Source organism: Pseudoalteromonas sp. QJM3NY_22, assembly GCF_056173065.1.
This window is the reverse complement of sequence record NZ_CM149655.1, coordinates 2418757-2476427: the sequence shown is the minus strand read 5'-3', so window position 1 is coordinate 2476427 and position 57671 is coordinate 2418757. Positions and strand designations below refer to the sequence as shown.

Sequence of the window (57671 nt, the reverse complement as noted above, 5' to 3'; positions counted from 1 at the left end):
CGGTGTAGAAGCATATAAAATTGCTGACTTACTTGCCCAAAATGGTTCGTGTGCTGCACTTTGGCCAGACTGGTGGGGCTTTAAAATGGAAGCCTACGATATGGTACAAGAAAACGTGGCTATTGTTGATGCGGTTAAAAACTCGTGTGCAGTTGTTCACTCAGATTCAGATACTACTATTCAGCGTTTAAACCAAGAAGCGGGCAAGGTTATGTACCGCGCTAACGAAAATGGTTTTGATATTTCTGAGCAACACGCTATTAAATGGATCACGTCTAACGCTGCTAAATCGTTAGGTATTGATGACAAAACAGGTTCACTAGAAGCCGGTAAGCAGGGCGATGTTGTTATTTGGAATCAAAGCCCATTTAGTGTTTATGCTAAAGCTGAACAAGTGTTTGTTGATGGTGTAAAAGTTTACGATAGAAACGACAGCGCGTATCAAGCAGTAAGTGATTTTATGTTAGGTCAACAATAAGGAGCACCCAGAATGAAAAATTTATCACGTTCGTTTTCGCTTTCTCTGGTTGCTGCAGGATTATTAGCATCTGGTGCTGTAAGCGCACAATCGCTAGCAATTATTAATGCGACATTACATACGTCATCTGATCAAGGTGTATTAGAAGCGGCAAGCATTGTAATGACAGATGGTAAAATCACCGCGATTAACCCAACTGAAGTGAAAGCCGATAAGGTTATTGATGCAAAAGGTCAAATTGTAACCCCTGGCTTTATTGCAAGTATTAACCAACTTGGTTTAGTTGAAGTAAGTGCAGTTGCGGGCTCGCGCGATGCAGGCGAGGATAAAGCCGGTATCGATTTTGACGTAAGCTTGGCTTACAACGCTCATTCAAGCTTAGTGCCTTATGCTCGTAAAGGCGGCGTAACACGCGATGTAATTACTCCACATGGCGGCGATAGCATTTTTTCAGGCCTTGCGAGTGTTGTTGATTTAAGTGGTAGTTTTGACAGCGACATACAAAAACAGGCCGCTTTAATTGTTTACTTAGGTGAGCGCAGCAAAGGCTCTCGTGCTTTTACTTTGCAAACACTGATTAATAAGCTTGATGAGCACAAAACTAAAGCTGGTAAAAAAGCCAAAAAAGATGATGACAAACCAAGTACTGAAGATAAAGTCATGGCAAAAGTACTCACTGGCGAAATGCCATTAGTGGTTGGCGTATCACGTGCGGCTGATATTATTGAGCTCATTAAAGTGAAAGAGCAATTTGGCATTAATTTAGTGCTTAACGGTGCGCAAGATGCTGTTGTAGTTAAAGAGCGCGTTGCTAAAGCAAATATCCCAGTGATCATTAGTGCAATGGATAGCTTACCAGGAAGTTTTGATTCGCTTCATGCGAGTTTAGATAATGCTAGTGTGCTTGAAAAAGCAGGCGTTAAAGTATTATTAACGGTAGGTGGCGATGCAAGCCACAACATATATCAGCTACGTTTCGATGCTGGTAATGCTGTGTCGTACGGTATGAGCCAAGAAGGTGCGTTAAAAGCGGTTACATCAAACGTTGCTGATGTATTTGGTATTAATGCAGGTAGCCTTGAAGTTGGTAAAGCCGCTGATGTAGTAATGTGGAGTAATGACCCGTTTGAACTAAGCAGCCATGTGAGCAAAATGTTTATCAATGGGGTTGAGGTATCTACACAATCTCGTCAAGATAAACTGCGTGACCGCTATACAACTGACTCAAAAATGCCACGGGCTTATACCAACCCGCAATAATGCTTAATCAATTTGAGGGATTAAATCTGACGGTAACTGCGTTAAAAATTTCTGATATAGAGCAACTAAATAACGAAATTTTTGCCTTGTTATCGACAAGATTTTCTTGCCTCAAAATTGATCACTTAATTAAGCGAATTGGTATGATACTAAATAATTAATTAAATAAATAAATTTAATTATTTTAAAGGCCGCTATTTTATAAATAGCGGCCTTTTTTAAAGTTTATACCAATCCGCAATAATACTTAATCATTTTGCGGGGCTAAACGTGTCGCTACCTGTGTTAAAAAATTCTCATTTACGACTGCATGGATGCAGAAGGTAGAGCAATGCAGGAGCAATTGCCGAGAACGACTAAATAGCAAATTTTTTGCCTAGCTATCAACACGTTTTTCCATCCTAAAAATAGATCACTTAATTAAGCGAATTGGTATCAGACATAAAAAAGCCGCTTACTTTTACAAGTAAGCGGCTTTTAAATTTAAACCAATATTTATACTAATTTAGCAAGAATATCGTTAAATGTAGTGCTTGGACGCATCGCTTTAAACGCTGCATCATCGTTAGGCTGGAAGTAACCGCCTAAATCAACTGCAGGGCCTTGCGCATCGTTAAGCTCACTTACGATTTGCTCTTTATTAGACTCAAGGTCGCTAGCAATTTGAGTAAACTGTGCTTTAAGTTCACTGTCATCATTTTGCTTAGCAAGTTCTTGTGCCCAGAATAAAGATAGGAAGAAATGAGAACCACGGTTATCAATTTCTTTCACTTTACGTGAAGGAGACTTGTTTTCAGCAAGGAATGTGCCTGTCGCTTTGTCTAGTGTATCAGCAAGTACTTGTGCCTTGTTGTTACCCGTAGTTACGCTAAGGTGCTCAAGCGATGCAGCTAGTGCTAAAAATTCACCTAAAGAATCCCAACGTAAGTGGTTTTCTTTTTCGAATTGTTGAACATGCTTAGGTGCAGAACCACCCGCGCCAGTTTCAAATAAGCCACCACCGTTCATAAGTGGAACAATTGAAAGCATTTTAGCACTCGTACCCAACTCTAAAATTGGGAATAAGTCTGTAAGGTAATCACGTAATACATTACCTGTTACAGAAATCGTGTCTTTACCTTCTTTAATACGCGCTAATGAGAACAATGTTGCTTCAAGCGGTGCTAAAATTTGAATATCCAAACCAGCTGTATCGTGATCTGGTAGGTATTTATTTACTTTTTTGATTAGCTGCGCATCATGTGCACGGTTTTCGTCTAACCAGAAAATAGCTGGAACGCCTGTTGCGCGTGCACGATTTACTGCAAGCTTAACCCAATCTTGAATTGGTGCGTCTTTAACCTGACACATACGCCAGATATCGCCTTGCTCAACACTGTGCTCAAGTAATGTATTACCATTAGCATCAACGACACGGATAGAACCGTCCGCTTTAGCTTCAAATGTTTTATCGTGAGAACCGTATTCTTCCGCTTTTTGAGCCATAAGGCCAACGTTAGGAACGCTCCCCATAGTTGTTGGATCAAACGCGCCATTTACTTTACAAAAATCGATAGTTGCTTGGTAAATACCTGAGTAACAACGATCAGGAATTACAAAGCTAGTGTCTTGTAATTTACCATCGTTATTCCACATTTGACCGCTTGAACGTATTGCAGCAGGCATAGATGCATCGATGATCACGTCACTTGGTACGTGTAAGTTTGTAATACCACGGTCAGAATCAACCATAGCAATAGCAGGGCGGCTAGCGTAAACAGCTTGAATATCTGCTTCAATTTCTTCGCGCTTAGCACCGTCTAATGTTTGAATTTTAGAATATACGTCGCCTAAACCATTATTTACATCAACACCTAGCTCTTCAAAAAGCTCACCGTGTTTAGCAAACACATCTTTGTAGAATACTTTTACAGCATGACCGAAGATGATTGGATCAGATACTTTCATCATTGTCGCTTTCATGTGAAGCGAGAATAAAACACCTTTTTCTTTAGCAGCATCAATTTCAGCAGCCAAGAAAGCTTGAAGCTTAGAAGCGCTAATGCTTGATGCATCAATTACTTCGCCAGCTAAAAGAGGTGTGCTTTGTTTAAGAACAGTAACGTCACCGTTAGTTGCAACATGTTCAATACGCACATCAGTGGCTGTATCTACAGTGACTGATTGCTCAGACCCAAAGAAATCACCTTCGCTCATGCTTGCAACGTAAGACTGAGAATCTTTGCTCCACGCACCCATTGAATGTGGGTTGTTACGTGCATATTCTTTTACAGAACCTGGTGCGCGACGATCAGAGTTACCTTCACGTAGTACTGGGTTTACTGCACTGCCTTTAATTTTGTCGTAAGCAGCTTGAACTGCTTTTTCTTCATCATTTTTAGGTTCAACAGGGTATTCTGGAAGCGCGTAACCTTTTGCTTGAAGCTCTTTAATTACAGCTCGCAGCTGTGGAACAGATGCACTGATGTTTGGTAATTTGATGATGTTCGCTTCTGGTGTTTTAGCAAGCTCGCCAAGTTCAGCAAGTGCATCGCCAATGCGTTGTTCTTGTGTTAAATAATCAGGGAAGCTAGCAATTACACGACCTGCTAATGAGATATCGCGAGTTTCAACTTCAACACCGGCCGCATTTGTATATGCTTGGATGATCGGTAGCAACGAGTAAGTTGCTAGTGCCGGAGCTTCGTCCGTTTTTGTATAGATAATTTTTGATGTCATCATCATTCCTAGATAGTTGACCGATAAGGTCTTATTCAACAATGCAAAGAAAATCATTACTAATGAGTAAATATTATTAAACAAGTTAATAAACACGTACGCTCGTAATGAATAGTTTGTTAGGTGTTGGTACTCAGCGTTGCTTTTTTATAAAAGCAGAATAGTCACACCTGACGAACTAGAATTGTATTTATAGCTAAAAAATCAACAAAAATAAATCAGCCTTTAGCCTAGTACATTTAAAACTGGCAAAAGTATGATAACTGTTGTGTTAATGCGCTGTTCTAGCATTAAGAGTGTAACAAGCTTAAATAAAAAGGGCCAGAGTATGAAGGAGCTCAATACTCAGTTAAACAATTAACTCTTAGAACATTGGGGTATATAAAATAAATTCAAGGAAAAGGGTTGAATTTGGGCAAAAAGGGGCAATAAATAAGGGTGAAGAGATAAAAGTATGCTTAAGGAATTAAGCGAGGATCTAAAAAGGTCACTCGCTTTAGTCGAACAGAACATTGTTCACTCTATAATGTCGCCATCAGGGGCAATATTTTTAGCGTGGAGGCCCTTAGGCCCTTGTTCTAATTCGAAAGTTACATCTTGACCAGCTTTAAGTGTTTTATATCCGTCCATTACAATAGTTGAGTAATGAGCGAAAATATCATTCTCGCAGCCGTCTTCTACGATGAAACCAAAACCTTTGGCGTTGTTGAACCATTTAACTTTACCGCAAGCCATACTTCTACATCCTTCAATAAGTTGACTAATTTAGTTATTCTAAACCGTATAATTTGCTAGACTGATTAAGGTTTAATCAATCTATGTTTGACTGTAGTTTATTTAGCCAACCAGTCAAGTGTTTTGAGTTATTTTTTTAACATTTTATTTATTTTTTATTCAAGTTTGCTTGAGTTACAAAGACAAGACTATATTTAATTATGAGTGGTATGAAAGATTCAGGTGTAATTGACACAGTTCGCGACAGTGAAAAGCAAAAGCTACAACCACCGCGAAAATATAAAGTTGTTTTAAATAACGACGACTACACGCCGATGGACTTTGTAATAGAAGTTTTAACGACGTTTTTTAATATGGATAGCGATAGAGCAACCGACGTGATGCTTCAGGTTCATGAAAAAGGTAAGGGTATTTGCGGTGTTTACAGCGCCGATGTAGCCCATACTAAGGTTGAACAAGTTAACCGCTACGCGCGTGATAACGAGCATCCACTGCTTTGTAGTTGTGAGCAGGAATAAATACCAACTAGGGTGATCAAACATCCGATTGTTGTGGTATAAATTATTATCTCAGTAAGGGGTTGCCAATGCTAAACAAAGACTTAGAACTCACATTAAATGCCGCGTTTCGTGAAGCGCGCACTCGCCGTCATGAGTTTATGACCGTAGAGCACCTTTTACTTGCGCTGTTAGATAATCCTTCAGCAGGAGAAGCCCTAAATGCGTGCGGTGTTAATCTTTCTGGCTTAAAAACCGAATTATTAGAATTTATTGACGAAACAACACCCGTCATCCCAGATCTAGAAGAAGAACGTGAAACTCAGCCAACGCTTGGTTTTCAGCGTGTATTACAGCGTGCGGTATTTCATGTGCAATCGTCAGGTAAAAATGAAGTTACTGGCGTAAACGTGCTAGTTGCTATTTTTTCTGAGCAAGAGAGCCAAGCTGTTTATTTACTTAAAAAGCAAGATGTATCGCGTTTAGATATTGTTAACTTTATTTCACACGGTATTTCTAAAGCCGATGATGAGTTAGGGGATGATACCGATGATATTCATGAAGAAGTGCAAGAAGTTCAAAATGAAGAAGCAAGCAAGCTAGACAGCTTTACAACCAACTTAAACGTTCAAGCACGTGAAGGCAATATAGACCCTTTGATTGGACGTGACAGCGAAGTAGAGCGCACGGTACAAGTATTGTGTCGTCGCAAAAAGAACAACCCATTACTAGTTGGTGAAGCAGGTGTTGGTAAGACAGCAATTGCCGAAGGCTTAGCGTATCGTATTGTTAACGAGCAAGTACCAGAAGTAATTGCAGATGCAGTTGTGTACTCGCTAGATATGGGGGCATTGCTTGCGGGTACTAAATACCGTGGCGATTTTGAAAAGCGCTTTAAAAGCTTATTAAAAGAGCTACAAGCACAGCCTGGGTCTATTTTATTTATTGATGAAATACATACCATAATTGGTGCCGGCGCAGCGTCTGGTGGCGTTATGGATGCATCAAACTTGCTTAAACCACTGCTTTCAAGTGGAAAGTTACGTTGTATGGGTTCAACAACTTACAATGAGTATAAAAATATTTTTGAGAAAGATCGTGCACTAGTACGTCGTTTTCAAAAAATAGATGTACTTGAACCAAGTGTTGCCGATACCACCAAAATATTAAATGGCTTAAAAGAGCGTTACGAAGAGCACCATGGTATTCGTTATACTCAAAAAGCATTAAAAGCAGCAGCAGAGCTAAGTGCTAAATACATTAATGAACGCCACTTGCCAGATAAAGCAATTGATGTAATTGATGAAGCCGGTGCAAGTCAGCGCCTGCAACCTAGCTCTAAACGTAAAAAAACCATTGGCGTGGCAGATATAGAACTAATTATATCTAAAATGGCACGTATCCCAGCGCAAAGCGTATCGTCAACAGATAAAGAAACGCTTAAAAACCTAGACCGTAATCTTAAAATGCTTGTATTTGGGCAAGATCAATCTATTGACGCGCTTACATCAGCTATTCGTTTATCTCGCTCTGGTTTATCAAGCGAAGAAAAACCAGTTGGCTCGTTCTTATTTGCAGGACCTACCGGTGTGGGTAAAACAGAAGTCACTAAACAGCTTGCTAAATGCATGGGTGTTGAGTTTATTCGTTTTGATATGTCTGAATATGTAGAGCGCCATGCTATAAGTCGATTAATTGGTGCTCCACCAGGATATGTTGGCTTTGAGCAAGGTGGTTTATTAACAGAAGCTGTTATTAAAAACCCACATGCAGTTGTACTTTTAGATGAGATTGAAAAAGCGCATCCAGACATTTATAACATCCTACTACAGGTAATGGATCACGGTACGTTAACCGATAATAACGGTCGTAAAGCCGATTTTAGAAATGTAGTTGTGGTAATGACAACTAACGCTGGTGTGCAAGAAACCACACGTAAGTCGATTGGTTTTACAGAGCAAGATCACACGCATGATGCAATGGGCGAAATTAATAAAGTATTCTCGCCAGAATTTAGAAACCGTTTAGATAACATCATTTGGTTTAATCACCTTGAACGTGAAGTTATTTTAATGGTGGTTGATAAATTTATTGTGGAGCTGCAATCCCAGCTTGATAAAAAATCGGTTAACCTTGAGCTTACGTCTAAAGCACGTGAGTGGTTGGCAGATAAAGGCTACGATAAAGCAATGGGTGCACGACCAATGGCACGTGTTATTCAAGAAGAGCTTAAAAAGCAATTAGCTAACGAAATACTGTTTGGTGAACTTGTTGATGGCGGTACGGTTAAAGTATCGGTTAAAGACAAGAAGATTCGGTTTGATTACGAGAGTAGCTTAACACCAGCGTAAAACGTTAATTAAAAAGTTTAGTTAAATAAAATGGCTCGCTACATAATAGCGGGCCATTTTTTTGCCCTTTTTATAGGCAACAAAAAGCCCAGTAAAAACTGGGCTTTTTGTTTATTAAATGTAATTGCTAGTCAATGTCTATCAATTACATTTAATAAACGCTTAAAGCTAGTAAAACACTAGCCAAAAACTAAATCTCGTTTACGCACTTACTTAGCGAGCACGGAATACGATACGACCTTTCGATAAATCGTAAGGAGTCATTTCTACCGTTACTTTATCGCCGGTTAAAATACGGATATAGTTTTTGCGCATTTTGCCTGAAATATGAGCCACAACTACGTGACCATTTTCTAGCTCAACTCGGAACATTGTATTTGGTAAAGTATCAAGGACTGTCCCTTGCATTTCGATTACGTCTTCTTTCGCCATGTTTAGCGTAACACCTCTTTAATAGTTAAACGCTGCAGATTTTGCCCAAAATACACCAATAAGTAAAGGCGCAGGGGCTATATTTGCAAATTAAATAGCCACCCACTCATCATTAAGCTGTTTTTGAGCTGGTAAAAACTGAGTTTTGTACTTCATTTTGTTGCATTCATCAATTTGATAGCCCAAGTACACGTATTGCTTATTTTGCTCTTTTGCAAATCTAAGCTGCTCTAATATCATCACAGAGCCTAAACTATAGTGTTCAAAATCGGGGTCGAAAAAGGTATAGATTGCAGAAATAGCGCTATTCATACAATCAGTTACGGCAACTGCGACTAAAGTATCTTGGTGCCATAGTTCAACAAATGTGATTTTGAGCCAACTGCAAAGTAAAAAGCTTTGAAACTGTTCTTTTTCAGGAGGATACATACTTCCATCCTGGTGACGCATTGTTATGTACTTACTATAAAGCGGATAGTACTCAGGTCGCTCTTGCGTCGAATATTTCACTTCAAACTGGCTTTTTGCTTTGTTTAGTTTACGTTTTTGCGATTTTGAGGGGATAAAGTCTTGTGCTAATACACGTACAGAATTACATGCACTGCATATTGGGCAATGCGGGCGGTATATTTGGTTACCACTGCGACGAAACCCTAAACCTAATAATGACTCAAATTTGTCGGTACTGTAGCAACTAGGATCTAGAATAACTAAAAGTTGTTCTTGTCTGTTGGGCAAATAACTACAGTCAAACTCTTGGGTTAAACCAACACGTGCAGGAAGTTGTTCATTCATAGATTGCGTCAAGTTCTTGTGGCTCCCACATAATAGGGTTAACGATATAGCTATGTGCAGCTTTTAGTTTAGTCAAAAATGTTGAGCGAGGAATTACTTGTGCACCGAGGGTCATTAAATAAGGGTTTTCTAACTGGCAATCAATAAAATGCGCATTGTGACGTTTAAGCCAATTTACCAGTGCCCACATCGCAAGCTTAGAGCAATTGGTTTGATGATGAAACATCGACTCGCCACAAAATACACCATTTTGCATAATACCGTATAAGCCTCCTGCAAGCTCTCCGTTACTCCACACCTCTAAACTATGAGCAATGCCCGCATTGTGTGCATTAACGTAAGCGTTGAGCATGTCAGAAGTGATCCAGGTACCATCGGTGTCAAGGCGTTGATCGCGACATGCTTCTATCACCTCTTCAAAGGCATTATTAATGGTTACTCTCACAGGGTGCTTTTTTAAATGCTTACGCAGACTCTTACTTATATGAAAATCATCCAGTTCAAAAATCCCGCGTTCGCTCGGCGACCACCACATAATAGGCTCATCTTCACTAAACCAAGGGAATATTCCGCTTTTGTAGGCATTACTTAGGCGAGGTAAACTTAAATCTCCGCCAATTGCGAGTAAGCCATCAGGGGATTCTAATGCGTATTCCGGATTGGGGAATGCTATATCGTTTTCGCTTAATTGGTATAGCTGATTTCTCATACAGTACTTATCTTATAATTGATCGTAAAAGTGTAACTATATTTTAGGCATAAAAAAAGGGCTGAATAATCAGCCCTATAATAATTTATTTAATTGCTTATAAATTATCTAAGAAACGTTCTGCATCAAGAGCAGCCATACAGCCTGTACCCGCTGATGTGATTGCTTGACGGTAAATGTGGTCAGATACATCACCAGCAGCAAAAACGCCCTCTACACTTGTTTGAGTCGCGTTACCGTTCAATCCAGACTCTACAACTAAGTAGCCATCTTTCATTTTTAGTTGGCCAACAAACATATCTGTATTTGGCTTATGGCCAATAGCAATAAATACACCGGCTAAATCTAGTTCTTCAGTTGCATCAGAGTGTGCATCTTTAATACGAACGCCTGTTACACCCATTTGGTCGCCTAATACTTCGTCAAGCGTGCGGTTGTAATGCATTACAACGTTACCGTTTGCTGCTTTTTCAGCAAGGCGGTCAGCAAGTATTTTTTCACTGCGGAAACTATCACGACGATGAATAACATGTACTTCGTCAGCAATGTTAGATAAGTAAAGCGCTTCTTCAACCGCTGTATTACCACCACCAACAACCGCTACTTTCTGACCTTTATAGAAAAAGCCGTCACATGTAGCACATGCCGAAACACCACGGCCTTGGAAATTAGTTTCAGACTCTAAGCCTAAGTATTTAGCAGACGCACCCGTTGCAATGATTAACGCATCACATGTGTAAGTACCTTGGTCGCCAGTTAGTGTGAAAGGGCGCTTAGATACATCTACTTTATTAATGTGATCAAACACAATTTCAGTTTCAAAGCGCTCAGCGTGCTCTTTCATACGATCCATTAATGCAGGACCTGTTAAGCCGTGTGCATCACCAGGCCAGTTTTCAACTTCAGTCGTGGTTGTTAATTGGCCACCTTGTTGAATGCCTGTAATTAAAACAGGGTTTAAATTTGCACGTGCTGCATATACTGCGGCAGTATAACCAGCTGGGCCAGAGCCTAAAATTAGTAGCTTACAATGTTTTGCTTCAGTCATTATTTTTTCCTAAACGTTTAATACGGTCTTTAATGCGCTCGATTCTAAGAAAAACAAGGCAGAAGTAAACAAAATCCGAGATTATTTTTTTTAGTAAATCGAAAAGCTGTGCAGTATTGTGTACTAGAGATTGTGGCTTTTGCGTTTAATAAAGTAAAGTAGCTCAATAAATAGACTAACAGGCAACAAAACAACGTTAATTCATGACCACTTTGATTTTTTTTGTTATGTTTTACCTAATTTTATTTGTCACTGATAAATCATGTGACCCAAGTGAATAGGCAACTATGTTATTTTGGCAGGAAAAACCCGCATTCGGGTTGACTTCAAAAGACGTTAACGTCTTAACCAATGCGCAAGATTACCGAACGCAATTGCTACGTTTGATTAGTAGCGCAAAAAAACGAATTTATATCACAGCGCTTTATTTACAAGATGACGAAGCAGGTCGCGAAATTTTAGAAGCTTTGCATCGTGTGTCATTAACAAACCCAGCACTTGAAATAAAAGTGCTGGTGGATTTTCATCGTGCGCAACGTGGTCTTATTGGTGCAGAGAAGTCTGACGGCAATGCAAGTTTATACTGTGACGATTTAGAAAAGTTTAAATCGAACGTACAAGTTTATGGCGTACCTGTAAAAGCTAAAGAATTATTTGGCGTATTGCATTTAAAGGGGTTTGTCATTGACGATACCTTACTTTACAGCGGCGCAAGCTTAAACAACGTGTATTTGCAGTATAACGAACGCTACAGACTCGATCGTTACTTTTTAATAACGCAGAGCGAACTGTGTGAATCAGTGGTTGATTTTATTGAGACAAAGCTAATTAGCTCCGTTGCTGTGCCACGCATAGACACACGACCGCTTAAACGTTTACACGACTTCAAACTTGACCAAAAGCAATTAATGCGTGATTTAAAGGCCGCCAGTTATAACGCAGCAGAGCAACTAAATACGCAAGCATTAGGTATTCGTTTATTTTTGGGGCTTGGCCGTCGTAATAACGAATTAAATCGTTTAATAAAAGCGTTATTTGATACCACAGAGCAAGAGCTTGTGTTGTATACGCCATACTTTAATTTTCCGGCGCCGCTTATGCGATCACTGCGCCGTTTATTAAAGCAAGGCAAACAAGTGACTATTGTGGTAGGCGATAAAACAGCAAATGACTTTTATTTACCGCCAAGTGAGCCGTTTAGTAAAATAGGGGCACTACCTTATTTATACGAAACTATTTTGCATAAGTTTGTAAAAACGCAAAAACGCCATATCGATAACGGCAATTTAAATGTGTATTTGTGGAAAGATGGAAGTAATTCGTTTCATTTAAAAGGTATTTGTTCAGATAGAACAAAACATTTACTGAGCGGGCATAACTTAAATCCGCGTGCATGGGGCCTTGATATCGAAAATGGTATTTTAATAGAAGATCCAGAGCAAACAATTATGGATGCCATTGATAACGAAAAGCATGAAATTTTACAACACTGTCGCCGTTTAACAGGCCCAGATGATTTAGAAACGATGGATGATTACCCGCAGCCAGTTAAAAAACTACTTGGCCAAGCTAAGCGTGTAAAAGTAGATTTTATAATCAAGCGTTTTATATAAATTCATTTTAAATCAGACACAAAAAAAGCAGCTAATTAGCTTAATGCCAGTCAGTTAACAGCTGACTGGCGTTTTTTATTGGGGTATTTACTGGGTTTTGGTTTCACACACCTCGGATACGCCCGCTCCCGTTTTATCGGCAATATGTGATGTTCAACTTGAGCTTGTAATTGCTCTATTGATTTAGGTATCCGTCCTGCATTTTCTATAAACATTGTATGAATAAGGTTAATAATACTAATAGCACACGTCGTAAAACTCAGGTGTTTTGCATATATTCCAGACTTTTTCTGCGCCATTTTCACCATCTGGTATCGGAGCAAGTTATAGCTCAACATTACGCCCCATAATTCTTGCGCTATCATCTCAGGTTTCTTGCTGCGTAGCGTGAAGTGACTATTCAGTAACGTTTGTTTCATTTCTCGATAACCAAGTTCAATTTCCCATCGTTCACTATAGAGGTCAACAATGTCAGCCTTAGGGAAACGCATTGGATCAGTCAGTGAAGTGAGTATATTCACTTCTTTCCCCTTAACCGTTTTTGTGACTAGCCTGACTTCAATACTCTGTGGTAAATCGTCGAACTTTTTTCTCGCTTGTGCTGTTGCTTTTAGCTTGATAAGTTTGTCTTGACGGCCTAAAGAGCGAACAATTTCATATTGCGTGCCTTTTCTCATCGGTTGAAGCCAATGCCTATTTCCCCCAGCATGATGCCAACGATTGAGTAAGCCTAGAGAATAGAAGCCTCTATCAAATAACGTCAGTGAGTTATCGGGTGTTGCCTCGATTAAGTCTTCAGCCAACACCATTTCACTAGTACGACAACTATCAAAGGCGCTCCCCATTAATAAATGGCTAGTTAACTCCATCAAACACACCATGCGAACCTGAGGGAAAGCCGTGTCACCATGCTGATTTTTCCACACGGAGAATGCATGTTGATTTTCAGCAGTATCCGGTGTGCGCCAAATAACACCATCAACACCCAGTAGTGATAGCCCGCACCATGTGGGATGGTTCGCATCAGCATTCCACATTTGCTGACTTTTCTCAAAAACCTGTTTAACGGCATCAGCCCCAAGCCGCTGCCTAGCCTGTACAACCGCACTGGGTGCAACGAGTTCTTTTTTACCTGGTAAAGCGAGCCCTAATTTACTGACAATACTCCACAGTGGGTCTTCACGATAAAACGACATACAAATGACTGTCCAAACGGCCATCTCAACAGGAAGCCTTCTTTTCCTTATCGTCGCGACACCAGCGGTTTCAGCGCATTGTTTGATAAAGTCAGGACATAAAAAATCACTCAGTTGACCTAAGCCTTCTGAATTGGGTGCGTAGCTATTGGCAAGAGAAAGTGCGGTAGTGAGTTGCAAAATAAAAGGCTCCTGAATAAATTCAGAAGCCTTTATAAACTAACCAGAAGATCGGTCAATGGATCGTCAAATATTTCTTAACTGATCGGCATTAAGCTAATTAGCTGCTTTTTTTATGAGTTGTAGTTAAGTTACTATGTTATTTAATACCAACCTAACTAGAAAACGCTAAATTATGCGTTTTCTACCGCTGTGCGTGGGTCAACATATTCCATGTTGAACGCTTGTGCTACTTCTTTGTAAGTTACTTGGCCTTTAATTACGTTTAAGCCTTTTAAGAAGTGAGCGTCATCTAGTAGCGCCTTTTTATAACCTTTATTTGCAAGGTTAATGATGAAAGGCAATGTTGCATTGTTAAGTGCAAACGTAGATGTGCGTGGAACAGCACCTGGCATGTTAGCAACACAGTAGTGAACAACTTCATCAACGATGAAAGTAGGATCAGCATGCGTCGTTGCTTTAGAGGTAGCAATACAGCCACCTTGGTCGATTGCAACGTCAACAATTGCAGAGCCAGGTTTCATTGCTTTAATGTGCTCTGCAGTGACTAGTTTAGGTGCAGCTGCACCTGGGATTAGTACGCCACCAATTACTAAATCAGCTTCTAGTACGTGTTTTTCTAGTGCATCAGCAGTTGAGTAAATAGCTTTTACTTTATTACCAAATTGCGCGTCTAGTGCACGTAATACGTCGATGTTACGATCAAGAACCACAACTTCAGCACCAAGGCCAACAGCCATTTGAGCTGCGCTACGACCAACCATGCCGCCGCCAATTACAACAACTTTAGCAGCTTCAACGCCTGGTACGCCACCTAGTAGCATGCCACGACCGTGGTTAGACTTTTCTAGCGCTTGTGCACCAGCTTGAATAGACATACGACCAGCCACTTCGCTCATAGGCGCAAGAAGCGGTAAACCACCGCGTGAGTCAGTTACAGTTTCGTATGCAATACAAATAGCTTTGCTTTTTACAAGGTCTTCAGTTTGTGGAAGATCAGGTGCAAGGTGTAAGTAAGTGAAAAGGATTTGGTCTTCACGTAGCATTGCACGTTCAACAGCTTGTGGCTCTTTTACTTTTACAATCATGTCGGCTTTAGCGAAAACATCAGCAGCAGTTGCTAAAATTTCAGCACCTGCTTGTGTGTAGTCTTCGTTAGTAAAACCAATCCCCATGCCTGCATCAGTTTCTACAATCACTTGGTGACCGTGGTTTACTAATTCACGAACACTCGCAGGAACCATACCTACACGGTATTCATGGTTTTTAATTTCTTTAGGTACACCAATAATCATAACATTTGCCTTATTAAGAACGGATTAACATTTTTCACTATTATATTCATCATAAGCCAGTGTGTCTCACCTTTTTTAAAGTGGATTCTAGTGTTATTATCTAAATAATAAAAATAAACAGCATAAAAAACTAGTTGGTACTATGCATCAGTTATTAGATAGAATTGACCGGAAAATTTTGATGGAATTACAACATGATGGACGCCTTTCCAATGTTGAACTGGCCAGACGAGTTGGCCTAAGCGCCACGCCCTGTCTCGAACGGGTAAAAAAACTAGAACGAGAAGGTTACATATTAGGTTACAAAGCAGTGGTCAACCCTGCTAAGCTTGGGCAAGGTTTATCGGTGTATGTAGAGGTAACAATTACCAAAACATCACCCGATGTATTTGATGAGTTCAGTGCTGCTGTAAAAAAGCATGAAGAAATTATAGAATGCCATTTGGTGTCGGGTAATTTCGACTTTTTACTTAAAACACGCGTAAATGATATGTCAGAATACCGTGGCGTATTAGGCGACATACTATTGAAACTTCCAAATGTAAGTGAAAGCCGTACTTATGTAGTAATGGAAGAAGTAAAAGGTGAAGAAGGTGTAATTATTCGCCCGTATATTGCTTAACAGTATTTATAATAGGCTGACATTTGCTTTTATCTGCCTAAATTATAAAAACGTGTTCATAATCAGGCCATCAAGGTTAAGATAAAGTGCAACAAATTGCATTTCCTGCTAAGGTATTTCACTGCTAAGTAAGTGTGAATAAAATAGAATAATAAAGAGGAATAGGGAACTATGCGCCTAAACGGTGTGCAAAGACTATTAGAAACAGGGCTGATTATCAGTACCTTTACAGCAATATTTATTTTATGTGCCTTAATCAGCTTTGATCCAGTTGATCCTTCGTGGTCGCAAACTGGTGAATTTAGAAACGTAAAAAATATTACGGGCACAGCTGGTGCATGGATAGCTGACATTTTATTACTTACTTTTGGTTGGTTGGCTTATTTAGTACCTGCTGCCATTCAATTATTTGGCTACTTGTTATTTAAACAACCTCACCGCATTTTACAGCTTGATTACACTACTTTAGCGCTGCGAGTTATTGGTTTTGCTTTATTTATTACCTCAGCTACCGCTATTAGCAGTATCAACTTTGACGATATTTATAACTTCTCTTCTGGTGGGGTAGTGGGCGATGTTATTGCATCAGCTATGATGCCTGCATTTAACTTTACCGGTACATCTATATTATTGCTGTGTTTCTTTTTTGCAGGGCTTACCTTATTAACGGGTGTATCGTGGGTTGATTTTGTTGATTATCTTGGAGATTTAATGGTTAGGTTTTATCGTTTTATCGTGTCGTATGCAAAAGGCTGGATGCACCGAGAACACGCTGCAGGTACAGTAAATAATAACGATGAAGTAGACGCCCATTTTGAAGACGATATAAAAGAGCAAATAGAGCTGCCTACATCGGCTAAAAAAGCAGATAAACAAAAAGCAATTAACAAACCGCAAACGCCATTTAGCGAGCCACAAATTAGTGATGACTTTATTCCGTTTGATGAACTCGACGATATACTCGATCAAGAAATTGGCTTTAGCGCCATAGACGACGAGCCAATGGACACGGCTGCTGCATTAAATGCACTTGATCAAAGCCAAGTTGTAGAACCTGAAAAGCCAGTTACAACGGTTGTATCACCAGCAAGGCCAATGCCTAAGCCAAAAGCAGCCTATCAGCCACCACCAACAGCAAAAGAAAAATTTGAGCAATTATTAACGCAAGAGCCACCACCGGGGCCATTACCGTCACTCGATTTACTCGATAGACCGGACAAAGCTAAAAACCCAATTTCGCAAGAAGAGCTCGATACAGTATCGCGCCTAGTCGAGACAAAGCTGCTCGACTTTAACGTACAAGCAACCGTAGTAGCAGTATACCCTGGCCCCGTTGTTACGCGTTTTGAACTCGATTTAGCGCCAGGTATTAAAGTGTCTAAAATTACAGGCTTAGCTAAAGATTTAGCCCGTTCGCTTTCGGCAATTAGTGTACGTGTTGTAGAAGTTATTCCAGGTAAAACCTATGTTGGTATTGAACTTCCAAATAAACACCGTGAAATAGTTCGTTTATCAGAAGTTATAAACGCCCCTAAATTTGAGCAAAATCCGTCGCCACTTACCATGGTGCTTGGTAAAGACATTGCCGGTCAGCCGGTATGTGCTGATTTAGGTAAAATGCCACACTTATTGGTGGCCGGTACAACCGGTTCGGGTAAATCAGTGGGCGTTAATGTCATGATAGTAAGCTTGCTGTACAAATCGGGTCCTGACGATGTACGTATGATCATGATTGACCCTAAAATGCTTGAGCTTTCAGTATATGAAGGCATTCCGCATTTATTGTGTGAAGTAGTGACCGACATGAAAGAAGCCGCTAACGCACTGCGTTGGTGTGTTGGCGAAATGGAACGTCGTTATAAATTAATGTCAGCATTGGGTGTGCGTAACTTAAAAGGTTACAACCAAAAAGTGCTTGAAGCCAATGAAGCGGGTTACCCAATTCTTGATCCATTATTTAAAGACACTGATGGCATGAAAGAAGGCCCCGACGAGCTAGGTAAATTACCAAGTATTGTTGTAGTAATAGACGAATTTGCCGACATGATGATGATTGTAGGTAAAAAAGTAGAAGAACTTATTGCACGTATAGCCCAAAAGGCACGTGCGGCAGGCATTCACTTAGTGCTTGCTACGCAGCGTCCGTCGGTAGATGTAATTACTGGCTTAATTAAAGCTAATATCCCAACACGTATGGCGTTTCAGGTATCGAGCAAAATAGATTCACGGACAATACTTGACCAACAAGGCGCCGAAAACTTACTAGGTATGGGTGACATGCTTTATTTACCGCCAGGCACTAGCGTACCAGAGCGTGTGCACGGCGCATTTGTAGACGACCACGAAGTACACGCCGTAGTAAACGATTGGAAAGCGCGTGCTAAACCAAATTATATTGATGAAATACTCAATGGTGATGCCAGTGAAGATATTTTATTACCAGGTGAAGCTAGCGAAAACGCAGATGAAGAATCAGACCCGTTATACGACGAAGCTGTGTCGTTTGTAATTGAAACCGGCAAAGTATCGGTATCGTCAGTGCAACGTAAATTACGTGTTGGCTATAACCGCGCAGCACGTTTAGTAGAACAAATGGAAACATCGGGTATCGTGAGTTCACCAGGTCATAACGGTGCTCGCGATGTATTAGTGCCTAATGGAGCAAATTCATGAAAAAAGTTAACGCCTTATTATTAGTATTAGGCAGCGTACTTGCCGCACCAAGCTTTGCTGACGACAGCCAAGCATTACAAGACAGACTTGCCACTTTAAAAAGTTTCAAAGCGCAGTTTGCACAAAAAGTAACAGACAAAGAAGGCCAAGCTGTTATGCAAGGCGAGGGCACAATAGCGCTTCAACAGCCTATGATGATTCGCTGGCAGCAAACAAACCCAGACGATACGTTATTTGTATCAAACGGTGATAAAACTTATTACTTCGACAGCTTTGCTGAGCAAGTAACGATTATGAAAACCAGCGGTTTAATCGATTCAACACCGTTTGTGTTACTTACCTCAAAAGATCCAGCACAATGGGAAAAGTACAGCGTACTTGCAACAAATACAGGTTTTAGCGTAACACCAAATAAAGGCGTAGAAAGCCAAGTTGAGCAACTTGATATAACCTTTGCAGGTAATGAGCAAGGCCTTGCTAAATTAGTAGTTACCGACAATTCAGGGCAGCTATCGTCATTTACATTTAATGATGCACAAGTTAATGCGCCGCTTGATAAAAGCACGTTTGAATTTACGCCTCCCGAAGGTGTTGAAATAGACGATCAGAGTAACGGTGAGTAATTTAGGTTTTAACTTTGGGCCTGATGTACGCCCACTTGCCGCGCGTATGCGCCCTACAACGCTTGATGAATATATTGGTCAGCAGCATTTATTAAGCGCTGATAAACCACTGCATCAAGCCATTGTCGCAGGGCGATGCCATAGTTTAATTTTATGGGGTCCGCCTGGTGTGGGTAAAACAACACTTGCGCAAATAATTGCCAACCATGCTGATGCCTCACTTATTCAAATGTCGGCGGTAACTGCAGGCGTAAAAGATATACGCGACAGCGTAACGCAAGCGCGGGACAACCTCGAAAGCCGTGGCCAACGAACCCTTATGTTTGTTGACGAAGTTCACCGCTTTAATAAATCCCAACAAGATGCCTTTTTACCGCACATAGAAGACGGCACCTTTATATTTGTAGGTGCAACCACAGAAAACCCATCGTTTGCCCTTAACAACGCTATATTGTCGCGTGCACGCGTGTATGTTTTAAAGTCGCTTGCCGATACCGACTTATACACCGTAATAGAGCGCGCACTTAAACAAGACGAGCAGCTAAGCCAAAAACACATCACTATTGCCGACAACGCCAAACAGGCACTGTGCCAAGCAAGTGGCGGCGATGCGCGTAAAGTACTTAATTTACTTGAACAAGCAGTTGACTTAACAACCGAGAAAAACGGTCAATACAACGTAGATGAGCACGTACTTAGCCAAGTGCTACCAACGCATTTAGCTAAATACGATAAAGGCGGCGATGAGTTTTACGATTTAATATCAGCCTTTCATAAATCAGTACGTGGTAGCTCCCCCGACGGTGCACTGTATTGGTATTGCCGAATTTTAGCCGGTGGCGGCGACCCTTTGTATGTTGCAAGGCGTTTACTTGCCATTGCTACAGAAGACATAGGTAACGCCGATCCGCGCGCAATGGAAGTGGCTTTAAATGCGTGGGATATATTTCAACGTGTTGGCCCAAGCGAGGGCGAGCGTGCAATTGCACAAGCCACACTGTATTTAGCCAGCGCACCTAAAAGTAATGCGGTGTATATGGCGTTTAATCAAGCTAAGGCTGATGCTCAAAACGAGCCAAGTTACCCAGTGCCAGAGCATTTACGTAATGCCCCAACTAATTTAATGAAAGACTTAGGGTATGGCGCTGAGTACCGTTATGCGCACAATGAAGAAGGCGCATTTGCCGCAGGTGAAAAATATTTACCACCAGAAATGGACGGTAAAGAATATTACTTACCGAGCGAGCGCGGCCTTGAACAAAAAATCAAACAAAAACTCGATTACCTAAAAGAGCGCGATGCGCAAAGCCCACTTAAACGATACGAAAATGATTAAACTTTATATGATGATCGCCCTTGGCGGAGCCTCAGGTGCGTGTTTACGGTTTTTTATTAGCGAAAGCATGCTAAAACTCCTCGGTAGGGGATTCCCTTTTGGCACGTTGACGGTTAATATTCTGGGTTCATTGTTAATGGGCATTTTGTACGGTTTGATAGATAAAGAAATTATCACCGCAAGCCCCGCCAAAACCCTTATCGGTATTGGCTTTTTAGGTGCATTAACCACCTTTTCAACATTCTCAATGGACTCGTTGTTGTTATTACAACAAGGTCACTTTATTAAAATGGCCCTCAATATCATCTTAAACGTGATGGTGTGTATTTTTATGGCTTGGCTGGGCCTTCAGCTAGTAATGCAAAAAGGTTAAAAAACTAACATGTTAGATTCTAAATTTTTACGTCAAGACATCGAACAAACTGCAGCACGTTTAGCGGCGCGCGGTTACGAACTCGATGTAGCGACGGTAACGGCACTTGAAGAAAAACGCAAAACATTACAAGTAAAAACGCAAGAACTTCAAAGTCAACGTAATGCAAGCGCAAAAGCAATTGGTCAAGCCAAAGCTAAAGGCGAAGACGCACAACCATTACTTGATGCAGTGGCTAACTTAGGCAGTGAGCTAGACGCCGCTAAAACAGAGCAGGATGAAGTATTAGCCGCAATTAACGACATTGCTTTAGCAATCCCAAACTTGCCAGACGAGTCAGTACCTGCAGGTAAAGACGAAGACGACAACGTTGAAATTTTAACGTGGGGCACGCCTAAAAAATTCGATTTTGAAGTTAAAGATCACGTTGATGTAGGCCAAGATCTAAACGGCTTAGACTTTGAAATGGGCGTTAAAATTAGTGGCGCACGCTTTACTGTAATGCGCGGCCAAGTAGCGCGTATGCACCGTGCACTAACTCAATTTATGCTAGATACACACGCTGATAAAAACGGCTACACAGAAATGTATGTACCGTACTTAGTTAATAGCGCAAGCCTTTATGGCACAAGCCAATTACCTAAATTTGCAGGCGATTTGTTCCACACATTAGGCCTTGTAAATGACGATGGCGAACAACAAGCTGGCTTTAGCTTAATTCCTACAGCTGAAGTACCGCTTACAAATAGCGCCCGCGACGAAATTTACGACGAAAGCGATTTACCAATTCGCTTAGTTGCCCACACGCCGTGTTTTAGAAGCGAAGCAGGCAGCTATGGCCGCGATACTCGTGGCTTAATTCGTCAACACCAGTTTGATAAAGTTGAATTAGTACAACTTGTAAAACCAGAAGACTCAATGGCAACGCTTGAAGAGTTAACAGGTCACGCAGAGCAAATACTACAAGCGCTTGAACTTCCGTACCGTAAAGTGATTTTATGTATGGGCGACATGGGCTTTGGCTCAGCTAAAACATACGATTTAGAAGTATGGCTACCTGCTCAAGACACATACCGCGAAATTTCATCATGTTCAAACATGGCAGATTTTCAGGCGCGTAGAATGCAAGCACGTTTTCGTCGTGAAGGTGTTAAAAAGCCAGAGTTACTACATACACTAAATGGTTCAGGCTTAGCTGTTGGGCGTACACTAGTAGCAATACTAGAAAACTACCAGCAAGCCGATGGTTCAGTAGTAGTACCAGAAGTATTACGCCCATACATGGGTGGACTTGAAGTAATTGGTAAGCAATAAAAATCAAGTTTAAGTTAAGCAAGCTTTAAGCTTGTAAATCTTAATTAGAAAGCCGCTGTTTGTAATGAACAGCGGTTTTTTTGTTTTAGGTTAAAAAAGGTAATAATAAGGTTCAGCTAATATGTAGGACGTGCTTTAGCGCGTTGCATTTATTTGACAAAAATATACGCCTGTCCCTTTTATCAGTTTCTTGCGCTACATTTTGCGAATTTACTAAATGGTTTAAACATAACTTCACTTGAGTATCTCCCATAGATCTAGGGCGTGTTGAATATTATTAAAGCGGATATAGGCAGTTATCCAAAACAGATAAGCTTCAATAGTGCTCTTTGTGCAGTTTGTAACAATAGTGATTGCTATACACATGGCCTTTAATTGTGGTTAGAAAGAGAGATTTCATAAAATAATATTCAACTTTCAAATACACTGTGTATGAACAGTGTTTTGTCCAATAACATTATTAAAAGTCGTTTTGGTGATATCAAGTGGTCAGTGCAACATGGTTTTTAATATATCCTTTTCTAATTCAATGCGTTGGATTTGCTTTTTAAGTTCGCGGATTTCAATTTGTTCGGGCGTCATTGGTGAAGCTGTGGGTGTCTGACCATTGCGTTCTAGCTTTAATTGAGTAACCCATTTACTTACGGTTGATTTACCCACCCCCATCGCTTTTGCTGCGTCTTCTTGCGTATAACCTTGGTCTACTACAAGCTGAGCCGTTTCTAATTTAATTGCCGCTGAATATGTTGCGCGTTTTAATTTCGTCATTTTTTCACCCAAATTTGTATGCTTATTAGCATAACATTTCTTTCTTAATGGGTGGCCAAAATCACTGTACCACTACAATGCTGCCGATCAAGAAATGCTGTCTGAGATGGAAAGGCTGAGAACCAGAATTGCTGAATTAGAAGTGGAAGCATTAAGTAGAAAAGATGGTAAACCATCAAACTATGACGAATTAGAAAACGGCGAAGACATTCATACATTATACGCAAATCTTTATATCTTGAATTCAAGTATTAAGTGCAATCATTATGCAGCCACCAGAACTTCTGATTGCCCCGTAAATAACTCATGAGGGGTTTTATACCCTCTTGTTTTTCTTGGCCGATGGTTGAGCTTATCAACTGCCGCCTGTATTTCTGCTTCACTTAGCGACATAAAGTCAGTTCCCTTGGGGAAGAAGCGTCTAAGTAAGCCGTTGGTATTCTCATTTATGCCCCGCTCCCATGATGAATATGGGTGAGCGAAATACACATCCGCTTCTAATTTTTGTGCAACATGCTCATGGTGAGCAAACTCTTTTCCATTATCTAAAGTCACGGTAATAACCTTACCTTTATAGGGTGTCATACACTTGATCAGCGCATCGGCTGTTATTTTCGCATGCTTGCTTTCAATTCTGTGAACGACTGTATATAACGTTTTACGTTCAACCATTGTAACAAGGGCATTTTTACGCCCTTTGCCTATCACTGTATCGCCCTCCCAATCACCAATCCTAGACTTTGAATCCACAATACTTGGGCGTTCATCAATACTGACTCGATTAACTATCTGTCCACGTTTATCGTAGCTTCCATAGCGTTTTTTATACTTTTTACATGCACGAGTGAGTGTCTTATGTAGTTCACCACCACGAGCCTTGTCTCTGTAAATATATTGATAAATCGTTTCATGATGCAAAACGACCTTTTTCTCTAAAGCTAAGCGGCCTGCCACCTGCTCTGGCGAAAGTCCGTCAACCAACAATTTATTAATCCAGTCAGTAACATCATCTGTTAACTTACTTGCTTTGAAAGATGACTTGCGTCTTTGCTCTGCAAAATTATTGGCTTGGTTAGGTCGATAGCCTTTAAGCCCTTTATTGCGTTTTAACTCTCTAGAGATAGATGACGGTGAACGAGTGAGTTCATCAGCTATCTGTTTTTGGTTATTTCCTGCTTTTATTAACGCGTAAATCTGGTATCTTTCTGCTTGTGTCAGCTGTTTATATTTCATTAAAGCAATTTCCTTTGGCGAGAGAATGGCCGAATTATAACAGCTGGCCATCTAATCTGAGAAATTGCACTTATTATCCGAATTTAGGTATAGATAAAAAAAGACAGAAAAAAGAAGTGGTATTTTTAGAAGCAACTTGGGATAAGTTATTCTCATATTGTGGAACTGAATTATCAGGTGAGTGCTCTACTGAAGAGTTAGCAGAAAAAATAAGGCTAGCATATTTTCATTCGTTACCTGAGGAATATGATGAGTTTATTCATTACAGTGACATAATCCTACAACGTATTTGTGAAGATCAAATTCATGTTCAATTTCAAGCTTTGGGCCTTATGGAGTCAGGTATTAAAAAGCGCGCAGTATCAGATAATAAAACATATTGGAGGCTAACTCCTTTTGGTGAAAGGTATTTAATTCAAATTAGGGCATTAAAAAAGGAACTCTAACAACACGCTCTGAGGTGGACAGCAAGCGCTAAAGCTCACTTTCCACCGCAAATTTTAACAGCGGTGATCCCTTACTTTTCAATGCAGTTAAGTAAGTTGATTCATCATAGGGCGTATGTGTTTTCCAGCACCTAAATAGGATTCGTATCCACTTAAATGCTAATGATCTGATGATTGTATTATGAGGTTTTCCTTTGGCTTCTTGCTGCCAACTATCGTGGCTGCATATTCTCCCCAGCTTTGATCACCCAATGGCACTAACTTTGATCACTTATTCTCATTAAGCTTTGATCACGAAAATCACTCTATAATGATCACTTTTGTGTTCTTAATGATTTTGCCGATCAAAGCTTAATGCCACTCGTAACCGAGTTCACGTTTTATCATTTTTGTAGGTATGTTAAACCGTTATCTAAATCATTTGATGAGGATAACAATAATGTCAACAAGACCTATATCTATGAGTAAATTACATGCTATTTTACGGCTGAAATATTCAGCAAAATTATCCCATCGAGAGATTGCTAGAAGCTTAAATATCTCCCCTGGCACTGTGGCTAATTACGTTAAAAAGGCCAATGAGTTAGGGTTAAACCAATGGCCGTTACCTGAAGATAAACAACACGGTACTTTTCTTAATACAAAAATCAGGGACTTCTCAACCCGTCAAAAAAGATACCCAACACCTGACTGGCTCACCATCAATAAGGATTTAAAGCAGCACAAACATTTGACGTTGCAGTTAGTCTTCGATGAATTGTGTGAGAAAGTCGGTGAGCCTTATTACAGCTATAGCCACTTCTGCCGCGCCTACCGGCAATGGTTAGGAAAACAACGGTTGTCGATGCGTCAGCATCATAAAGGCGGTGAAAAGCTGTTTGTGGATTATTGTGGCCCTACGCTGACCATCACGTGCCCTACAACACAGGAAACACGACCTGCTCAAGTGTTTGTTGCCGTGCTCGGCGCATCAAATTATACCTATGCTGAGGCAACGTATAGTCAACAACTTGAAGATTGGGTGATGAGTCATGCCCGTTGCTTTGCATTTTTAGGCGGTGTTCCAGAGCTTGTTATTCCCGACAACTTAAAAAGCGCCGTTAGTAAACCCTGTCGCTACGAGCCTGATTTAAACCCCACGTATCATCAATTAGCCGAGTATTTTAATGTCGCTGTCATACCGGCTAGACCTTATAAACCCAAAGATAAATCGAAGGCTGAAGTCGGTGTACAAATTGTTGAGCGTTGGATCATGGCACGTCTACGCAAGCAAACCTTCTACAGCTTAGCGCACCTAAATCAAGAAATAGCAAAGCTACTTGATGTAATGAACAATAAGGTCATGAAGCAATATCAACAGTCACGTAAACAGCTATTTGAGATGGTGGATAAAAGCGCATTAAAGCCATTGCCTGAAAAGCCCTATCACTATACACAAATCAAAACGGTGCGAGTACACATTGATTATCATGTTGAAATAGAAAAACATTATTACAGTGTGCCGTATCAGTGGGTTAAGAAACAATTACGCGCACACATAACCAATCAGCTAGTACAGCTTTATCATGACGATACCTTAATCGCACAGCATCCGCGCTCACATCGTTTAGGAGGGCATACAACACAGTCTCATCATATGCCTCTGGCGCATCAAAAACAGCATGAGCAGTCACCGATAAATTTACGCTCATGGGCATTAAGTATCGGGGAGTATACTCACCAAGTTATTGAGTTACAGCTCAGTGGACGGCGTCACCCCGAGCACGCTTATCGCGCCTGTTTAGGGGTGTTAAGTTTAGCTAAAACTTATTCAAAAGAACGGCTTGATCAAGCGTGTTATCGCGCAATCATAATGAATACGACAACACTCAAATCAATAAAGCAGATGCTGAAGAAAGGGTTGGATCAACAACCGTTACCCACACAGCAAACAGAGCCAGAAAAGCCAATAAAGCATGACAACATACGCGGCACACAGTATTACCATTAAGGAAATGAATCATGATAGACACCATTAACCAACAACTTCAACTACTCAAGTTATCCGGTATAAAACACGCATTAAAGCAGCAGCTTGAGCAGCCTAACTTATACCAAGAGCAAAGCTTTATAGAGCGCATCAGTTTATGAGCTATAGTCGTTTCTGGTGTATGAGAAAAAGTCATTGCGATGTAATCTGTTAATTGATCTTGACCAGATCAACAATTAACCAGAGAGACATCGCAATGACTGAAAATGATAATGTTATTTCCATTGAAAAACCAGACAATCCGTTAGAGCAGTTGCTTAAAAGCGGGGCGCAGCAGTTGTTAGCTCAAGCGATTGAGGCTGAGTTGGCTGTTTTATTGGCTCAATACCAGCATGAGACCGTCGAGGGACTTCAGCGGATCGTCAAAAATGGTCACCAGCCTGAGCGTACGATCCAAACAGGCCTTGGTGATATTGAGGTCAAAATACCTAAAGTCAGGGATCGAAAAAAGGAAGGCATTAAATTCAATAGTGCCTTGATCCCGCCTTATCTGAAACGGACAAAAAATATCGAAGAGCTGATCCCATGGCTCTATTTACGAGGAATTTCGACGGGTGATATGCAGCCCGCTTTAGTGTCTCTTTTAGGCGAGCAAGCCAAAGGTTTGTCGGCCAATAGTGTCTCTCGGTTGAAATCCACCTGGGAAACGGAGTATCAGCAGTGGTCTAAACGTTCCTTGGCTAAACGTCGATATGTGTATATCTGGGCCGATGGGATTTACAGTAAAATTCGAATGGATGATAAGCTGTGCTTACTGGTAATTATGGGGGTAGATGAAACGGGCAGAAAGGAGCTATTGGCGGTGGTTGACGGGGTTCGTGAGTCTGAGCAGAGCTGGACTGAAGTGTTAAATCAGTTGCGCTCACAGGGTCTAACAATACCACCAAAATTGGCCATAGGGGATGGTGCGCTGGGGTTTTGGAATGCCCTCACCAAAGTATGGCCAACAACCCAACATCAACGTTGCTGGGTGCATAAAATCGCGAATGTGCTAAACAAAGTGCCGAAATCAATGCAACCTAAAATCAAAGCGAATTTACAAGATATCTGGATGGCAGAGAGTCGAGCTTCTGCTTATAAAGCGTATGATTTATTTGTTAAAAATTACTCAGTCAAATACCCAAAAGCGACGGATTGCTTGATGAAGGATAAAGATGAAATGCTGGCATTTTATGATTATCCTGCTGAGCATTGGATGCACATAAGAACGAGTAATCCGATAGAGTCAACGTTTGCGACGGTAAGGCTGAGAACGCATAAAGTGAAGAGTTGTGGCAGCCGGACAACCACCTTAATGATGGTTTTTAAACTCGCGCAGTCGGCAGAGAAAAAATGGTACCGCTTGCGAGGGTTTAAGTTACTGGCTGAAGTAATTACAGGGGTAAAATTTAAAGACGGCGAAAGAATAACTCAAGATCAAACAGAGCATCAAGATGAGCTCATACACCAGATTTGACAATAACTCTCAGTTTATTGCTAACACATGAAATTGACACGCGTGAGCAAAGAAAAATCGACCGGCTCGTGCGACACGCTAAATTCCGCTTACCGGCTCAGTTAAATCAGCTGATTTACTCACCGGCACGTAATATAGAAAAAGCACAGATACGTAACTTAAGCCAAAATAGCTGGCTGAACTTACATCAAAATATCTTAATCACCGGGGCAACAGGCTGTGGAAAAACATACCTCGCATGTGCCTTAGGGCATGAGCACTGCCTACAAGGAAAAAGCGTTTACTATATTCGATTAAAAGAACTACTTGAAAGCCTGTTTCTAGCACAAGCAGATGGTAGTTACCGGAAATTACTGGCGAAGTTAATAAAGTATGATCTACTGATCTTAGACGACTGGGGGCTTGAACCACTGAGTGCACAGCAACGAGGTGACTTACTCGAATTAATCGATGCGCGGTATGGGTATAAATCACACATAATTATAAGTCAGCTCCCGCAGGAAAACTGGCATGAGATGATTGGAGAATCAACCCATGCTGACGCCATTTTAGATAGGCTAATTCATGGTTCGATTAAGTTGAATTTAAAAGGAGAATCGATACGAAAACAGTTAAATAAATTGACTGATGATGATCAGTTAAGCTAATTTAAAAATGGCTCTACAAAATGATAAATCAGGTGATCAAAGCTGATGAGAATCGGTGATCAAAGTCATGAGAATACGCAGTGGCCAAGTAACGATGCTTTTGCCCAAAATGAATAACGCACAGATAATCCTCTCCATTCCACAAATGTTTGCCTTAAAATTTAGTGCATGAGTATCGCCAGTGTATCCATTCCTTCTTCCCACTGCGTTCGGTATGCGTATTTTGTATGTTAGCATCGCATTTATAACGGTCACAATTTGACCCCATAGCGGATAAAAATAATTAGGAAATTAGGATGGTACCCATACTAATTATTGCGAAAAAAGCCAACAAAAACAGTGTTATGGGTGTGTTGTTATAAATGATGAATCACGTAAAAACTGAGCTATGTAGACAAAGTGAAAGTAAAAATAGACAGCCCAATCGGGCTACGATAGTGGTTTATTAAAGAATAGCAAACGACTCGGCTGTATCGAACCGGCTTTCCTTTAAATAAAAAGCGAAATATTACGGTGAATAAAGGGATGCATAAATTGACCTTACGGAGCCAAGTGAAAGTGAACGCCCAATGGCAACTGTATTGCCTTGTTCATAATATAGAAAAGCTGTAAAACACGATGCATTAAGAGAGGCAACCCCTTTTAAGCCAAGATAAAGCCAATCAAACACTCGTAATTCCTTCCAAAACGCCAATTAAAACAATATCAAACACTTCTATATTCTGCGTAAAAATACAGTAATCAATTGAACCAAAATAGGAACTCAGCTATGGTTTGTTTATCAATAAAAACAAATTTAAAAACGAGTTAATTTACAGGCTCGTTATGTGTTTTTCAAACTATGAGTAAATTTAAAGTTTTATTAATCCCTGTAGCTACTTTACTAGGAGCGCTATTAGGTTATTTTCTAGCACCGCCACAACCACTTTATCCCTTTGCAGGTGAAAAGCATGAACTTGAACTCATTTACTATATTGAGCTTCATATAATCATTTATTTAGGTTTCTTTTCAGCATGCATTACATTTTTATTTTCTAAGCTCCTCAATACTTCCATAAGTTTAGCCATCGGTTCATTAATTTCAGTTGGTTTATTTATTGGCGCAATAGGTGATTTAAGGAGCGGAGCTATACCTTATTACAGTTTTCGCGAAATAGTTGTATATGTTGTTGGTTGTATTTCTTGGTATGGTATAGTTTATTTGTTCAGTCGCTTTTCCAATAAAAACAAAGTGGTATAAACACATAACAACACGCCCTGAGGTGGACAGCAAGCGCTAAAGCTCACTTTCCACCGCAAATTTTAACAGCGGTGATCCCTTACTTTTCAATGCGGTTAAGTAAGTTGATTCATCGTAGGGCGTATGTGTTTTCCAGCACCTAAATAGGATTCGTATCCACTTAAATGCCAATGATCTGATGATGGTATTATGAGGTTTTCCTTTGGCTTCTTGCTGCCGATAATAGGCTTTAGCCCAAAATGAATAACGCACAGATAATCCAGCCCATTCCACAAATGTTTGCCTTAAAAATTTAGTGCATGAGTATCGCCAGTGTATCCATTCCTTTTTGCCACTGCGTTCGGTTACTGGAGCAATGCCTGCGTATTTTTGTATGTCAGCGGCGCACTTATAGCGGTCACGATTTGACCCCATAGCGGCTAATAATCGAGGTGCTAATTGTGGCCCCGCCCCAGGTAAACTATCAAAAATAGCGCGATCTGTATGTTGCTTATAAAGTGTTTTAATTTCGTCATCAAATCGTGTTATTGCCAACATTAGCTGTTTAAGTTGCGGAACGAGGCATTCAATAAGTAATAAGTTTGGCGTGATCACCGCCATATCTTCGGTGAGAATTTCAGCATCTTTTATTTCTTTTATCCGCTTTTCATTAACGAGTGGGTAGCGGGAATTATGTTGATTAAAGAAGTCGAGTAGTGTTTGTTTCCTCGCTTTTTTAGCGTGAGCAAGAGAGGGCCAGCGCAGTAAGAAGTCACAGAATATTTGAGTGTCTTTTTCTTTAAACCAATCAATCACGTGGGGATAATAATTTTTTAGCGTTGTGGCTATTTTATTGGTTAAATTAACACGATCTTGTACTAGTTTACGTCTGTATTCGACAAGCTGCGCAAGACACCTAACGTCCTCTGAATCCGGCCTAATAACCGTTAATTTATCCATATGAAGTTGTAAGATTTCAACTTGAATAATTGCATCAGTAGGATCATCTTTCGCCCCGCTGTGCGTAAATGCAGCACGGTATTTAGCAACACTTGATGGGTTAATCACAAATAATACAATGTGCTTAAATTTACTGAGTGCATATATAAGTGGGCCTTTTTTTAGCTCACACGCGACAGCAACAGATCTGCCGTTGTAGCGTTGTTTTAACCCAAGCGCCCATGCATTAATTGACTTAGGCTCAGAGGAAATCACACTTAAATGTTGTGTATTTGTGTCGCGATTTATTTCACAAATATCGTGTTTACGGTCGGCCCAATCGATCCCGATAAGGGCAGCAAAATCTGAGACGTTAAAGGCTTCCATTTTGGGCCTCCTAGAGGTAAAGTGAAAGAATAGATAGAGGCTAATAGTGTTTCTCGCAGGTCTTATAGATAGTCGGCATTACGACAATCCCTGAGTATGCGTATTGAAACAAATAACTTCTGTTGATCCGAAAGTCTTGTTACAAACATTGATTGTTTCCGCTCAAATATTCGTGATCAACAGAAGCATATTCCATGTATTAATGAGATAGGTAAATACATTAATTAATGGAACGGAGTAACTATAAGCCAACTAAGCTGGACTATAGCTAGGGAAAGTATGCAGAAAATTTTAGTTTTAGCGGTTATTTTAGTTTCTGGTTTTGTGAAAGCAGAATCTGATCCTTGTGAGTCAACCCAATACCCAGTTAAATGGGAATCTGAATTAGTGCATCCCGAATCTTATGAGCTTCCAGCCATTTTCTACAAAACTAATTATTCAAAGGTAATTTTACCTGTATCAAAAGCGATAGACTTTGTTAAAAATAATATGGCAAACCATAAGGCATATTTAAAAGACGCTAAAGCTTACATACTTGAAAGCTTATCTAAAATGCCAAAAAACAAACTTATAGACCACTCAAACCTCTTAATTCCAACAGATGGCTTGCAAGGACGAGAGTTGAGTAAAGCCATTCATGTTATGGCTGGATATCAAGGGCTATTCGAGGGATTACTATTAAAAAATGAGGCGTCAGTTAGTATTAATGGTAATTGGGTAAATTCATCAAGCGTTACTTACATGGTAGGCAATGATCCTGCTCTCTTGGATGACTTGAGTTTTGTTCATAAGTTAATTGTTTCGTAACTATTCACCATGGTAAATTATTTTCAAAGGATCTTTTTTAACTATTGACCGATCCCGCCAGTATGCCAAGCTAGGGCTATGACCTAATAGCCCTAGCTTCAATGAATTTAAACAGCATCAACATCGACGAAATCGTTGAGAAAACCAAAGCTCAATTACAAGAAGGTAAAACTCTCACGCCTGCGCTGAAGATGTCTATTGAACTCATTCTGGTTGTCGTTGTTATGTTGGCAAGTAAATTAGGACTTAACAGTAACAATAGCAGTATCCCGCCATCAAAAGACATCAACCGAAAAAAACAAGACAAAGAGAAATCAGCCAAGTCAGCGGGTGGTCAAAAAGGCCGAGCAGGTAAAACACTAACCCAAACACAGACGCCTGATGAGATCAACAATAAACTGACATATATGGACGCTCCCTTGAAGTCAAGACGAGCTAATGTATAAACATCAAAATTGATGCCTTTATTCTATTATCACGTATCTCATATCACAGTAATGATGCGTCACAAGCTTGCTAAAAAGCAAAGGTACTGACATATATTCGAGCTATAGCGTCATGGTTATCATGCGCCATGCTCCTAATGAGCTTCGTACCAAGGGACCTAAAAAATATTCACCCAAGCGAGATTAAATCTCGTGTCTTTATCTGGTTAACCTTGGTTAGCGTGCGCTTTTTATTTCATTATAAGTGAAGTACATACAGGATAAGTGTATGTTACGACTTAAGTGCCCAAACACCCACTCAGGTTTTAAAACCTATGTCATAACCAGGCTGTCTTAAGTCGTAAACTCGGGTGTGATTGGCGTGTAAAATACGCATAATTAAGCATCCTTCTGTGTATTTTGCACAAACTGAGGTGAGTAGAGAGTTTGCTTGGTCAGCAATATCCACATCAGTCGAGCCAATCTGTGTGCGGTGGCGACCACGGCACAATTAACATGTTTTTTCTCGCGTAATTGATTTATCCATTGGCTTAGCGCATCTGTTTTATGGTGGCTTCTGGCGATAATGGCGCGCGCACCGTGAATAAGTTGTTTTCGTAAGTAACTGTTGCCGCGCTTAGTGATACCAGACATTTTACTTTTATCGCCTGACGCGTATTGTTTAGGTGTTAAGCCTAGCCACACCCCGAGTTCTTTTGCGCTCTTAAATGCCTGACCGTTCCCGATTGATGCTGCATAAGCAGAGGCATTGAGTACACCCACGCCAGGAATGGAGTGAAGTATTTTAGCGTTTGTATCCCGTTCAACGTGTGCAGTAAGCATCGCTTCAATAGCTTTAATGCGTTTAACAAGGGTTTTGTACTCAGTGTAAATATCACTCACCATAATGCGCAGCTGAGGGCGAAGCTCAGAATCACTTTCTAACGCAATTATCCCTTGCTGAAACGCCTTAATACCGACAGGAAATACATACCCAAAATCGACCAATAAACCGCGTAATTGGTTGGTTGCAGCAATCCTGTTTTGCAGAAGTCGCTCACGTATCTTATGGAGCATGAGTATTTCTTGCTGAGCTTCGGTTTTAATAGGAACGAATTTAATATTAGGGCGTAAGCTTGCTTCATAGATAGCAAGGGCATCGTTACTATCATTTTTATTGCCGCGAACAAAGGGGGTAACGTGTTGTGCAGGAATAAGGTCAACGGTATGACCGTAAGACGTAAATACTCTCCCCCAGTAGTGGGAAGAATAACAGGCTTCCATCACCACGCGACACGGTGGGGGATTTGCCATGAAGGCGTTGAGTTTAGGTCTGTTTAAGCGTTTATTGCATTCTCTTTTGTGATGATGATTAAAGCCAGCGACTTGGAATACATTTTTTGCCAAATCAATTGATAATGTGCTAATTTTCATGATGGACGTTCCCTTTAACTGAGTGTGAGTTAACCAGTTTGGCGCATTGACGCCGTTTAGGGGATCGTCCATCTCATCACCCACTCTAATTTTTGCAGTTTGGCGAACTAAGTACTAGGCTTTCATCAGTGTGAAAACAAGCAGGGTGTCTTATGGCAATCGCAAGAAAGCGTCAAGTAAGTTTGGTTGATACAAAGTACTACCACTGTATATCACGTTGCGTACGCCGTGCATTTTTATGTGGTGAAGACCACTTTACTGGTCAATCTTACGAACACCGCAGAGGGTGGGTTGAAGACAAACTGCTAGAGTTAGCCAAGATATTTTGTATTGACGTCTGTGCTTATGCTGTTATGAGTAACCACACCCATTTAGTCCTGTATGTTGATGATAAAAAAGCGAATCGGCTGAATGACAAAGCAATTGTTATTCGCTGGCATAAACTTTGTAAAGGCACTGTACTCACGCAAAAATACATACAAGGTGAAAAGCTAAGTAAAGCTGAGCTTATCTTTTTTAATCAAACAGTAAAGGAATATCGAGAACGCCTATCAAGTATTAGCTGGTTTATGCGGTTGTTAAATGAAAACATAGCCCGCAGAGCAAATAAAGAAGATAACTGCACTGGCAGGTTTTGGGAGGGACGTTTTACATCACAAGCATTATTGGATGAAGCTGCATTGGCGGCCTGCATGGCGTATGTAGATTTAAACCCCATCAGAGCCAAAATGGCTAACACCCCAGAAGAGTCAGACCATACCAGCATCAAACAGCGTTTAACGTATGCAAAGGATAGCAAGCAACCAAAACAACTACTGCGCTTTGCAGGCATGCCACGTCAAATTATGCCAAAAGGGCTGCCGTTTGAGCTTAAATCGTACCTTGAACTTGTTGAGCTAACAGGGCGCTGTATACGAGAAGACAAACGTGGTTATATTAAAAGTACACACTTACCCTTACTCGAAAGAGTTAATATCTCCCCAGAAAACTGGTTAAAACTCACCACACAATTTACGCGTGTATTTCATGGTGCAGTCGGCAGGCCAGCCTCACAAGAAGGTTATTGTGAAAACTTAAAGCGAAAGCGGCGAGCGAATATCAGTAACTGCGAAAAGCTACTGGCATAAAACTTAAACTACTCAGTAAAACTATTCAGTAATAAATCACAACTGCATTATGCAGTCATTTTCATGCGTGTAATTTAGGTTTAACAGTGATAATTGCTTATTTAATGTGTAACGCGCGGGTAAAGATATAAAAAGAGGTGAACTCTTAGCCCAAAAAAGTAAATTTAGTGGCGCGCTAGATTAGTTTACAATTGGAGTGGCTGTCTAGTTTAATGGTTGAGTGGCTGTCTAGTTTAATGGTTTGTCAGAACTTAAATTAATAAAATCCGTTTATTCAAGCCGCTACCTTACTTCAAAAGCGCAGCTGCTTTTATCCCCTTTGAGATACCTGAATTCGGGTTTAATGGATGAAATGAAAATAACTCCGCAATAAAAGATAAATTATTAACCTAAAAATTAAATTTAATGGAACAGTTTTGTTTGTTCAACTAAGGTGGCTGTTTGGTTTGGTCGTAATTATCACATTAAGTATGTTAAATCCAGTTAACCTTTTAAGTTCAACTTATTGATATTGTTAGATTTTCATTATTTAAACTTCTTTTAAACAAATATTAATAATCACTTCACTCGTCTAAAGTGAAGGTTTGATTAACAGAACCATTGATTAGAAATGAAGAGTATAAATATATTTAGACGATTAAATATTTCACGTTATTGCACGACTCGTTGTTAGTCTAAGTTTTTATCGCTAAGGTTTAGCAGATTGATAAAGGTAGGCATAACAATACAAAGGAAACGATACCAGAGTCCCCGTTTTTGATGGTTACGGCGTGGTTCTCGGCGTAAGTGCATTTTTATCCGTCTGCATTTGTTACATATTTATTTTATTAGGCGCACCAAGAAGCAAAAAGCCGCAGTAACTATTTAAGTTTGCGGCTGATGTTTTGATCATTTTGAATAATGGTGAAATTAGAATCGGTGTTTCTGAAATTTCCTCTATTTTTATTCAGTGTAATACAGCGTAATATCTTTTGAGCAGTTAATCCCCTAATTTATAAATGTGTTTTATTAATTCGGATCATTTAATCCTGATATAAAAAGCACTCACTTTAATAAACCTTACAAAGACTATGTATACCTCCCTCTACAATGTCCAGATGGGTTAAGTAATGTTGACTTTTGGTTAATTAAAAATTCATACATAAATTAGACAGTAAGAGAGGATACATGTGTAAATTAAAATTTGCTTTTTTGGTCTTAATATCGTTTTTCTTTTTGGGTTGTGTAGATATTGACGATAAGAAAATTATTGTTGATGAAACCATAGAGGAAGTGGTTATCCTTACTAAAAGCGGGACTAAAACACACAAATACAAAGGAGAATTAAATCCTTTTATAAATTCAAAAATAACGCCACCTATAGGTTATGAAGGAACGACGTTTAAGTTAAAACATGACTACCCGGAAAGTCTTCCTCCAATTGAAACTTTCCCTTGGAAAACAGTAACTGGCAATGGAGCCATAACGAGTGAAAATGCTAAAGAATACGTAGAGGTTTTAAAAGAATACGTAGGAGGCGACATGCGTAAACTTCTGTTTGGCTACAACGATTGGGATGCAGAAAATGAAAACTGGTGGCAATCAATTTGGCTAGGAACTCAGCGAGAACCAATTCACGGCATGTATGTAGGGTCAGAGTTTGATGCACACACATTAGCAGAGCAAGATGCTAATTTGACAACGTTTGTATATACCCTGTTCGACAAAAGAGCAGCTGTTACATTAAACAAAATTTGGGGTACAGACCTTGAAGGGGCTGAAAACCCTAAGTTAAATAACGCTGATAATGCTCAATATGCAGAAGGCAGCGTTGTTATAAAATTCTCCTTTGTAACTGCATCTGGGAATGAATGGCCTCCAATGAAAGATGCTGCACCATGGACAATATTTTCCAACATAGACCCTAATACCGGTTCTACGTATGAAAATAAAGGAGCAGAGTTAAGAGAGGTATATTTAATGCAATTTGACATCATTGTTAAAGATAGTCAGGCAGCTCCAAAAACTGGTTGGGTTTTCAGCACACTTGTTTATGACAAAGATGCAGATGGTAAAGACGCATGGGATAAAATGATCCCTTTGGGAGCAACTTGGGGTAATAACCCCGAAGTAGTCAACACCAATAATTCTGCAATAATTCCGCCAGTGACTGTAGATATGGCGCTTACTGAGAATTGGATAAATATGAAGACGCCTGAGTATGCTCGTTCAACATTAGGCTGGGGTGGTCGCCTTTCAGGGCCTAATGATGGTGCTGTTGTTGATAAGGCCACAACTCAAAGTGGGAAAAAATATAAAGCAATCGCTACTGTAGGATGCTTGGCATGTCATAGTAGTGCTCAATATACCCAGAAATCATTTTTATTACCTACCATAGCATTCCCTTCTAGCAGTGGCTTTCCTCCTCTATATGATCCGGGATCTGATGGATGGATGAAATGGTTTCAAGACCGAGATGGCAAAACCCCGATGGATGAAGGAGAAGGACAAATAGGCCTAGACTACGGAATGGTTACATCGTTTAAAGCAATACCTATGTGGCAAGCCGCAATGAAAGCTAAAAAAGAGGCTAGTGACGAATAAAACGTCAGTTTTTTTGAAAATACAAAAAGTATATAGAGACAAGCGCAGTAAGATGCGTCGGTCTCTTTTTTTTGAGCACTCGGCGTAAGCGCATTTTTATCCGTTTGCATTTGCCATATGTTTATTTTACTAGGCGCACCAAGAAGCAAAAAGCCGCAATAACTATTTAAGTTTGCGGCTGATGTTTTAATCATTTTGAATAATGGAATAATGAGTGTCTTTTATTCTTCCACTTGTTATATGCCTTTACGCTATCGCAAAGTCAATTTGACGAACGCTTGCTAAGTTTACATTATTTTTCACTTGCCAAAAATCATAGTTATCTTGCATTGAAAGCCAACTTTCTGGAGTACACCCCAAAGCTTTCGATAGACGTAATGCCATCTCAGGTGTAACTGCACTTTGCCCTTTAAAAGGTGTAGCCTGTAGTGGTCAACTAATTTTGGCCACCCATTAAGAAAGAAATGTTATGCTAATAAGCATACAAGTTTGGGTGAAAAAATGACGAAATTAAAACGCGCAACGTATTCAGCGGCAATTAAATTAGAAACGGCTCAGCTTGTAGTCGACCAAGGTTATACGCAAGAAGACGCAGCAAAAGCGATGGATGTTGGTAAATCAATCGTAAGTAAATGGGTTACTCAATTAAAGCTAGAACGTAATGGTCAGTTACCATTGGCTTCACCAATGACGCCCTAACAAATTGAAATCCTTTAACTTAAGGTGGCTATCTGGTTTGGTCCATGATTTACAATTGGATTGGCTGTCTAGTTTAATGCGGTCTAGTTTAATGCGAGCTTTGATATTACGCGTAAACATTCTACAACCGATTGTACCCAGATAGAACCCAGGCTATGGTTTGTTTATCAAGATAAATAAACAAGCTAATTTACAGGTTCGTTATGTCTCACGGAGGTTTTATCGCTCTATGAATGTTTTTCTAATAATTGCAGGTACATTAAGTGCTGTTGTAGCAACTTTGCATTTGGGTTGTATCTATTTTGGAGGTTCTTGGTATCGACTCTTCGGTGCAGGAGAGCAAATGGCATTACTTTCTGAGCAAGGAAGTATTAAACCAACTCTTATTACTAGTGTAATTGTTCTGATTCTATCAACTTGGTCATTGTATGCATTTTCAGCCGCAGGTGTTATTTTTAAACTTCCATTCATCCGCCTAGCTCTTGTATTAATAACTTTTATTTATTTATTTAGCCCGCGGTGTTGCAGGGTTCTTTTTAATAAATAACCCTATGGGGCGTTCGCCTGAGTTTTGGGTTTGGAGTTCTATTATTTGTTTATCTTTTGGTATTGTTCACCTTGTTGGTTTAAAACAACAATGGGCAAGCTTGTGAGTAGAGTGTAATCTAATAAAGAATCAAACAAGGGCTATTACAATTGGCTTTTGGTAAAGCATTATATTTATAGTTAACTACTTCTCACCAATAATTGACTGAACAAGGAATATTAAAATGGATAAAATGTCAGTTCACATAAACTCTAAACCTTTAGAAATTTACCCGCAAAAACAAACTTTAAAGGTGGTAGCTGATGAAGTAACCGAAAAAGCGACTGTGCACAAAGCGGCGGTTCAAAGTGACCAAGTGGATATATCCGAAGAAGGAAAAGAAAAAAGTCTGGAAGATCAAAATCGAGAGGCGTTACGTAAGTTATCAGGCAATGAAGATGTAAATCAAGCATCACAATCTGAAGGAGATCCTCTTGATGAACAGATTGCTGAAATACAAGAAAAGATAGAAAAACTACTACAGGAAACTGCATTATTACGCAGTAAAGATGATGAAGAGTCGCAGGCTAAAGTAAAGGTACTAGAAGCTGAAATTACAGGGCTTAGCACTCAACTTATTGAGTTATTGAAACAGAAATTAGAATCGGGTAAATAACAAGCACAGTAAGTATATGGTACGCAGTTGAAAACATAAAAACGTTATTAAGTACGTAATAAAGCCGCTACCTTACTCTAAAAGCGCAGCGGCTCTTACTCCCTTTGTGAATTAATTTGATGTCATCAACATTAGCTTTGCCTCTTTGCCGTCTGTTAATACCGCGACGTTACCTTTATCAGTTATAAACACATCTCTTAACCGGCCTGCGGCCTTGGGAAATACGTGTGACTGCGTAAATTCACCATTGGCCAGATTAACGCTGTAAAGCTTTTTATCAACAAGCGTGGTAATGAGTACATGTTTTTGCAGTGAAGGGAATGCGGCGTGTTTAGATCCGTAATATGCCATACCTGATGGCGCTATTGATGGCGTCCAATTAACGCTTGGTTTTTGCATGCCTTTATATTCGGTAAAGGGTGAAATACGCGCTTGCGAGTAATCTTTGCCATAGGTGATTACCGGCCAGCCATAATTAGTGCCAGCGTTTAAGTAGTTTAGCTCGTCACCGCCTGCAGGGCCGTGTTCGTGGCTTACAATTTGCTGCGTATCGTAATCATAAACTAAGCCTTGAGGGTTACGGTGACCAAGTGAGTAAACAGCATGTGCATTTGGGTTTTTGTGATTAATAAATGGGTTATCTGTTGGAATGGTGCCATCTAGGTTTATACGTAATATTTTACCAAGTTGGCTGGTGATAACCTGTGCTTGCTCTCTAAAATCAAACCCATCGCCTGTTGAAACTAATAACGTATTGTCAGGTAGGACAAGGGCGCGTCCTGCGTAATGTTGCGGTGTGTTTTTATCAGTCGCTACTTTATAAATAACGTTAGGCTTTGAAAAGTCAGTACCATTAAACGTGGCTTTGGCAACAACAAGCCTGTTTGCGCTTGCATCACCTTGGGCATAAGTAAAAATAACTTCTTTGGAGTTGTTATAATCTGGTGATAATACAATGTCGAGTAAACCACCTTGGCCTGCAACGTATAAACCTGTTAGGTTTAATTTTACTCTTGATTGCACATTGTTTTTAACTATAACGACGTGACCATCACGCTCTGTAATTAACCACGTGCCGTTTGGTAGTTCAACCATGCTCCACGGAGACTGTAATTGCGTAGCCAGTGTTTTTGTACTGTATTGCTCCTTTGGTAACGCAACATCTGCATTAACAGAAAACGAAAAAAGCGAAAGCAAAGTAAAAAAAGAGATACATTGTTTACGGGGCAAGCCTTTGCTAGCATGGCTAGTATAAGAAAAAAGCTTTATTTTAAGTTGAGATAACCATGTCGTTTTTAACACGTATATTGCCTTCATTTTTAGTTTCTTGGTTACTTACATTCACACTTGCTAGCTTGTTTCATAGCCAATACGTTGTCAATCAATTAGTTAATGTAGGTGTAGTGGTGGGCTTTAGTGATCGTGCTAGTTTAACGCTTGATGATTGGTTAGGCTTATTACCTACCTACGGCGCTATTATTGCCGTAGCACTTGCCATCGCTTTTTTTGTTACCGTAAAGCTTAACAAAAAGGTTCAAAAATACAGTACTCAGCTATTTGTTATTGCTGGCATTGTGGCGTTTGTTATTGTTTTAACTGCCATTGAATCAATTATGAATATTCATATTATAGCGGGCGCAAGAGGCTGGGGTTTTTATGCTCAACTGCTTGCAGGCGCAATAGGGGGCTTTGTGTTTGCGATGCTTACTAAGGCCCTAAAAAATAAGGTAATAAAAGAGCCTCAACCTTCTAGTTAATAAAGCTAAGTGGCCTTATAGTAAGTGGGGGCTTATAAAAATGTGATTAAAGCCTACGATAGTAGACTCTTACCACAGCTTTTATAAATTCACGCCATAACTGCTTTAATCGCTTCTAAGCCTTTTTTTAGGGTATCTGCATCGGTAGCATAGTTGATACGAATACACTCGTGCTTGTGCGTCCAGCTGTCGTCAATGCCGATAAAAAAGTTGTGACCTGGGATCACATACACGTCTTGCTCTTTAAGTTGTTGATACAACACCTCGCTTGTTATTTTTGCATCTTTAAACCACAGCCACATAAAAAATGCGCCTTCAACTTTGTGCAAATAAACAGGCAGTTCGGCAAATACTTCATCAAACAACTCAATCGCTATGTGTGCTTTATTGCGATAAAAAGGCAGTACAACGTTGCGGCACAGTGGGAGTAGTTCGTTGTCGTTAATTAAGCGTGTCACTAAACTTGGACCAATACTATTTGGCGATAACACCATGCTGCCATTTACGCGGCCAATTGCTTTAATAATCTCATTGTTTGCAACCACAATACCGCTGCGTAAACCCGGTAGGCCCAGTTTTGAAAGTGACATACATAAAATTATATTTGAGTTCCACGTTAGGTTTGCGTCGGTGTAAATACAACCTGGGAACGGATCGCCGTATGCGTTATCAATAATGAGTGGAATACCATATTGCTTAGCGAGCAAATCAAGGTGCTTTACTTCATCGTCAGTAATTACATTACCTGTCGGGTTGGTAGGGCGTGATACGCACAGCGCGCTTATGCTGCTGTCGTTAGCTAATATTTGCTCAACCGCTTTAAAATCAATGACGTATTTAAACTGTTTTGATGCACTACCTGTATTTAAAATTTCGATATCAGGCTTTATGGCAACAAACATATCGGCTGATAAACCTTGGTCGGCATAACCTATGTACTCTGGCGCAAGGGGGAATAAAATCTTTTTGTGGCTGCCATCCGGCATTTCGCCTGCCAACATATTAAACAACACAAAAAAGTTAGCTTGACTGCCATTACCAAGTGCTACGTTATCGGCGCTAATATCCCATGCGTACTCTTTACTTAGTTGGCCTGCTAATGCAGCTCTAAACTCGTCGTTACCGGTTGGGCCATCGTAAAGGCCAAATACTTGCGATACCTTATTACTGGCAACGAGTTTTTGTAATTCACTTAAAAAAACCTCATTTACTTGTGGCACTAATGCGGGGTTACCGCCACCCAGCATAACAATATTAGGATTATTGCTGTTTTTAGCACCGCCTAAGTCTTCCATTAATTGGGTAATGCCGTTGGGTTGTGTAAATTTAGTACCAAAGTTTGAGTAGTTCATAATGCATAGCGTTTGTTAATAATGGGGAGGGCAGTATAGCGTAAATATAGGGCTTAAATCCGATGATGAGAATAATTCAATGCTGAGGTTTACAGCTAGTTATAGTAATGTAATTCCTTATAAAACAAAGGCTAAGTTAAGACTTTTTAACGCCGTACAAAAACTCTTCGCCGCAGTCCATATACAAATCAAATTTGGCCATGACTTTGGTAAACATAGGGGCGTGTAAAAACTCGTTTAACCATGCGCGTACATGCGTGTATTCACTTTGTAAGTACCAATGTTTATCTACACGGGCAAACTGTCTAATAAATGGCAGTAATGCGTAATCGGCTAGACTTTTTTCATCGCCCATTAAGTATTTATGCGTGGTTAGTTTTGCTTCAAATTGCTTAATAAATTCTTCGCAGGCTTTTTGGTAATAAAGGTGCGCCATGTCTTTTGTACGCGCATAAAATTTGTACTTTTCGAGCACGGGTTTAAATTGCGTGTCGTTTAGCTTAATTAACTCAAGCATGTGCTCAAGTGCTAATGGGTCTTGAGTATGTAATAAATTATGCGGATCGTTTTTCTTTAAAGCCCAGAGCATAATAACGAGGCTTTCATCTATAACTTGATTATTCGGCAATAATAAAACAGGTACCGTGCCTTTTGACGATATTTGCAAAAGATGCGGTGGCTTGTTTTTAGTTTTAATAGCGCGTAGTAAAACGGGTTGCTCTGCCATTAAAATACCCATTCGTGCACGCATTGCGTATGGGCAGTGTTGTAATGAATATAATAATGGCAGTGTCATTTTATTACTTACCTTAGCTGTTTAAGCCTTCAACATATTGCTGACGTGTTTTTACTTTTACCATGTGATTTAACTGATCAGCTGCGTGTGTTTGCCCGCTAATTAAATCTTGAAAATGTGCAAGCAACACGGCTTTATCTAGCTTTTCTTTATCGCCTGAGCCAATGTCGGTTAAATCAATCATAAACTCGTCAAATTTGTCAGCGTAATCAGTCACAATATCCATGTTTAAAAATTGCTCATGGTTATAAATGCTCGGGTAGCCGCCTTTTTGTTTATCAATGGCAAAGCTAATGCCTTTTACATTGGTAACGGTTGTTTCTTTTTTACAGCTCAACATACAGCTTGCGTCAATACGTGGTTTTTTACAGCCTACGGTTTGCTGGAAAAAACACTGTCGGCTGGTCATCATTAGTATTGGATGATAAATGCTGTACATCATTTTAAAGTTGTTAGGGCGTTTAATACTACGCATTTGCTGTTTGTTTATTTCGTTTGAAATAAACGCGCCTTTTGCGTTTAAATCTTCTTGTAGGGTTAGTAACGCGTAAGAGTTTGTAGTGTTTAATAATGGGCCTGCAATCCAATCAATACCCATTTGTACTGCTTTAAATGCAACGCCTGTGTTGTTACTAATAATAAGCTTAGGTTTTACAACCTCGAGCAAACGTACTGCTTCTTCAAAATCTTTACCAATTAGCACCGCCGGAAACCACGGAATTAACTGTGGGTGCTCTAAAAATACATTAATGTATTTATCGTTATCGGTTCTAAAGCTCTCAGGTAATTTAAAGTAAACATCGCCATCTGTTAAATCACAAAGGTGAACGTCTTTTATGTCCGATATTAAAATAGACAGTGTTGTTTTATTCTCTGCTTTTTCGTGGTTTACTAGTTTTGGTAATTCAACAGGCGCGAGTACGTCTTTGCCTTCGTTTAATAAAAACGCGACTTGCTTTTTAATGCGCGCTAGCTCTTTAAACGGAATGCTTAAGTTGTTGCCTAAGTTTGAGTAATCCATATTTTTAATTTCAAAATTGGCATTACTAAAGGTTTTAAAGCGTTTATCAATGGCAGCAATATCAACAACCGATTTATCGGCAGTTTGCATAGGCATTTGCGATTGAACTTCAAAGCGTAGAGGCTCTTTTTCGTTTTTATTCGAAAGCGTAATATCGTTTTTATCTTCAATAATTATGTTTACAGTGAATGGCTGATTTAATTGCCCTGTAAATTCTAATGTAAGCTCGCGTTTTGAAATATCTAAAAATTCAATTTTCTTTTTAACTAACGAATCAATTTCACTTTTTTGAGTGGAAAGCTCTTGCTGTGCATCGTAAATTTGCACGACCGAAATTGCGTTGTTTTTTTCGTTAGCGTGATCAAAACTATGGTCACGCGGGTTATCGGTAAACATGTTTTTGGTCATGTCACCGGTTAAAAATTTATTAGTAAAGTTACGGTTAAATACTTTGTATAAGCTTGAGTCGTCTTCAATTAGGTTACCGGTTTGCACAAAAGTGTCTATCTGTTTGCGCCAGCTATCAATAACCGTATGTACGTAGTTAGCACCTTTAATGCGGCCTTCTACTTTTAGCGAGTCAACGCCTGCGGCTACCAACTCAGGTAAATCAAAATAGGCTGAGTTGTCTTTTAAGTTTAATGGGTGTTTGTTACCCATCGCCGTTGGCTCGTATTCATCACGACACGCTTGCGAGCAGCGACCACGGTTACCTGAGTTACCTACACTCACTGAGCTTGAATAACATTGCCCTGAAAATGCAATACATAATGCGCCGTGCACAAATACTTCGGTTAATACGTCGCATTTATGCGCTACGTCGGTCAGTATTTTAATTTCAGTTAAGTTAAGCTCGCGCGATAAATTTACACGTGTAGCGCCAATGCGCGCTAAAAACTCAACCTGTGATTCGTTATGCGTAGTTAACTGCGTTGATGCGTGAATATGCAAAGTAGGAAAGTGCTTTTTAACTATATTGAATAAGCCTAAATCTTGCACAATAATACCGTCGAGCGTGGTATTTACTAGCTGATTTAATAGCTTAAATAGCGCACCCATTTCGTGCTCTAATATAACTACATTTAGCGTTAAAAATATTTCACAGCCGTATTCATGGGCCAAGCGAAGTGCGCCGTTAAGCTCATCAAACGAAAGATTAGACGCTCGGTTACGTGCATTAAAGGTATCTAACCCACAATAAACCGCATTAGCACCGGCTACAATGGCGGCTTTTACCGCGTTCACATCACCGCCTGGGGCTAATAGTTCAATCTTTCTACTCATGACAACTTCACTTTGCTCATATTTAATTGCCGCGAATTTTATCTGTTTAAGCACGTTAAAGCTATTTATTGGTTGAGATAATGAATGTTAAAGCGTGTATCATAGGTTGGATCTTAAGAAAGCTTGAAGTTGAACTCTGTTAATGATCAAATAGTTACGCCAATAAAAACATGACTAAAAACAGAGTTCACATGCAGATTAACCAAGTTTCAAACCAATTAAAAGCCCTTATCTCAGAAAAACACCTCATTGAGCTTGCAAAAACCTCTGGATTTCAAGTTCGACACCGTTGCCTGTCGATCGTTTCTCTGCTCAAAGCCGTATTTAAAAGCTTATCTTGCCTGCAAGACCTAAAGTATCCCCAGAATTAGCCTTTATATATCAATAAACTAACAGTATTAAAAAATGTGGGAAGCGAGGGAACATTCATGGTGTTTTGTGATCTTATGAATCACTTACAAACAACAGAGCTAAACACCATGAATGCTTTTACTATTTTGCACAATATGCTCCGCGCTGTCACCCCTAAATCAATTCATAAAGCCAGATTTAATACTCTAGTCGCTGCCGTTAAATCTCTTTTGCACTGTCAGCAATGCACCTTGACGTCTATCGGTCGCAATTTGAATTCAAAAACCACTGAAAAACATGATATTAAACGTATTGATCGACTGCTCAGTAACCACGAGCTTTTACGTGAATCAACAACGGTTTATGTTCACTTAAGCCGTTTTGTGGTCACTGAAAAGCATCCCGTCATTTTGGTTGATTGGAGTCATGCCGATACACAAACCAAATATTGTATTCTGCGTGCCAGCATTGTCAGTGAAGGTCGCTCTTTAACCCTGTATCAGGAAAGTGCACTCAGCTTTCAATATCATTGCCCAAAAGTACAAAAACGGTTCTTGAAGATGCTCAAACTGATCTTGCCGAGTGATTGCCGGCCCGTCATTGTGACGGATGCGGGCTTTAAAGTTCCTTGGCTCAAAGCCGTGCGAAACAATGGCTGGCATTATATTAGCCGAGTTCGAGGTACGGCACACTTGAAAACGCAGGGCAGCGATGAGTTTGTTCCATGCCAGTCACTATTCAAGAGCAATCAACGTAAGAGCCAGTATCTTGGCGCGACCGAGTTGACCAAAAGTGCAAAATATCAAACGCATGCAGTGCTGGTTGGCAAGGGGCATAAGTTATTAAAAAGAGATAAAAAACGTGGTTATAAGGAGCCTTGGCTACTCGTTTCTTCACTTCCAAAAAGGCACCACTTTCTCGAAAAAGTGCTCAAATTATATGGTATGAGAATGCAAATAGAAGCCGGATTTCGAGATCAAAAAAGTGTTAGGTTCGGCTTAGGCTCAGATCTACACAGAACGAACAAACTCTACCGATTAGACATACTTTTACTGCTCGCAACACTGGCGCATTGGTTCTCAATGATGCTGGGTGCAGTGATAGACAAAGCAGGAAAGACAGGATCTTTTCAAGCTAACTCAACCAAAAGCAGGCGAGTAGTGTCATGGGCATTTGTTGGGTTGCGATACTTCAAAAAACAGTCCATTAAACTGCGACGGCGAGATTATTTAGAAGGGCTCGCCTATTTCGCACAAGTGGTAGTGCAACTCAATTGGAAAAATATGGATGTGAGTGATGTAATTGAAACTTAATGATTATTTTTGGGGATCCCTTAGGTTGTTGATTACTTAACAGATCATGCCCCTGATGTGATTGGTTTTCAGGAAGTGTTTAGTATTGATTCGTTAAAAGAGCTAGTTGCTGAGCAAGGCTATAGTTACTTTGCAGTAGTTGATACGCCAGAGGTGATTGATGATTTTATTTATAAACGGCCAGTAGTAGCGATTGCCTCTAAATATCCCATAGTTGAAGTAGCAGCGGTTGAGCATGACAGCGAGCTTGCAAGTACGCTTGGCCTTAATAGTGAGTTTACTTTTAGTCGTAAGGTATTGAGAGCGACCGTTACTTTGCCGCACATAGGCAATACTGATTGTTATGTGGTGCATTTTAAATCTAAGCGCCCGATGATTAATGTTGATGAGCACAATAAAGAGCTTGCACCCGAGCAAAACATAATTGAGATTTTAAAAGCGAATGTAGCGGGTGGGTGGGGCTCAACGATTCAGCGCGGCAGTGAAGCTACATTACTAATGATACAAATGATTACTCGCCGTGAAGCTACGCAGCAACCCATGCTATTAATGGGGGACTTTAATAATGAACTTGCGGATGGCGTATTAAGTCATTTACTGACGAGTACGCTACGCTTTGCACCTGCGTTTGACGCTAAAACCTACCTCGCTAAATATTGTTTAAATGATTCATGGGATTTGTTTGTTAAGTCGCAGCTAAGTAATGATGAAGTGATTAGCGATGAAGCAATAACAAACGATGTACAAAGTGATTGTGATAACAGTAACAGCGAGATTGTTGATTCAGCGGATAAAAGCCAAGTAATAAATATAAACATAACAAAGGCAGCACCGTTAAGGCCGGCAACACATTATTATGGCGCGAGCAGCTCTGTGCTAGATTACATTTTATTGTCGTGTGAGTTTGATGCTAGTTACGATGACAGTTTTTTTGAAGTCAGTGGTTATAACACTTACGACAGGCACTTAATAAATCCCGAGTATGATCGAGACGATCTAAGCACCGACCACGGTGTTGTGTTGATCACACTAAAATTAAGGTCTTAAAGGGTGTTTTTATTATGAAGAAATTAATTACATTCTTGGTTTTTTTTATGTTTAATTCTTTTGCTGCAGAATTTCCTACCAGTGCACGTTCTGAAAAAGCGATATCAATGGTTGCACCCACTTTAAAAAAGCAACTATCTGATAAAGGGCTTGAATATGGTGCACCTATATTTATTCGAATATTCAAAGACCCAGGTATTCTTGAAGTCTGGCTGGAGTCGGATGATGGCATATTTATACACTTCAAAAATTATGAAATTTGTACTTTTTCAGGTGATCTTGGCCCTAAATTAAAAGAAGGCGACAACCAAAGCCCAGAAGGCTTTTATTATGTTGATGCTAGTCGGCTTAATCCTTGGAGCAATTATCACTTATCATTTAATTTGGGCTTTCCAAATAAATATGACCGGACACACAACCGAACTGGCAGTGCACTGATGGTGCATGGCAACTGTGTTTCTATTGGCTGTTATGCGATGACTGATGAATATATAAATGAGATTTACGCGTTGGGTGCTGCAGCGTTAAAATCGGGGCAATCTTTTTTTAGGGTTCATTCATTTCCGTTTATGCTTGAGGATGAAGTTTTATCAAAGCATAAAGCAAACCAATGGTACCCTTTTTGGCTTAACCTTAAAGAAGGTTACGATTACTTTAACAACTATAAAAAGCCACCAAATGTTGAAGTTTATAAAGGAATGTATACGTTCGAAAATAGATATTAATGGTAAAAAATATACTTAAATAATCGGGCTGTTTAATTATATTTTTTTGTCGTTTAAAAATATTAATCGCTTTGGTTGGTTGTTAGCTTATTTGAAATCTTTATTATTGAGTTGAATGTTTTTTGATCTGCATCAAGCTTATAAGCGGCGATAATGATAGATTATTAATAGGGATACTGACATTTAAAATTCATTAAAATCATCTACTATCGTGAAGTAACAAAGTAGAGTCACACCTATATTACAATTAACTCATACAGTGATAGTTAATACCAAAAATAGTGCAGTATTAGCCTAATCTTATAAATAGGCCAAGACTGGCTACATTTACCTACTTTTATATACATGGAGTTTTACCGCATGACGATTAAATCGACACTCAAATCTCTCAGTACAATCGCTGCTGTGATCATATTGGGTGGGGGTGGTTGGTATGTTTGGCAAACTCAGCAACCCGCACTGCTATCTGAACAATTGCCAGAGAGCGTAGCCTATGGAAATGGCCGTATTGAAGCGACCGAGTACGATATTGCAACAAAATTGCCGGGGCGCTTGATTGAGGTTTTAGCACAAGAAGGTGACATGGTCGAAGCCGGTCAAACATTGGCGGTTATTGATACTGACGATTTAAATGCACAATTACGTGAGGCTAATGCTGGGTTACGTGTTGCTACTGAGTCACGTAAATATGCTTTGGCAATTGTAGAACAACATAAAAGTGAACTTACTTTTGCAGAAACCGAGTTACGTCGCTCTGTAGCACTGCTCAAACAAGGGCATATTTCAAAAGAAGTAGTTGATCAGCAACGAACAAGCGCTGCAACAGCGCAAGCGGCTTTAAAAGCGGCAAATGTAAAAGTGGTGCAGTCGGATGCAGAAATAGACGCAGCACAAGCGCGTATTGAGCGATTACACAGTAATATTGCCGATAGCACCCTTAAAGCGCCTATTAGTGGCCGAATATTATATAGATTAGCAGAGCCAGGTGAAGTGCTTGGCAGTGGTGGGAAAGTTTTTTCTTTGCTTGATTTAACCGATGTGTACATGAGTATTTATTTGCCAACAGCGCAAGCTGGCAAAGTAACAATAGGCTCTGAGGCACGCATTGTAATAGATGCAATTGCGCAATACACGTTACCCGCTAAAGTTACTTTTGTATCAGCGCAAGCACAATTTACGCCTAAATCGGTAGAAACACGTAACGAGCGTGACAAACTGATGTTTAGAGTAAAAGTGAAGCTAGATTCGAAATTATTAAACGATCATATTGAACAAGTTAAAACAGGCGTGCCTGGACTTGCTTATGTTTTATTAGCACCAGAGCAAAATTGGCCTATGCAGTTGCAGGTTAGAGTGCCTGAATAATGGCTGATGAAAACAATGGCAAAAAGCAGATCAACAAAGCTAAAAAACCTTTTAGTGTGGTTAAGCTTACTCAGGTTACGCATCGCTATGGCAATAATTTAGCGTTGGATAATATTAATCTGGAGTTACCTGCGGGCAGTATAGTGGGTTTTATAGGCCCTGATGGCGTAGGTAAGTCGAGTTTGCTTGCACTTATTGCAGGAGCACGTGCCGTTCAAAATGGTGACGTTGAAGTGTTAGGGGGCAATATGCGTAGTAGCCGCTTTCGTACTTCAACTTCGCCACGTATTGCTTATATGCCACAAGGATTAGGCAAAAACTTATACCCGACACTCTCTGTTTTTGAAAATATTGATTTTTTTGGTCGGCTTTTTGGGCAAGAAAAAAAGAGCGTCAGCACCGAATCAAAAACTTATTAAAAAGCACTGGACTCACTGAGTTTGCCGATCGTCCTGCAGAAAAACTCTCAGGCGGTATGAAACAAAAACTCGGTTTATGCTGTGCGTTAATTCATGACCCTGAGTTATTAATTTTGGATGAACCAACAACGGGGGTCGATCCGCTTTCTCGTCGCCAATTTTGGCAATTGATTAACCATATTCGCGCTCAGCATAGTGGTATGAGTGTACTCGTTGCTACCGCTTACATGGAAGAGGCAGATGATTTTGATTGGCTAATCGCCATGGACGATGGCAAAGTTATAGGTACTGGTAGCCCAGAGGAGATTAAGGCTCAAACAGGGAAAAAATCCCTTGATGAAGCATTTATATCATTACTACCTGAAGAAAAGCGTCATGATCATCACGTACTTGTGGTTCCTCCTCGTCAGAATAATCTAAAAACTGATGAAGCCGCTATTCAGGCTACAGCGCTTAGTAAAATATATGGTGATTTTACAGCGGTTAACAACGTTAGTTTACGTATTGAACAAGGCGAGATTTTCGGCTTTTTGGGATCAAATGGCTGTGGTAAAACCACAACTATGAAAATGCTGACAGGCCTTCAACCGGCAAGCAGTGGCGAAGCTAAGTTATTTGGTCAAGTTGTTGATGCTAACAATATAGAAACTCGTAAGCGCGTTGGTTTTATGTCGCAAGCATTTTCACTTTATAATGAATTAACCGTTGAGCAAAATATGGTGTTGCATGCGCGCTTATTTCATTTACCAACAGAGCAAATTGCGCCGCGCGTTAATGAATTAATTATACGGTTTAACCTTAAAAAATACCGTGATGATTTTCCTGTCGATTTACCGTTAGGTATTCGCCAGCGTTTATCGCTTGCGGTTGCGGTAGTGCATAGCCCTGAAATGCTTATACTTGATGAACCTACCTCGGGCGTAGATCCTGTTGCACGTGATGACTTTTGGGAATTACTTATTGAGTTATCGCGTGAGCAGGGCGTTACTATTTTTATTTCGACTCACTTTATGGATGAAGCCGCACGCTGCGATAGAATTTCGTTGATGCATGCAGGAAAAATACTTGCCAGTGATACACCCGCTGCACTTTGCAAAGCGCGCAGTGCAGATACGCTCGAAGATGCCTTTATTGCTTATTTAGAAGAGGCGGTGCTTGAGTCTCAAGCGAGTTCTGCTTTGTCTACAACGACGGTCGATGAGCCTGAACCATTACCTGAGATTGAACCTAAAATACCGCCAATTGGTAAAAAGAAAGCGAATACCGCTTTTAGTTTTTTACGCTTGTTTGGCTATGCTCATCGCGAAACGCTGGAGCTATGGCGCGATCCTATTCGTTTAACCTTTGCGTTGCTAGGCTCAATTATTTTAATGTTTATTTTAGGTTATGGGATTACCTTTGATGTTGAAGATTTGAGCTTTGCGGTGATGGACCAAGATCAAACCCCTGAGAGTCGCGATTACGTTCAAAATATTGCCGGATCGCGCTACTTCATACAAAAAGCTGATATTAAAAGCCCTTCAGAGCTAGATAAACGAATGCGCAGCGGCGAGTTAAGTGTGGCCGTTGAGATCCCACCTAATTTTGGCCAGCAATTGAAACGCGAGCGCACGCCAGAAATTGTAGTTTGGATTGATGGTTCCATGCCTTTTAGGGCAGAAACTATATCGGGTTATATGACGAGTTCGTATTACAGTTATCTAACTGACTTATCATTGCGTACTTATGGAGTCATACCCAATTTGGTACCGGCGAATATTGAATCACGCTATCGTTATAATCAAGACTTTAAAAGTATTGAGGCCATGGTGCCTGCTGTTATTCCACTTTTGTTAGTGTTTATTCCTGCAATATTAATGGCGTTGGGTGTTGTACGTGAAAAAGAATTAGGTTCAATCACTAATTTATATGTTACACCGGTTACGCGACTCGAATTTATTATTGGTAAACAACTGCCTTACATTTTAGTTAGTATGGTAAGTTTTTTTGGCTTAGTTGCCCTAGCTGTCACTGTATTTGGTGTTCCGCTAAAAGGAAGTTTATGGGCGTTGAGCTTGGCTGCTTTATTGTATGTAACAGCAACAACTGGTGTAGGGCTGTTAATTTCGGCTTTTACTAAGACACAAATATCGGCATTAGCGGCATCAACTGTGGTTGTATTGATGATTGCTGTTAATTTTTGCGGGTTGATTGACCCCGTTTCATCCTTAGAAGGCTTTCCTGCAATAATCGGAAAACTATTTCCAACGACATACTTTTTAGAAGCATGCCGTGGTGTGTTTAAATAAAGCACTTAATTTTTCTGATTTATCGGCGCAGTTTTTACCTTTGCTTACTTTTATACCAGTGCTGACGTTAGCCAGTGTATTTTTACTTCCAAAGCAGGATAAATAGCCATGCAATGCCTTAGTAATATTCTTAATTTAGGTATCAAAGAACTGCGTAGCTTATGGCGCGATAAAGTGCTGTTATTATTTGTGTTTTTTGCTTTTACGGGATTAATTTATGTTGTGTCTTCGGCAACTTCCATTGAGTTAAATAATGCACCTATTGCAGTTGTTGACGGCGATCAATCACAACTATCTAAGCGTATAATTAATGCATTTTACGACCCTTACTTTAAAACGCCTGACGTTATTGCGTTAAGTGCAGTGGATCCTTCGCTTGATAACGGAAGTTATACCTTTGTGCTAAATATTCCGCCACACTTTGAGCGTGACGTTCTTGCAGGTAAGCAACCTACATTACAAGTGAATATAGACGCCACACGTATGTCGCAAGCATTTATTGGTGATAATTATATTCAAACAATTATTAGTGCTGAAATTAATGAATTTGTTCAAGGCTATCGATCGGTATACACACTGCCTATTAAGCAATCGGCGCACATAATGTTTAATCCCAATATGACCAGTGTGTGGTTTGGCAGTGTGATGGAATTAATGAACGTTATTACCATGATTTCGATTATTTTAACCGGAGCTGCGGTGATACGTGAGCGTGAACACGGTACGCTGGAGCATTTATTAGTAATGCCATTAACGCCATTTGAAATTGTAATTGCTAAAATTTGGGCCAATGGTTTAGTTATTTTATTACTGACCACTTTTTCACTTTTTATTGTAATTGAAGGCTTTTTACAAGTGCCTATTCATGGCTCAGCAGCGTTGTTTTTATTGGGCGCCGCCATTCATTTATTTGCGACAACATCATTGGGAATATTATTAGGAACGCAGGCGCGTACCATGCCGCAATTAGGCTTACTGATGATCCTTATATTATTGCCATTGCAAATGTTGTCGGGCGGGGTTACCCCTCGCGAAAGCATGCCTGATATAGTACAAAATATTATGTTATTTGCACCTACGACTCATTTTGTAAAGTTTGCTCAAGCCATCTTATATAGAGGAGCGGGGTGGGATGTAGTTTGGCCTTACTTTTTGGCTTTATTCGTAATCGGCAGTGTATTTTTTATATTTGCGTTATCGCGGTTTCGTAAATCAGTCGCGTTTGGATAATAAGGTTTATCTAGTCGGTAATTTTTATAAAAAGGTGGAATTACTTACATTCATAAATAGTTTTACTAAATTAAACTTATATTTATCAACAAACTAAGTGCGGCCTAAAACTTGCTGGATAATACCAATTAAAAACACAATAAGGGATTTAATAATGACTGAAGTTACACTTTCGGCTTACTTAGCGTTTTACCTGTATTTAATTATGTTGGTTGTACAATGGGCAGTGGCTACGTTTAGTAAAGCAAAAGAGCCTAATGCGGTGCCAGGTAAAATTGATGAAGATTTATCGCACGACAGCTTTATATTCAGGGCGCATCGTACATTTCATAATACGCTTGAAAACAGCGCATTATTTATAGGTACTGTGTTATTTGCATTTGTAATTAATTACCAAAGCCCAATATTTGCAATGTGTATTTGGGTGTACTTAATTGCGCGTTTAATTCACATGGTACTGTACTACGCTATAGCAACAGAGAAAAACCCAAGCCCGCGTAGTTACTTCTTCTTAATTGGTGTGATTGCAAATGTGGTTATGCTAGTGATGATTGGTTTGAGGTTAATTGTATAGCTTATCTATTAAAGTAATAAATATTGTTCATCACAATATCTATAACCAAAGCGAAGTGATTTTATAATTACTTCGCTTTTTTTGTAAAGGGAGTGGGTCTCATTAAAATGATAGGGCTATTTTTAACCATGAGCATTTTGATTAAATTTTATTTACCTCTGTTTATGTGTCTTTGGTGTTAATTTAATGTATTTGTTATATTAATTGACGCGTAATAAATAGGCAGGCAATATCCAGGGCAAGATCACGAACTTTACCTTGACTTAAAAGTATGATCTTATACTCCTTTTTTAAGGAGCATCCCCATGTCTAACATTCAGCTATTTAAATATTTCGAATCAATCGACGACCCTCGCCAACAAGGTAAAGTTGTTCATAAACTATTTGATATCATATTCTTAGCTGTTAGCGCTGTTGTTTCAGGCTGTCAGGGCTGGGAAGAGATTGAAGATTTTGGTCATGATAGACTAGGGGCTGTTGATCTTTGTAGTATATATATTAATCAGCCCATATTGGTAGCCACATCATAGTGAATGCTAAAGCGAGCATGGAATGATAATTCCGCTCAAGCTTTTCATACCGTGTGGCTATCCCTCTATATTGTTTGATCCGACCAAAGGCATTCTCAACTAAGTGCCTATATTTGTACATGCACCAGTCAATATCTTCATTACCCACTAAACTGTTATCCTTGCGTGGAATAACGGGTGTAGCGCTATTGTCACGAATAAACTCTCTTAGTTTTTCACTATCGTAGCCTTTATCTGCGACAACAACATTACTCGTTGGGCAATTGGCTACAAGTGACTCTGCATGGACGATATCATGCGTATTTCCACAGGATAATTCATAATAAACAGGCAATCCTCCGCTATCTACTGCAAGATGAATTTTAGTCGAATTACCACCTCGACTCTTACCGATTGATTCATTGTCAGCGGTTCTTGCACCGCAACTATGCTGGTGAGCCCTGACAATACTGCCATCAATAAAGATCCAATCCATATCAGCATAGTGGGATAACACTCGAAATAATTCATTCAAAATATCTTTTTTGGACCATAAATTAAATCGTCTATAAATAGCACTCCACGAGCCGAAATAAGACGGTAAATCTCGCCAAGGAATACCGGTACGCATCCTATAGAGTATGCCTTCGAGCGTTTTTCTATGCTCAGGCTTATTATAAATTCGACCACTTAAGTGCATTACTTTTGATAAGACATTCCATGTCGCGTCTGTTAACATTAATCTTGGCATGAGGGTTCGTGTAATGTTTTTTAGCGAATTCAATTATACCTTATCCTTATGCTGTTTGTTTTTTATACCGCAAAGATCAACACGCCCTAGATTGGCTCAGAAAATATGTTCTTCTTGAACAAGGGATCCCTCGCCATGACACAATTGCTCGTGTAATGAGCCGTATTGACATGACGCAATTCCAAGATTCCTTTTCTTCTTGGATGAAAGCCTGCTCCAAATTAACTCAAGGCGGTGTAGTTGCTATTGACGGTAAACGATTGAAAGGTTCATTTAATCAGTCAGATAGACGCGATGCGCTTTATATGATCAGTGCATTTGCATGCGAAAATGGTGTTGTTTTGGCACAATGCCCTGTTGATAAAAAGTCGAATGAAATAAAAGCGTTGCCAGAGCTGCTTGAATTATTAGAGATAAAAGGCTGCTTAGTAACGATTGACGCTATGGGGTGTCAAAAATCAATTGCAAAAAAAATAGTTGGTAAAGAAGCCGATTACTTACTTGCGGTAAAAGCAAACCATAAAAAGCTACTGTCACAAATAGAAGATGTGTTATTACCTGAGGTAGCACGACAAGCATCTGATGGGCTCTTGTTTAACGAAGCCGATTATCAAAAAAATAGAGAAGAATTTAGGTGCTGTGCAGTGAGCCATAACGTGAGCGGTTTATCAGAAACGATACACTGGGAGGGTGTAAAAACAGTGGGTGTTATTGTTTCTTATAGGAAAGAAAAAGGTAAATTAAGCAATGAGTTATGCTATAGATACTATATTAGTTCAGCGAATTTAACAGCGGAAGAACTCGCGAGAGGAGCACGACAACATTGGCAAATAGAAAATGGATTACATTGGCGTTTAGATGTAGGATTTAAAGAAGATGAGTGTCGAATTAGGCGCGAAGGTGCAGCACCTGTATTTGCGGGGCTGAGACACATCGCATTTAATCAGCTAAAAGCAGAAAAAAGCTTTAGTAAAGGCATGCCCGCAAAACAGAAAAAAGCTATGCGCAGTACAGCCTACCTTGAAAAGGTACTGAACGCATAGACTTTTTTCATGCTCTTGCCCTGTTTATACCCTCAGCGCTTTTTTATGTTTACTATAAATGACAAAAAGAAATGCTTTATTTTTGAGCCAGTTTACTCATAAAGTTTATATTTATTAATCAGCCTGTTACTTATTAAATTCTATTCAGCAAATCTATAGATTACTTTTTATGAGTGAGTCCCACTAAAATAAGTTAA

Annotated in this window: 44 protein-coding genes and 12 pseudogenes (1 of these 56 running past the window's edge); 36 read left to right on the top strand and 20 right to left on the bottom strand. The window is 39.9% G+C overall.

What is annotated here, in order from left to right:
* Together AC0VZ4_RS11215 and AC0VZ4_RS11210 are read left to right on the top strand one after the other, a co-directional pair.
* Positions 1-478 carry the 3' portion of an amidohydrolase gene (locus tag AC0VZ4_RS11215; protein WP_475439705.1) on the top strand. The gene continues 905 nt to the left of window position 1, outside the view, so the window shows 478 of its 1383 coding nt (coding positions 906-1383); its start codon lies beyond the left edge, outside the window; its stop codon occupies positions 476-478.
* Positions 479-490: 12 nt separating this feature from the next.
* The gene (locus tag AC0VZ4_RS11210) at positions 491-1738 is read left to right on the top strand and encodes an amidohydrolase family protein (protein ID WP_007375661.1); all 1248 of its coding nucleotides are present in this window, start codon (positions 491-493) and stop codon (positions 1736-1738) included.
* 495 nt (positions 1739-2233) lie between these two features.
* On the opposite strand, the gene AC0VZ4_RS11205 is transcribed toward AC0VZ4_RS11210, so the two are convergent.
* The gene (locus tag AC0VZ4_RS11205) at positions 2234-4456 is read right to left on the bottom strand and encodes an NADP-dependent isocitrate dehydrogenase (protein WP_475439704.1); all 2223 of its coding nucleotides are present in this window, start codon (positions 4454-4456) and stop codon (positions 2234-2236) included.
* Positions 4457-4972: 516 nt separating this feature from the next.
* On the bottom strand, positions 4973-5191 hold the full coding sequence (cspD, locus tag AC0VZ4_RS11200; RefSeq protein ID WP_002962500.1) for a cold shock domain-containing protein CspD: 219 nt from the start codon (positions 5189-5191) through the stop codon (positions 4973-4975).
* A 209-nt stretch (positions 5192-5400) separates the two neighbouring features.
* On the opposite strand from cspD, the gene clpS reads away from it, so the two are divergent.
* Together clpS and clpA are read left to right on the top strand one after the other, a co-directional pair.
* Positions 5401-5709: an ATP-dependent Clp protease adapter ClpS gene (gene clpS / locus AC0VZ4_RS11195; protein WP_007375663.1), complete on the top strand. Its 309-nt coding sequence runs from the start codon at positions 5401-5403 to the stop codon at positions 5707-5709.
* Positions 5710-5777: 68 nt separating this feature from the next.
* A complete protein-coding gene (gene clpA, locus AC0VZ4_RS11190) occupies positions 5778-8039 on the top strand; it encodes an ATP-dependent Clp protease ATP-binding subunit ClpA (RefSeq protein ID WP_033030412.1) in 2262 nt (753 codons plus the stop codon).
* A 213-nt stretch (positions 8040-8252) separates the two neighbouring features.
* Here clpA and infA read toward each other — a convergent pair whose 3' ends face one another.
* From infA to trxB, 4 genes are all read right to left on the bottom strand, one after another.
* Positions 8253-8471, bottom strand: coding sequence for a translation initiation factor IF-1 (gene infA, locus AC0VZ4_RS11185; RefSeq protein WP_002962494.1), 219 nt, complete (start codon positions 8469-8471; stop codon positions 8253-8255).
* A 90-nt stretch (positions 8472-8561) separates the two neighbouring features.
* Positions 8562-9266: an arginyltransferase gene (locus AC0VZ4_RS11180; protein ID WP_475439703.1), complete on the bottom strand. Its 705-nt coding sequence runs from the start codon at positions 9264-9266 to the stop codon at positions 8562-8564.
* On the bottom strand, positions 9259-9975 hold the full coding sequence (gene aat / locus AC0VZ4_RS11175; RefSeq protein WP_096793234.1) for a leucyl/phenylalanyl-tRNA--protein transferase: 717 nt from the start codon (positions 9973-9975) through the stop codon (positions 9259-9261). The genes AC0VZ4_RS11180 and aat overlap by 8 nt, the downstream gene beginning before the upstream one ends.
* 97 nt (positions 9976-10072) lie before the next feature.
* Positions 10073-11023 (bottom strand): thioredoxin-disulfide reductase, encoded by a 951-nt coding sequence (gene trxB, locus AC0VZ4_RS11170; protein WP_475439702.1) that lies wholly within the window; start codon positions 11021-11023, stop codon positions 10073-10075.
* Between the two features lie 287 nt (positions 11024-11310).
* Here trxB and pssA point away from each other — a divergent pair, with 287 nt between their 5' ends.
* Entirely contained in the window at positions 11311-12636 is a 1326-nt protein-coding gene (gene pssA / locus AC0VZ4_RS11165) for a CDP-diacylglycerol--serine O-phosphatidyltransferase (RefSeq protein WP_007375669.1), read from the top strand.
* 50 nt (positions 12637-12686) lie between these two features.
* On the opposite strand, the gene AC0VZ4_RS11160 is transcribed toward pssA, so the two are convergent.
* Complete coding sequence (locus tag AC0VZ4_RS11160; RefSeq protein WP_475439701.1) at positions 12687-14012, bottom strand: IS4 family transposase; 1326 nt, start codon at positions 14010-14012, stop codon at positions 12687-12689.
* 173 nt (positions 14013-14185) lie between these two features.
* Positions 14186-15307: an alanine dehydrogenase gene (gene ald / locus AC0VZ4_RS11155; RefSeq protein ID WP_007375670.1), complete on the bottom strand. Its 1122-nt coding sequence runs from the start codon at positions 15305-15307 to the stop codon at positions 14186-14188.
* A 142-nt stretch (positions 15308-15449) separates the two neighbouring features.
* Here ald and lrp point away from each other — a divergent pair, with 142 nt between their 5' ends.
* The 6 genes from lrp to serS all read left to right on the top strand — a co-directional run bounded on the left by lrp (position 15450) and on the right by serS (position 22248).
* Entirely contained in the window at positions 15450-15929 is a 480-nt protein-coding gene (gene lrp / locus AC0VZ4_RS11150; protein WP_475439700.1) for a leucine-responsive transcriptional regulator Lrp, read from the top strand.
* Between the two features lie 171 nt (positions 15930-16100).
* The gene (locus tag AC0VZ4_RS11145) at positions 16101-18602 is read left to right on the top strand and encodes a DNA translocase FtsK (protein ID WP_475439699.1); all 2502 of its coding nucleotides are present in this window, start codon (positions 16101-16103) and stop codon (positions 18600-18602) included.
* On the top strand, positions 18599-19225 hold the full coding sequence (lolA, locus tag AC0VZ4_RS11140; RefSeq protein WP_342864018.1) for an outer membrane lipoprotein periplasmic chaperone LolA: 627 nt from the start codon (positions 18599-18601) through the stop codon (positions 19223-19225). Before AC0VZ4_RS11145 ends, lolA begins: the two co-directional genes overlap by 4 nt.
* Positions 19218-20561 (top strand): replication-associated recombination protein A, encoded by a 1344-nt coding sequence (locus tag AC0VZ4_RS11135; RefSeq protein ID WP_475439698.1) that lies wholly within the window; start codon positions 19218-19220, stop codon positions 20559-20561. The genes lolA and AC0VZ4_RS11135 overlap by 8 nt, the downstream gene beginning before the upstream one ends.
* Positions 20554-20934 carry a fluoride efflux transporter CrcB gene (gene crcB / locus AC0VZ4_RS11130; protein ID WP_021032117.1) on the top strand — a complete coding sequence of 127 codons (381 nt, stop codon included), beginning with the start codon at positions 20554-20556 and terminating at the stop codon, positions 20932-20934. Before AC0VZ4_RS11135 ends, crcB begins: the two co-directional genes overlap by 8 nt.
* A gap of 9 nt (positions 20935-20943) precedes the next feature.
* On the top strand, positions 20944-22248 hold the full coding sequence (serS, locus tag AC0VZ4_RS11125; RefSeq protein ID WP_008133608.1) for a serine--tRNA ligase: 1305 nt from the start codon (positions 20944-20946) through the stop codon (positions 22246-22248).
* Positions 22249-22752: 504 nt separating this feature from the next.
* Here serS and AC0VZ4_RS11120 read toward each other — a convergent pair.
* Positions 22753-23016, bottom strand: a pseudogene (locus AC0VZ4_RS11120) (transposase); the annotation flags it as partial.
* 264 nt (positions 23017-23280) lie between these two features.
* Positions 23281-24249, bottom strand: a complete 969-nt coding sequence (locus tag AC0VZ4_RS11115; RefSeq protein ID WP_475439697.1) for an IS30 family transposase — start codon at positions 24247-24249, stop codon at positions 23281-23283.
* Between AC0VZ4_RS11115 and AC0VZ4_RS11110 the strand changes: the two genes are divergently transcribed.
* Positions 24228-24695, top strand: coding sequence for a hypothetical protein (locus AC0VZ4_RS11110; RefSeq protein WP_475439696.1), 468 nt, complete (start codon positions 24228-24230; stop codon positions 24693-24695). The genes AC0VZ4_RS11115 and AC0VZ4_RS11110 overlap by 22 nt on opposite strands.
* Positions 24696-24723: 28 nt before the next feature.
* Here the strand turns inward: AC0VZ4_RS11110 and AC0VZ4_RS11105 are convergent.
* Positions 24724-24903 (bottom strand): annotated as a pseudogene (locus AC0VZ4_RS11105) (IS110 family transposase); the annotation flags it as partial.
* A 231-nt stretch (positions 24904-25134) separates the two neighbouring features.
* On the opposite strand from AC0VZ4_RS11105, the gene istA reads away from it, so the two are divergent.
* From istA to istB, 4 genes and pseudogenes are all read left to right on the top strand, one after another.
* Positions 25135-26685 carry an IS21 family transposase gene (gene istA, locus AC0VZ4_RS11100; RefSeq protein ID WP_475439695.1) on the top strand — a complete coding sequence of 517 codons (1551 nt, stop codon included), beginning with the start codon at positions 25135-25137 and terminating at the stop codon, positions 26683-26685.
* Positions 26686-26696: 11 nt separating this feature from the next.
* Positions 26697-26822 (top strand): annotated as a pseudogene (locus tag AC0VZ4_RS11095) (ATP-binding protein); the annotation flags it as partial.
* 98 nt (positions 26823-26920) lie between these two features.
* Complete coding sequence (locus tag AC0VZ4_RS11090; protein WP_475439694.1) at positions 26921-28180, top strand: IS256 family transposase; 1260 nt, start codon at positions 26921-26923, stop codon at positions 28178-28180.
* An 8-nt stretch (positions 28181-28188) separates the two neighbouring features.
* Positions 28189-28827, top strand: a pseudogene (gene istB / locus AC0VZ4_RS11085) (IS21-like element helper ATPase IstB); the annotation flags it as partial.
* Between the two features lie 95 nt (positions 28828-28922).
* On the opposite strand, the pseudogene AC0VZ4_RS11080 reads toward istB, so the two are convergent.
* Positions 28923-29104, bottom strand: a pseudogene (locus AC0VZ4_RS11080) (IS110 family transposase); the annotation flags it as partial.
* A gap of 84 nt (positions 29105-29188) precedes the next feature.
* On the opposite strand from AC0VZ4_RS11080, the pseudogene AC0VZ4_RS11075 reads away from it, so the two are divergent.
* Positions 29189-29439: pseudogene (locus tag AC0VZ4_RS11075) on the top strand (transposase); the annotation flags it as partial.
* Positions 29440-29668: 229 nt separating this feature from the next.
* Positions 29669-30067 carry a hypothetical protein gene (locus AC0VZ4_RS11070; protein ID WP_475439693.1) on the top strand — a complete coding sequence of 133 codons (399 nt, stop codon included), beginning with the start codon at positions 29669-29671 and terminating at the stop codon, positions 30065-30067.
* 36 nt (positions 30068-30103) lie between these two features.
* Here the strand turns inward: AC0VZ4_RS11070 and AC0VZ4_RS11065 are convergent, their stop codons facing one another.
* Entirely contained in the window at positions 30104-31372 is a 1269-nt protein-coding gene (locus AC0VZ4_RS11065; RefSeq protein ID WP_475439589.1) for an IS110 family RNA-guided transposase, read from the bottom strand.
* Between the two features lie 279 nt (positions 31373-31651).
* Between AC0VZ4_RS11065 and AC0VZ4_RS11060 the strand changes: the two genes are divergently transcribed.
* The gene (locus AC0VZ4_RS11060) at positions 31652-32179 is read left to right on the top strand and encodes a hypothetical protein (RefSeq protein WP_475439692.1); all 528 of its coding nucleotides are present in this window, start codon (positions 31652-31654) and stop codon (positions 32177-32179) included.
* 101 nt (positions 32180-32280) lie between these two features.
* Positions 32281-32568: pseudogene (locus AC0VZ4_RS11055) on the top strand (DUF6444 domain-containing protein); the annotation flags it as partial.
* A gap of 435 nt (positions 32569-33003) precedes the next feature.
* Here AC0VZ4_RS11055 and AC0VZ4_RS11050 read toward each other — a convergent pair.
* Positions 33004-34038, bottom strand: a complete 1035-nt coding sequence (locus AC0VZ4_RS11050) for an IS110 family RNA-guided transposase (protein WP_475439691.1) — start codon at positions 34036-34038, stop codon at positions 33004-33006.
* Positions 34039-34190: 152 nt separating this feature from the next.
* Here AC0VZ4_RS11050 and AC0VZ4_RS11045 point away from each other — a divergent pair, with 152 nt between their 5' ends.
* Together AC0VZ4_RS11045 and AC0VZ4_RS11040 are read left to right on the top strand one after the other, a co-directional pair.
* Positions 34191-35165 (top strand): transposase, encoded by a 975-nt coding sequence (locus tag AC0VZ4_RS11045; RefSeq protein WP_475439690.1) that lies wholly within the window; start codon positions 34191-34193, stop codon positions 35163-35165.
* Between the two features lie 1167 nt (positions 35166-36332).
* A complete protein-coding gene (locus tag AC0VZ4_RS11040) occupies positions 36333-37748 on the top strand; it encodes a hypothetical protein (RefSeq protein WP_475439689.1) in 1416 nt (471 codons plus the stop codon).
* 246 nt (positions 37749-37994) lie between these two features.
* On the opposite strand, the pseudogene AC0VZ4_RS11035 reads toward AC0VZ4_RS11040, so the two are convergent.
* Positions 37995-38159: pseudogene (locus tag AC0VZ4_RS11035) on the bottom strand (HigA family addiction module antitoxin); the annotation flags it as partial.
* Positions 38160-38249: 90 nt separating this feature from the next.
* Here AC0VZ4_RS11035 and AC0VZ4_RS11030 point away from each other — a divergent pair.
* From AC0VZ4_RS11030 to AC0VZ4_RS11020, 3 genes and pseudogenes are all read left to right on the top strand, one after another.
* Positions 38250-38444, top strand: a pseudogene (locus tag AC0VZ4_RS11030) (transposase); the annotation flags it as partial.
* A 232-nt stretch (positions 38445-38676) separates the two neighbouring features.
* Positions 38677-39100 (top strand): annotated as a pseudogene (locus AC0VZ4_RS11025) (hypothetical protein).
* A 117-nt stretch (positions 39101-39217) separates the two neighbouring features.
* Positions 39218-39649 (top strand): hypothetical protein, encoded by a 432-nt coding sequence (locus tag AC0VZ4_RS11020; RefSeq protein WP_033039893.1) that lies wholly within the window; start codon positions 39218-39220, stop codon positions 39647-39649.
* A 111-nt stretch (positions 39650-39760) separates the two neighbouring features.
* On the opposite strand, the gene AC0VZ4_RS11015 is transcribed toward AC0VZ4_RS11020, so the two are convergent.
* A complete protein-coding gene (locus AC0VZ4_RS11015; RefSeq protein ID WP_475439688.1) occupies positions 39761-40951 on the bottom strand; it encodes a PQQ-dependent sugar dehydrogenase in 1191 nt (396 codons plus the stop codon).
* On the opposite strand from AC0VZ4_RS11015, the gene AC0VZ4_RS11010 reads away from it, so the two are divergent.
* On the top strand, positions 40936-41406 hold the full coding sequence (locus AC0VZ4_RS11010; protein WP_475439687.1) for a hypothetical protein: 471 nt from the start codon (positions 40936-40938) through the stop codon (positions 41404-41406). The two genes, AC0VZ4_RS11015 and AC0VZ4_RS11010, sit on opposite strands and share 16 nt — an antisense overlap.
* Before the next feature lie 89 nt (positions 41407-41495).
* Here AC0VZ4_RS11010 and AC0VZ4_RS11005 read toward each other — a convergent pair whose 3' ends face one another.
* The 3 genes from AC0VZ4_RS11005 to AC0VZ4_RS10995 all read right to left on the bottom strand — a co-directional run bounded on the left by AC0VZ4_RS11005 (position 41496) and on the right by AC0VZ4_RS10995 (position 45859).
* A complete protein-coding gene (locus AC0VZ4_RS11005) occupies positions 41496-42758 on the bottom strand; it encodes a valine--pyruvate transaminase (protein WP_475439686.1) in 1263 nt (420 codons plus the stop codon).
* Between the two features lie 136 nt (positions 42759-42894).
* Positions 42895-43554, bottom strand: coding sequence for a glutathione S-transferase (locus tag AC0VZ4_RS11000; RefSeq protein WP_475439685.1), 660 nt, complete (start codon positions 43552-43554; stop codon positions 42895-42897).
* Positions 43555-43567: 13 nt separating this feature from the next.
* Positions 43568-45859 (bottom strand): peptidase U32 family protein, encoded by a 2292-nt coding sequence (locus tag AC0VZ4_RS10995; RefSeq protein WP_475439684.1) that lies wholly within the window; start codon positions 45857-45859, stop codon positions 43568-43570.
* A 191-nt stretch (positions 45860-46050) separates the two neighbouring features.
* Here AC0VZ4_RS10995 and AC0VZ4_RS10990 point away from each other — a divergent pair, with 191 nt between their 5' ends.
* The 9 genes and pseudogenes from AC0VZ4_RS10990 to AC0VZ4_RS10950 form a co-directional block, all read left to right on the top strand.
* Positions 46051-46230, top strand: coding sequence for a hypothetical protein (locus AC0VZ4_RS10990; protein WP_475439683.1), 180 nt, complete (start codon positions 46051-46053; stop codon positions 46228-46230).
* Between the two features lie 75 nt (positions 46231-46305).
* Positions 46306-47523, top strand: a complete 1218-nt coding sequence (locus tag AC0VZ4_RS10985; RefSeq protein WP_475439682.1) for an IS4 family transposase — start codon at positions 46306-46308, stop codon at positions 47521-47523.
* Positions 47524-47580: 57 nt separating this feature from the next.
* Positions 47581-48570 carry an endonuclease/exonuclease/phosphatase family protein gene (locus AC0VZ4_RS10980; protein WP_475439681.1) on the top strand — a complete coding sequence of 330 codons (990 nt, stop codon included), beginning with the start codon at positions 47581-47583 and terminating at the stop codon, positions 48568-48570.
* Between the two features lie 14 nt (positions 48571-48584).
* Complete coding sequence (locus AC0VZ4_RS10975) at positions 48585-49295, top strand: L,D-transpeptidase family protein (RefSeq protein ID WP_149614254.1); 711 nt, start codon at positions 48585-48587, stop codon at positions 49293-49295.
* 360 nt (positions 49296-49655) lie between these two features.
* On the top strand, positions 49656-50660 hold the full coding sequence (locus AC0VZ4_RS10970) for an HlyD family secretion protein (protein WP_149605859.1): 1005 nt from the start codon (positions 49656-49658) through the stop codon (positions 50658-50660).
* Positions 50660-53473, top strand: a pseudogene (gene rbbA / locus AC0VZ4_RS10965) (ribosome-associated ATPase/putative transporter RbbA). Before AC0VZ4_RS10970 ends, rbbA begins: the two are co-directional and overlap by 1 nt.
* 2 nt (positions 53474-53475) lie before the next feature.
* Entirely contained in the window at positions 53476-54597 is a 1122-nt protein-coding gene (locus AC0VZ4_RS10960) for an ABC transporter permease (protein ID WP_096793214.1), read from the top strand.
* 154 nt (positions 54598-54751) lie between these two features.
* Complete coding sequence (locus AC0VZ4_RS10955; RefSeq protein ID WP_007375694.1) at positions 54752-55171, top strand: MAPEG family protein; 420 nt, start codon at positions 54752-54754, stop codon at positions 55169-55171.
* Between the two features lie 305 nt (positions 55172-55476).
* Positions 55477-55641: pseudogene (locus AC0VZ4_RS10950) on the top strand (transposase family protein); the annotation flags it as partial.
* A 28-nt stretch (positions 55642-55669) separates the two neighbouring features.
* Here AC0VZ4_RS10950 and AC0VZ4_RS10945 read toward each other — a convergent pair.
* Positions 55670-56431: an IS5 family transposase gene (locus tag AC0VZ4_RS10945; RefSeq protein WP_475439680.1), complete on the bottom strand. Its 762-nt coding sequence runs from the start codon at positions 56429-56431 to the stop codon at positions 55670-55672.
* Between the two features lie 32 nt (positions 56432-56463).
* Between AC0VZ4_RS10945 and AC0VZ4_RS10940 the strand changes: the two genes are divergently transcribed.
* Entirely contained in the window at positions 56464-57474 is a 1011-nt protein-coding gene (locus tag AC0VZ4_RS10940) for an ISAs1 family transposase (RefSeq protein ID WP_475441643.1), read from the top strand.
* The last annotated feature ends 197 nt before the right edge of the window (positions 57475-57671 follow it).

What these genes read in the sequence shown, in the direction of transcription:
- AC0VZ4_RS11010 (WP_475439687.1), top strand. Translation starts at nt 40,936, where the DNA reads ATGTCGTTTTTAACACGTATATTGCCTTCATTTTTAGTTTCTTGGTTA.
- AC0VZ4_RS11070 (WP_475439693.1), top strand. Translation starts at nt 29,669, where the DNA reads ATGAGTAAATTTAAAGTTTTATTAATCCCTGTAGCTACTTTACTAGGA.
- crcB (WP_021032117.1), top strand. Translation starts at nt 20,554, where the DNA reads ATGATTAAACTTTATATGATGATCGCCCTTGGCGGAGCCTCAGGTGCG.
- AC0VZ4_RS11115 (WP_475439697.1), bottom strand. Translation starts at nt 24,249, where the DNA reads ATGAAATATAAACAGCTGACACAAGCAGAAAGATACCAGATTTACGCG.
- AC0VZ4_RS10960 (WP_096793214.1), top strand. Translation starts at nt 53,476, where the DNA reads ATGCAATGCCTTAGTAATATTCTTAATTTAGGTATCAAAGAACTGCGT.
- serS (WP_008133608.1), top strand. Translation starts at nt 20,944, where the DNA reads ATGTTAGATTCTAAATTTTTACGTCAAGACATCGAACAAACTGCAGCA.
- clpS (WP_007375663.1), top strand. Translation starts at nt 5,401, where the DNA reads ATGAAAGATTCAGGTGTAATTGACACAGTTCGCGACAGTGAAAAGCAA.
- AC0VZ4_RS11090 (WP_475439694.1), top strand. Translation starts at nt 26,921, where the DNA reads ATGACTGAAAATGATAATGTTATTTCCATTGAAAAACCAGACAATCCG.
- AC0VZ4_RS11205 (WP_475439704.1), bottom strand. Translation starts at nt 4,456, where the DNA reads ATGACATCAAAAATTATCTATACAAAAACGGACGAAGCTCCGGCACTA.
- AC0VZ4_RS10995 (WP_475439684.1), bottom strand. Translation starts at nt 45,859, where the DNA reads ATGAGTAGAAAGATTGAACTATTAGCCCCAGGCGGTGATGTGAACGCG.
- AC0VZ4_RS11180 (WP_475439703.1), bottom strand. Translation starts at nt 9,266, where the DNA reads ATGAATGAACAACTTCCTGCACGTGTTGGTTTAACCCAAGAGTTTGAC.
- infA (WP_002962494.1), bottom strand. Translation starts at nt 8,471, where the DNA reads ATGGCGAAAGAAGACGTAATCGAAATGCAAGGGACAGTCCTTGATACT.
- AC0VZ4_RS11005 (WP_475439686.1), bottom strand. Translation starts at nt 42,758, where the DNA reads ATGAACTACTCAAACTTTGGTACTAAATTTACACAACCCAACGGCATT.
- istA (WP_475439695.1), top strand. Translation starts at nt 25,135, where the DNA reads ATGTCAACAAGACCTATATCTATGAGTAAATTACATGCTATTTTACGG.
- AC0VZ4_RS10945 (WP_475439680.1), bottom strand. Translation starts at nt 56,431, where the DNA reads ATGCCAAGATTAATGTTAACAGACGCGACATGGAATGTCTTATCAAAA.
- AC0VZ4_RS11065 (WP_475439589.1), bottom strand. Translation starts at nt 31,372, where the DNA reads ATGGAAGCCTTTAACGTCTCAGATTTTGCTGCCCTTATCGGGATCGAT.
- AC0VZ4_RS11040 (WP_475439689.1), top strand. Translation starts at nt 36,333, where the DNA reads ATGTGTAAATTAAAATTTGCTTTTTTGGTCTTAATATCGTTTTTCTTT.
- cspD (WP_002962500.1), bottom strand. Translation starts at nt 5,191, where the DNA reads ATGGCTTGCGGTAAAGTTAAATGGTTCAACAACGCCAAAGGTTTTGGT.
- AC0VZ4_RS11000 (WP_475439685.1), bottom strand. Translation starts at nt 43,554, where the DNA reads ATGACACTGCCATTATTATATTCATTACAACACTGCCCATACGCAATG.
- AC0VZ4_RS11050 (WP_475439691.1), bottom strand. Translation starts at nt 34,038, where the DNA reads ATGAAAATTAGCACATTATCAATTGATTTGGCAAAAAATGTATTCCAA.
- AC0VZ4_RS11060 (WP_475439692.1), top strand. Translation starts at nt 31,652, where the DNA reads ATGCAGAAAATTTTAGTTTTAGCGGTTATTTTAGTTTCTGGTTTTGTG.
- AC0VZ4_RS11145 (WP_475439699.1), top strand. Translation starts at nt 16,101, where the DNA reads ATGCGCCTAAACGGTGTGCAAAGACTATTAGAAACAGGGCTGATTATC.
- trxB (WP_475439702.1), bottom strand. Translation starts at nt 11,023, where the DNA reads ATGACTGAAGCAAAACATTGTAAGCTACTAATTTTAGGCTCTGGCCCA.
- AC0VZ4_RS11020 (WP_033039893.1), top strand. Translation starts at nt 39,218, where the DNA reads ATGGATAAAATGTCAGTTCACATAAACTCTAAACCTTTAGAAATTTAC.
- AC0VZ4_RS10970 (WP_149605859.1), top strand. Translation starts at nt 49,656, where the DNA reads ATGACGATTAAATCGACACTCAAATCTCTCAGTACAATCGCTGCTGTG.
- AC0VZ4_RS11045 (WP_475439690.1), top strand. Translation starts at nt 34,191, where the DNA reads ATGGCAATCGCAAGAAAGCGTCAAGTAAGTTTGGTTGATACAAAGTAC.
- clpA (WP_033030412.1), top strand. Translation starts at nt 5,778, where the DNA reads ATGCTAAACAAAGACTTAGAACTCACATTAAATGCCGCGTTTCGTGAA.
- lrp (WP_475439700.1), top strand. Translation starts at nt 15,450, where the DNA reads ATGCATCAGTTATTAGATAGAATTGACCGGAAAATTTTGATGGAATTA.
- AC0VZ4_RS10985 (WP_475439682.1), top strand. Translation starts at nt 46,306, where the DNA reads ATGAATCACTTACAAACAACAGAGCTAAACACCATGAATGCTTTTACT.
- AC0VZ4_RS10975 (WP_149614254.1), top strand. Translation starts at nt 48,585, where the DNA reads ATGAAGAAATTAATTACATTCTTGGTTTTTTTTATGTTTAATTCTTTT.
- lolA (WP_342864018.1), top strand. Translation starts at nt 18,599, where the DNA reads ATGAAAAAAGTTAACGCCTTATTATTAGTATTAGGCAGCGTACTTGCC.
- AC0VZ4_RS11210 (WP_007375661.1), top strand. Translation starts at nt 491, where the DNA reads ATGAAAAATTTATCACGTTCGTTTTCGCTTTCTCTGGTTGCTGCAGGA.
- AC0VZ4_RS10990 (WP_475439683.1), top strand. Translation starts at nt 46,051, where the DNA reads ATGCAGATTAACCAAGTTTCAAACCAATTAAAAGCCCTTATCTCAGAA.
- aat (WP_096793234.1), bottom strand. Translation starts at nt 9,975, where the DNA reads ATGAGAAATCAGCTATACCAATTAAGCGAAAACGATATAGCATTCCCC.
- ald (WP_007375670.1), bottom strand. Translation starts at nt 15,307, where the DNA reads ATGATTATTGGTGTACCTAAAGAAATTAAAAACCATGAATACCGTGTA.
- AC0VZ4_RS10955 (WP_007375694.1), top strand. Translation starts at nt 54,752, where the DNA reads ATGACTGAAGTTACACTTTCGGCTTACTTAGCGTTTTACCTGTATTTA.
- pssA (WP_007375669.1), top strand. Translation starts at nt 11,311, where the DNA reads ATGTTATTTTGGCAGGAAAAACCCGCATTCGGGTTGACTTCAAAAGAC.